Genomic DNA, 53236 nt, shown 5'->3' on the forward strand with positions numbered 1-53236 from the left:
CATAGGACTTCTTGCTTTTGTCTCATTTTACTTCTTTCCGATTAGTTTTTACTTTTATTCGTCTCATTTTACTTCTCGTTATCCTATTCGCTTTATTTTTGTCCTGTTGTGCTTCTTTTAACTGAAAAATTATTATAAATTAAAATTTTACTCTTTTTTCGCTTCATTTAATTTTTGAATTACTTTATTTTTAATTTGTTTTTTCTTTTCAAACTTATTTCTAAATCTTTTTATCTTTTTATTGACTTTTATTATATTCTGGTGTATTATAATAATGTAAGTTGATTAAGAGTTAATAACCTTAACAACTTACAAAAATTCATTCAATATCACATTATTTATATAGGAGAATTAAACATGAAAGAATTAAAGAACGTTGAAATCAAAGTATTTGTAAGTAATATCGGTGCCTATAATGCAGGCGTTTTAACTGGTCAATGGACTACTTTGCCAGTTGCAAACGTCAACGATATTTTCAAAGCTGACCAAAAAGCCTTTGGGAACGTTGAGGGATACGGTGAAGAATATTTTATTACCGATTATGAAGCACCTTTCAAAATTTCAGAATTTGAAAATTTAAATACTTTAAACAAGCTCGCTAAAGCATTACAAGAAAATAATTTAAATACCATTGAGGATGTTTACAATGAATTAGACAATAAAAACGAGATTTTAGAAGAACCTGTAGAATTTGATGAAGAAGCGCTTGAATTGTTAACAAGCAATATGAGCCGAGCTGAAGCAATTAGATCAGCATGTTTTGGCAACATTGTTTGGAGTGATGATTATATTCGATACAACGGTTACGGCAATTTAGAAACCTTAACAGAAGCTGAATGGATTGATGAGTTAAATTACGTCAGTGATAATATAATTGAAAATTACGCTATTCAAAACAATATTGATTTATAAAAAATAGAGCTTGAGTTTATCAAGCTCTATTTTTGTCTATACATTTGTTATATTTTGAATTATTGTTTTACTTTAAAAAAACAATTCAAGTATTTTGAAAGTAATCGAAACGAATATAAATAAAAAGGCCTAATAAATTTAGGCTTTTTTATACTCAATCTACTTTTATTTTTTGCAAAATTAATAAAAATATATTGTTTAACTATTGATTTATAAATATAAAATATTTACAATTTACACTTGCATTTTATTATATTCTGGTGTATTATAATAATGTAAGTTGATTAAGAGCTAATAGTCTTAACAACTTACAAAAACTAATTCATTACATTATTTATATAGAAAGATAGCAGAGGAATTTAAAATGCAAAAAAGAAAATTTGATGCTTTATTGATTGACGCTGACAACAGAAGCGCAAAGATGGTTTCTGTAAATGAAAAGCTATCGGAATACTACAAGTTGTTGGATTGTGAATACATAGATATTGCGAGCTACAAAATCGGTAGTAAGTATTTTGATTTCATTTGCGATGATGACGGCTTCGCATCTGGTAAAAATCCAACAGTCTTAGACGTTAATAACACCCCTGTATTAGTCGGTTCTGTACTGATTTGTAATTCACTTGAGACCGATGAAGGAATCGTTGAATCAAGCTTGACAAGTGATGATGTTAAGCTGATTCAAAAATATCTCAAGGCAATCAAAGTTAACGGCAAAATTACACCAGTCATCAAAGTAAATGAGGAACTATTAGCAGCTTTTTAAAGCAAATATAAAAGAAGCAGTGACCCAATAAAAATAGGCCACCGCTTCTTTTTTGTATATCTTTCAATATTTGAACTATTTTGCTACCTGAGAAGCGTTTTTGCCGCTTATGTTTAGATTAAGTTAAAAGGCTTAAACGTGCTCAAAATAGCTTATTTTGAGGGATGCGCTGTTTTTAAAGGGTGCATCCTTTTTGGCTGCTTTTAATTGTTTTCTCTATTTATAGATTATTTATATTTTTTATTGAAAAAGTACTTGCACTTTATTATATTCTGGTGTATTATAATATTGTAAGTTGATTAAGAGTTAATAACCTTAACAACTTACAAAAGTTCATTCAATATCACATTATTTATATAGGAGAATTAAATATGATTTTAGAAATTTTAACTTTAGTAGTCTCTAGTTTTTTTGCTGGTGGCTTATGCTGCTCTAAAAAGTTAAGAAAGATTTTTTTAGAATAATAAACAAAAGCAAGCAGTAATTACTGCTTGCTTTTGTAATTATTAAATATTGTTAGAATAAACATAAAATAAATATTTTATACTTGACCATAAATATATTATGGTGTATTATAATATTGTGAGTTGATAAGAACTTACAAGAAATTCATTACATTACTTACATAGGAGAAAAAATGACATACAGTACAAAAATAGATAAAATTAAGATTAGTAATAACTTAAGTGCTAAAGAATTATTAACAAAATTAGAAAATAATTCTTTACCACAAGATTTAACAAATCTAATCGTTTCAACGCTTAAAAGGAATACCCTTTTAAATACCAACAAAAATATTCCTTTTAATAGTTCTACACAACTAGGATATTATTTAGCGTCTAAATACGGAAACTTAGAACAAGAGGAAGTACACGGTTTATATTTAGATAGTGAATTAAAATTAATTAGTGATGTTTTACTTGCTAAAGGAAGTTTAAATAAATCATATATTCATCCTAGGGATATATTTAGAAAAGCTTTACAGCTCAATTGCGCTAGCTTTGTGCTAGTTCATAACCACCCTAGTAACAATGTACATCCTAGCGATCAAGATATTAAATTAATAAATAGAGTTAAAGAAGCGAGTCAATTTTTATGTATACCGCTTCTAGATAACTTTGTTATCACAAAAAATAACTATTTCTCATTTGCTGAAGAGAAATTAATATAATTTAAAAAGGGCTATGTCTATTAAGATATAGCCCCTTTTAATTCACAAAATATTGTAAATCTTTATTTTTAAAAGTTTTACCGAACAAAAAAGGTTGCCACTTTTGTGGCAACCTCAAACATTCATTACACACTATTTACATAGTGATTTCATTATACCATAGAATAACTAATATATCTAAGAATAATTATCTTTTATGAATTTTTGTAGAGGGATGCACAAATTAACTCCTCTTTCATTATCACCCATTTAATCATAATTTGTTGTTCAATCACTGCTTTCATAAAATATTTATAATTTACACTTGTATTTTATTATATTCTGGTGTATTATAATTATGTAAGTTGATTAAGGAACTTACAAGCAAAACCATTAAATCTAAAAACATAGTGAGGTATCTAAAATGAAAAAAGATTATTCAGAAATCAAGAACATTGAAGAACAAAAAGATTTTAACTGCTGGGCTATTACCGATAGTTGGTGGGATTTAATCAACACCACATTCAGCAATTATGATGATGCACTTGATGCATACGAAGATTTAGACGGTTACGAAAATTCAGATATTAATCTTTCTTACATCACCAATATGACTAAAGAAGATTATCAAGTGCATGTCGCCCCACTGATTTATTAAATACACAGAAAATGCATCCCTTTGGGGGATGCATTTTTTAACTGCTTTTCAATGCTTAATCACTATGCTTTAACTCCTGAAAATATCGAAAAATCCCTTGCAGAAAAAGAATAATTTTCAAATAGCTTACTAATAATTGATGTGCTATAATTGTTTACGTCCTGTTATGTTAATAGGATTTAATGGTTTTAGGAGCTGCATTCGTGTAGTTCCTTTTTTGTTTATCAAAAAGCCGTCAAAGCCTATGATTACTGGTATAATAGTGATTGTAAATCAAAAGAAAGAGGCACTAAATATGTCAGTAAGTAGAGCAGAGTTAGCAAAAGAAGTCAGCGAAAAGACAGATTTAACTCAAAAACAAGCAAATGAAGCTTTAAACGCAGTTTTAGACACTATCAAGTCAGATTTAGCATCTGGTGAAAATGTCCAATTAATCGGTTTTGGATCCTTTGTTGTACGTAACAGAGCAACAAGAAAAGGTAGAAATCCTCAAACTGGTGAAGAAATAGAAATTCCAGCTACTAAAGCACCAGCTTTTAAGGCTGGTAAAGCATTGAAAGATGCTGTTAAGAATTAATTAAAAAGGCTCTATAGGTGTTATTCACGCATCTATAGAGCCTTTTTGATGAGCTAGTAAAAGGTATAAAGAATAATACAAAAACGAGCTATATCATTGCGATACAGCTCGTTTAGGTCTAAGTTAGTCTGCAAACCAACTTAAAATTTTACTTGTAAATCTCTCTATCTATATAGGAGCGTTCTAATTATAGCATATTATGTAGAGATTGTGAAAATTATTAGCATTGATATAGAATTTCATATTTACTCCGTAAATATGAAATAAACAACAACTAGGCTTTTTCAATATAAAATATATATTATTTGATTTGGTAAATATATAATATTTATATGATATTTATGTAGTATAAACATCAAAATATCATATATATAATATAAATATTTAGTGTTTACGTAGTATTTAATAGTAAAAATAGCTTTATAACAGGATATAATATTGAATGTTTACTTTGTAAATATTCGATATTTACTATGTATTTTTATTAATATTTCTATTTATTCAATATTTACTATATAATTACTTGATATTTACTAATATAAATAATATAATTAAATTGTAAATCAAATATATTTACGCAGCATTGTTAATAGCAAAGGAGAAAATAATGACTAAAAATAAACTTGCACGTATGGCAAATGATTTAGGTTACGGTGCTACTAAGGTAAGTATTAATGATGAGTATGTTAAACAGCCTTCAGTTGTTGCAGCTGTAAATCAAGTTGCAAATGATCCTATTGATCATACTAACGAGAGTAGTGTAAAAAATGTTGTAGATAATATCTTTGAAAAGATGGATGTTGTTGTTAATGGTCAACGTTACTTAGTAGGAGATTCAGCTGAAAACTCTACTTTAGACAGAATAATTTTTGATCCCAATTCTCGAACAGACAAAGCACATAGTGAATTATCTAAGATAATTACACTTTCAATAATTGCTGCAAAAGCAGTAAAAGAAGCTTACGAAAATGGTGAAGATATCTTTCAACCATTAAAAGTTAATGTGGCTATGGCAACTGCATTACCAATCTCAGAAATCGGTATGAATATAGAGGGGAGACCAAATGTACGTGATACATATGCACAAAGCTACTTAAATAAAAATCATATCGTTATCTTGAAGAATTTCGATTATGATATTTCTGTAACCATTAACTTTAAAGCTGTAAAAGTCTTTAAAGAAGGTGAAATAGCTACAGTTATAGCAATCAAATATGGTCCTAAAGATGTCACTAATGCCTTAATTGCAGATTTAAAAAAATATTATCCTGATCGAGTAGATGAGGGTATAGAAGTTATTAAAAATGCAAAAAATAAACTTGGTATTGATATTGGTAACAAAACAACTGATTTTCCATTAATTATTAACGGTGTTGCAGATGTCTTTAATTCCGCAAGTATTACATTAGGCTACGGTGCTGTACTAAGTAGAGCTGCTCAATACTTGCCTAATATGGTTCAAGGACTTGAAGTTAAAGATACAATTGCGTTCTCTAAACTTTTAGAGAGTGATCCAGTTAACAAAATTGATAAAGAAAATAAAGAATTTGCCTTACAAGCTGAAAGAGTAAGCTCTTCTAACTTAGTAAATCGTATTATTCAGAAAGTAAATAGTGCTCTCACAGTCTCTGATAATATAGAATTGATTCTTATTTTTGGTGGCGGATCAATTCCTCTTATGGAGCGTACTGAATTACGTAAAAAACTTATGGAAACAGTAGATAATTTCCGTTCATCTGCTTTTGTTTTGTGGGTAGGTCCAGGATTAGCTCAAAATATGAATGAATTAGGTTTGAAGCCGATGGCTGATAGTATGAAAGTAGAATCTTAGAAAGAGGTTTAATTCATGACTAAGAAAACAGAACGAAAAAATCAAGAAGAGGAACAAGATACACGTAACTTTATAATGAGAGTAACTATAGATAGTGACATTGATAAATGGCTTAAAAGCCAAGACAATGCAACTAAGTCTATTAAAGATATGATCAAAGGAACTATTAATGTTTTTGGATACAAAGATTATTTAACAAGTACATCAATAGAGTTCTTTCAAAGAAGTTTTTCTAACGAACAAAACTTAGAAACTGATGATGAAATTAAAGCTAAAACAGTAAGAGTTAATACTCTTGTAAAAAAGCAACAAGAACCTAAAGCTCAAAAAGAGATAGAATCTCAGCGAACTACCCCTCACGTTAATGAAAAGAAAGATTCCGAATCAGAACCTGAACATGATTCAGACTCAGGTAGTGATTATGATTATGATCAATTATGGTCAGATAAAGGACTTTCATAGTATATAAAAGACTAAAATAAAACCGTTGACACATCAATGTTCATTGATAACTAGGCGAGATACCAGTGGTTTTAACCACTGGAGGGATAGCCTTAAGCTGATACGAATGTATCAGCTTATTTTTTATCTCACTTTATATTTTCATGTGTTATGTATGATATAATCAATATGAAAATATAAAGAAGGGAGGGTAATGATGGAACAAACTGTAACTATCAAAGTTAAGTTAGACTTTAATGCTCAAGATATCGCCACTAAGTTTGAGAAAACTATGGAACAGTATCGTCTTGCTTGCAACCACATTTCTGAATACATGTTTAATCATGGTTTTGATATGGCTCAAAGCAGATTAAATAAAGCATTATATTCTGATCTACGGACAAAATTTGGCTTAAAATCTCAAATGGCTCAATCTGCTATCAGAAATGTTGTTGCTAAGTATAAAACTGTTAAAACTCAGCTTGTAAGCAAACCAGTATATTATGATACAGGCAAAAAGAATGTTAAAGGTAAAGAGATCTATCAACGTGTTTACCGTGATCTAAAGTGGCTTTGGTATCCGATCTCTTTCAATACCCCACAAGTCGACCTACAAAGAAATAGAGATTGGTCTTATTTAGCAGCTAAAAATCTGCTCTCTTTGAATACCTTGGATGGTAGAGTTAAAGTAACTCCAGTATGTAAAGGATTTGATCAGTACTTTACTAATGAGTGGAAATTAGGTATCGGTAAGCTTTTACATATTAGAGGTAAGTGGTATTTGCACGTCTCTGCTACCAAAGAAGTTCCTGATTATCAGATAAAACAAACTGAGCATGTAGTTGGTATCGACCGTGGATTACGCTTTTTAGCTACTTGCTATGATGAAAAAGGTCGAACTGCTTTCTTTGATGGTAAACAAGTTATTAGAAAGCGCAGAAAATATAAGAGATTGAGAGCGCGCCTGCAAGTTAAAGGTACAAAATCTGCCAAGCGTAGACTGAAAAAGATCGGTCAACGAGAGAACCGTTGGATGACTGATATCAATCATCAATTGTCTAAGACACTCGTTGATAAGTATGGTAAGAATACCCTTTTTGTAATTGAAAACTTAGCTGGCGTTAGAGAAGCTACTGAAGAGTCTAACAAAGATAGTCGCTATGAAAATGTTTCTTGGGCTTTCTTCCAATTAGCACAATTTCTGACTTATAAATCTAGCCTTAACTCTTCTAAAACAATCGAATTACCAGCGCAATACACTAGTCAAAGATGTCCTAAGTGTGGGCGTATTCGCAAAGAAAATCGAGATCATCACTTGCATCTGTATACTTGTGATAAATGTGGCTATCGGACTAATGATGACCGCTTAGCTGCTATCAATATCCAACAATTAGGAACTAGGTATGTATCTGGTGAAGAAGAACCAAGGATAATCAAAGATAAATAATGCTAGTGAGCTAAACCTTGCTAGATAAACGGGCGCAAGTCAATCGTCCGATATGATGTAGCCACTGTAAGTAGGAGTCACAAGACGCTTGTACTACTGACTTGAGAAAGTCGTGAGCTACAAGCCACGGACTTTAGTCCGTGGTAAATTGACCAAAATGAGCCAAGATTATCAACGTTTTTTGTAATTCTAATTTAGATTTTATAGGAGAAATAGCATGGGTTGGTCTACTGAAAAAACAAGAGCATATTATCAAGAATACAATCGCAAGAAAAAAGAAGAAGAAGCTAAAGTTCAGAAAGCGGCTACTTCCGGAAATACCGAAGCAATAAAAAAACTACAAGAGATTGAAAAGAAAAAAGCTGAAACACGTAGCTATAATGCTCAATTTCAACGAAATAAATACAATAGATTAAAAAAAGAAGCTTCTCAAAATAATAAGGAAGCTCAAAAAGAATTAGCTAAAATTTATAAATCAAAAAATGCTAATAAATTAAAAGAGCACCAAGAGAAGTGTATTGCCACTGTTCTTAAAGCTTTTAATACAAAAACTTTAACTGATAAACAGTTTTCTGAGCTTCTTACTGCTGCTATAGAAAATGCTGATTCCAAACAACTTGTAATGATTAGTGATTGGATGCAAAAAGCTAAAAGAAAGGTTACGGTAGATAAAGAAGGTGAAATTGAAAACAATTACCAAACTTTAGATAGAACTGACAAAATGGTACAAGGAAGACGAGTAAAAGCTGTTATACGATATTTCACTAACTTTACTTTAAGTAATGATCAGTTTCATGAAATTCTAATGACTGCTATTAAAAATTCTGGTTCTAAGCAACTTGAAGTAATTTCTAAATTACTTTCTCAAAGGCAAAAAGATTAAATATATAAAATGAAAAGGCATTACTGCGAATTTAGTAATGCCCTTTTTGTCCAATTATAAAATCTATCTGAAGTAATTAAAAAATAAAATAAAAAGCTTTATAACTGTTGATTTAACAACATTTATAAAGCTTTTTTGTTATAATATATGTAGTGCAGGTTAAGAATTTCGTCCACCTAATTCATAACTAGAGGTGACAATTAATAGAAACCTTTTTGTTATAGTGCTGGTTGGTAACGCATTCGCACTGCGCTAGGATAGTAGCACTAAGCTAATTTTCCAACCTGACTATCAGATTAATTATCTTTAGCCAAGTTAATTATAGCATGAATTAGCTATCACACCAACCTAGTCGACTACCTCGACTAGGTTTTTTTGAATTCAATTTAGTATACAATGTTTTTACGTTAAACAGCCAACAAGAATAATTCTTTCCTGTGCAGAAAAAGAGCGTTCTTGAAATCAATATTGTTAGAGGTATTGATTTCAAGAACGCTTTTTTTGGGAAAATAGTTTAAAAATTTGTATTAGCAAATCTTATTATAACATAGTCTATCCAAAGTCAAAAAAAGCCGTCTAAACTTAATTAGACGGCACGACGAGATTAACTCTTTTTTCTGAATTATGTTTTATTTAATTGTTATTTAGATTATAACACACTTCTTTTGACTATCTAGTTAACACGTCAGCATTTGCTGAAATCACGTCCTGTACAGAACTATTCATGATACTCTTATACTGCAATTCCTTCAGGTCAAATACTTCATCGGGTGAACTGTTTCCAATACTCATAGGTGCATATTCTGAATTAGCTCTGTAGAGTTCAACACGATAGTTACTTGGAAAGTTACTATTAGGCGTGTATTCTACAACAATTGTATCTTCTTGAGTTGGATCTACAGGTTGGCCGACTTCATTTAGTTGCTGTACAACAGTCTTATATCTATCATTTTGCTGAATATTTGTATTAGATTGCTCTTCCGAGTCGGCACCTAATACTAACCCTAATAAGTTTCTGAATAACCCCATAATTTGCCTTCTTTACTGTTTTAATCAGTTTCTTCCAATTATATTCAAGCTAATTTTAATACGCTCAGGTGGCAAATTTGAGCCATTTGAGCGTATTTTTTTAAAGATTTATAAAGATTCACTAGACCATTAGCTAAAAATTAAGCTATAATGACTTCAGACATATTAATATAAAAAATGAGAGTATGAAAAAAGCACATATCTGATTGACGGTCAGATATGTGCTGGATTATAACTTACCAACACTAAGTTTGTAATCCCACGTTCAAAATTGTCTAAAGACACAGTGACAATAGAACATGACTTTTGAAAATTAAGATTTCAAAAGTTTCAATAACATAAATCTCATAGCCAAACTTGGCTAATAACTATTTTAAGAGATTTTATGTTAAACATCAAGACAATTAACGCGGGATTCAAACTTTTATGTAAGTTCGAATCCCGTTTTTTAATTGTTTTTATGAGCGCAGACGTTCAATGACTTCAAAAACGTCAGCAGGTTTAGTTAAGCCGCTGCAATAAGTTAACCCGTAAGATAACCGATTGGTCGGTGAAAAACGTCAAGATGTGACTACGACATGTGTAGCCTGAGCAAGTAGATTAAATGATTCCAACTGCTTAAAGCACGAACGGTAGGGGAGGTTAATTCATCTTAGTAGTGGACTTGAGTTCCGACATGAAACGTGTTGACAAGAGAAGCTACTAAGAGCAATCACATTCCCTTGTGGAGAAGCTAAGTATCCATGAGGTTGTAGGGACTGAATAATACGTAAAATGTGCCTCTTTTGAGGAACTCGACCGACGATGCGAACTATACCTGACTTGTTGAGTTTTATTTTTGCCTGAAAAAAGTAGGGCAAAAACTCTCTCTCAGAAAGCGACTTCCCTGACTTGAAATTTAATTAATTTAAATAAATTCTAAATATAAAAAATAGGCGAATATCTGATTTAGATACTCGTCTATTTAATTCTATTTATTTTTAGTATTTGCTACTTCATCATATTCTTTAAGTAAAAGATAAAGCATTAAGCTAATTGCTCTTTGCTTATCTGTACGAAGGTAAACTGAAGTTAAAGTGAAATCATCATTGAGTTGTTGATCAACACTGAACTTTATTCGAACGTTTTTTTCAGCACTAGCTTCTCTTTTTATAAGATCATCATAATCAGTTGAAAAATTGGTAAGTTTCAGTCTTTTAACGGCTGCTCTACAAAAAACAGAGTAGTTAATCTTTGATTCTTTACTGACACTGAGTAGTTTAGTTTTCAGTTTGTCATTAATTCTGAAATTAAGTGAGATAGGTAATCCGTTTTTATTATCAACTTTATCTTGTTGTTTTATTTTATTGATCCACCTTGTGTATTCATCCATAAAAAATTCTCCAAAAAAATTAAGATTTTTTAAATTCGGGTATTGCACCCTTTATAATTATAGCGCATAATCAGTGTTAGAAAGAGTATCTATTTTGGAGGATACGTTATGCTTAGTAAAAAAATTATTACTGGTGCATCCCTAATGCTTGCGTCGACTGCATTATTAGGAGGATGTTCAAGTAATTCAAAAAGTGAAAATAAATCTAGTACAGCTCAGTCAAGCGTGCTGAAAAAATTACCTGCGGATGAAAGAAATACTAAAAGTTTAGTAGATACACTTAATAACCATCCAGCTACTTTAAAATTAGCTCAAGGAAAAAATGTTAGTTCGTATTATATTCTAGAAGATGCTGATCACATTGTTGGTGATGATACATCCATCAAGGAATTAAATAATAAACAAGCTAAGTACGTAGCTGAAATGAAAAGAAAGAAAATTATTTTAAAAGATATATATTACATCAAACCTTATGATGCTCCAAAAAGTGCAACTTTTTCATCAGTATATGTTAAAAAATATAAATTAAACTCCAGTCAGCAATACACTTTTTACAAATTACTCACTGATGACACCGTTAACGAATTAAATTTACATTCGGCTGGAAGTACAAAAGCTCCACTTTTAGAAGAGTCATCTTACTTTAAAAATATGGAATCAATGTATGTTACTATTTCAAAAGCTAAAGTAGTTGATAAAAATCAGGTACAAGCTACTAATGTGATTCATTATAAATTACAAAATGGTAAAAAAGGAACAGTTTCTGTAAAGACGGTCCCTATAAACATTGGTGATTAGACTCAATTTAATAAGAAACTTTAAAGGAATTGATGTTTGGCTTGTGTTATTGCTAAGGAAGTAAAAATAGCATAAAATAGTAGATAGGCTGGACATCGGTCAAAAATTTAATACATAAAAAAAGACAAGGTCAAAAAAGTATTGGTACTACTTTTTTGATAAATGTTCTTATTGGTACTAAGAACAACCTTGTCTGGTAGTTTTTATGCAACTACCGCTATATATTGTACTAGAATCCCTGCTTTAATAAAAGGTATTCTAGTTTTAATATGTAGTAATAAGGTAGTTGCGTAAAGCTTTTTAAGCATAATCTGTATGAAAAACTATCGGGCATGTGGTTGTTTTAACCACATGCCCTTTTTTGTGTTGTTAAATTCGATGTTCAGCTTTTTTTGTGGGGATAAAGATAATGGGGAAGATGTTATGACTAATAAAACTGTACATACTTTTTTTAAAACAACAAATCATGTAGTTAATGAGCAAGAATTACTCAATCGAGCACACCGAGTTAGAACATTCGACGGAACTAATTATATAAATCATCAAAATGGTTTATTTTTCTCTGCAAATGGTAAAAGCAAGATGACACTATTTGAAATCTATCCATTAGTTATGTCAGCTTCTGCTACCAATCGACATGTTTTTGCCAAAAGAAAAAAACCTAGTCGACCTCTTTTAGGAGGATTTATGATACATAAGCATTCTTGATTGTTACATCAAGCGCCTCATTACCCTAAAGATGAAGCGTTTGCTGTAGCAATCAAGATAGATTGCTACAGCAAACCGTTTTTTTCGATAACATCTCATATCCAAACATGCGTTAGGCTTGTTGGATTTGGCTGACGATTGCTGGTGCTTAAAAAGGGTTCGATTCCCTTTATCGTTTTACTCACTTTTTTAGTGGGGTGTTCTTTGACAACTAAGCTCGAAAGAGTACATACTGCGTGATAAAGTTTACGGGCAAAACTGCAAAACAGCAGTTAATCTTTAATCTTAAACACAGCTTCGCTGGGTACGCTAGGTCTATTAGTCGAATTAAAACCCGTTACGCTGCTATTTTTAGTCATAGGTAAATTCCTAAAGAGGTGTAATTCCTCGTAAGCGTGAGTCTGTATATGCTTTGCATAGACGCAGACAGTTGATAGCTATCTATAAACTAATCCTTCCAGTTTTTTATGTTTTCGCTATAAAAATATAAGCCATTAACAAAGTCAATCAAAACAAAGTCTAGTTAGGCTTTGAGTTAAAAATAACTGGAGTGTGGTATATCTCCATACTGGGACAGTGGTGGGTTAATAACTACAGTGGTGATTGATCCACTAGGAAAGAATCATGAAATTAACTTTTAACAAACATAAATTTAAAAAGTTATCATCCATTTCTTTTTTTGCTTTGTTAGCTTGGTTAGTACCAACGGTATTGATTTTATTAGTAGCATTGATAATTCAACAACTAAGAGCAGATTCTGATCCATTTCAGTTATCAACTCCTGGAGATGTTGTATTACTACTACTTTGGATTTTTTCACCACTTGTTTCGTTTACCTTGTGGTTTATTAATCGCAAGAAAAAAATTAGTTTTATAAACTCTTTTTTCATATATCCTGTAATTTTGGTGTTTATATCCGTAATTCCACTTTTTGTGAATCCAACAGAAAAAAATCCCCATGCCGTCAAAGTAGCAATCAATAATACTCAAATCTTTTATGTAGCCTTATATATTGCCTTGTGTATTGGTTTTGTTATTAACCTGTATTTTTCTAAGCAAGCCCTTAAAAAGTCCAATTGGTGGCTTTTCATCGTTGCTCTTCCTTATGTTTTTACAGGGTTAATAACTTTTCACCAACAACAAACATTTATAAAGTTCCTGAATTTAAAAGATTTTAGTTATAAGAACGTTTCTGAGATGTTATGGAGTATGAGTTTTAGTGATATTCGGTTAATGAATCCACTTTGGTATCAGATTATCGCTTTGATTATTGCAAGTACATTAGTGTTGATTGGAGCTAATTTAAGTGAAATTATTTGGAAAAAGACGAAAAAATGGCGTCAAAAAGCCTAAAAAAAAGACGAAAAAGAAGAAATTATATAAAACGCCAGGTGATGTTAGACTTTTTTACCAAATGCCGGTGGTTTTAGTAGTTTCAGTGTTGCTTATACTGACTGGATTTTTCTGGATTCAACATAATCATCATGTTTATCAGGAACAGGTCATGGCTTCTTCTATGAAATACAATGAAGAGCTACCACTTTGGGGTGGACAGGCAAAAGGTGTTTTGACACTTGGTCATACTAAATTAAGTAAAGATGGAAAAACATTAGCTGTTGAAATCAAATATGATGACAATGCACACCAACAATTATCTTCTTTTGGTAAAAGATATAAATTAAGATTGGTAGATACAGAAAGTAACCCGATGCCTAAAGCTCAACTTTCATATGGGATTTTTGGTACTGATGGATCCGGCGTTTTAACTATTTATTCTCCTACAGGTTTTAGAGATCAAGCGTTTATAGTTATGATTATTGACAATGGTCAATTAGTAACAACAAATGATCTTCAAGATGATACAGAATTATCTGATGATGATCTTGATAATTCAATTACTGCTGAACTTTCTAGTGGTGCAGATGATAATTCTGATAGTACTAATGATAATGGTGAGGATAGTACAAGAGCTAAATTACCGCCTTTGTACTATGTAAGACTGAATGCTTACAATGCTAAGCGTAATTATCGTAATTGGAGAAATGATTCAGATATCGTAACTGATTTATTTATTAAGAAAAACCTTGCTGACTTGCGTGATCAAATGGACAAGACTCAGGTAAAGATTAAAAAGGCTCGTAAAACTTTGCATGAAATGAATGTGCGTTTACAAGAGAACAAGGATGATACTGTTGCTCAAGATAATAAGCAAGATATTAAAAATTCTCTGTCTACTTTGCAACATAGCTATAACGTTGCAAATAAACGGTATCAAAAGCTCGAAAATAGTACTATTTCTTCAAACATTTTAGAGCCAAAACAGACAAAATATCATACTTACACGATTAAAAATCTTGAAAATATGAATTAAGAATGATTGGAGGGGAAAATGAAAAGATTAAAAAGTTTTATATTAGAACATATTTTAGGTATCTACGGAATAACACTTATAGGTTTAGGGTTAACCTCATGGTGTTTGGGAGTACTTAGATACTTCGTTGAAGTATTTATAGCTCTATGTTTAGCAAGTTGTGTATTCATGGTTATCACGTTTATACGTGATGAGCATGAAATACACAACAGAAGACGTTAGAGAAAGGCTAGATGCACATGGAACTGGAAAGAGAAATATTTAGATTCTTTTATTCAAATCCATCCAAAAGTGTCGATGATCTTACTGCCATAGCTCACAAAGCTTATGACAAAGCTCATAGAGAGATAATTCCACAATATAAGCCTAGAAAAATTGAAAGTCTTAATAGCATCCCTGATGAATATAAAGCTAAGAGTAAGATTGTTAAGCGTAGAGAATATCGTGACCAATCAACATTTGCAGATGAGGATGATGATTATTGGGATGAATAGTTATAAGAAAGGTTAGTAATGACTAAATCATTAATAGGAGTCATTTTGATTGCAGTTGCAGTTGGTGCAATATGTGCGGTTGAAGCCCCAGCGCTAGAAGTATTTGAACATACATATACTTCAAAAATTGCAGCATCTATATTTGCAACTGCTTTAATCGTTGTAGCAGGAGCTTTTATAGTGCTACATAAATAAATTAATCAAAAGGTTGTTAGAAATAACGACCTTTTTTGTTTGCTCTTTTTAGAAAGACTGGTGAATCAATGAGTGACATACACTTTGTAATTCCTAAGGAAATTGATGAAAAGTATAATCATGCGCTGTCTCTTTTACCAGCAGGTAATGGTGACTTTGTAGGTTATAGTGACAAGCTATCCATGTTAGAGGATATTATGTACAATCCTGGGAACCCAAGTGCCGTTATTCTTGGTGAAGCTGGTATTGGTAAAACAGCATTAGTAGAGCAACTTATTTATTTACATGAAAAAACGTCGGATCCATTTATTGTAGTAAGACTAGCGATAGAAACATTGGGAGCTTTACCTGAAAATATCATGATTGCTCGAATGAGTACATTACTTGATGATATGCGTGTTATTCGTAAAGCAACGCAAAAAGACAATCCAGGTAAAAATTTTAAACTTATTCTTTTCATCGACGAAGTCCATAAGCTTAATGATTACGGCAAAGGCGTTAGATCTTCTGCAGCATTGAATGCCCTTAAGGAAGGTTTAGGACGTGGTGTGTTTCCAATCATTACAGCTACTACTGCCAAAGAATATTTTGAAAATTTGGCTATAGATGATGCGATTGACAGACGTTTTAATCAGGTCATTATTACTCCTCCATCATTACAATTAACGGCCTTGATTTTAAAACGTCACATTGTGTCTATGAAAAAGGAATCAAGTGAATATGTTCCAACTATATCTAATAGAGCTTTATCAGAATTAGTTGAATTAGCAGATGTTTATATACGTAACCAAGTTAATCCGGCTAAATCCAAAAAATTATTAGATAGTTGTGTTGGTCGAGAACGTAGATTGCACAGAATGACCGGAAAAGAAAAGCCGATTGATCATGAAACTTTTAGATATGTATTTAAAGAAGCTGGTTACAATATCGATCCTCCGGCAACTGCTAAGGCCGTTAGAGATGAAATCCATAAGCGAGTAAAGGGGCAACCATTAGCTGTTAAGCTGATTGGTGATGCAATCAACAATGCCTTTTATGCACCTCGAAATCGTAAAAAGCCACTGTTTACAGCTCTTTTAGCAGGGACTACTGGTACTGGTAAGACAGAAACTTCAAAAGCTGTAGCAAAGGCTTTATTTGGTCGAGATGATGCTATATTGACCATCAATGGTGGTGATTATCCTACGGCTGAAGACGCTCCTCAAGTTCAAAAAATCATTGGTGATGATATGGCATCTAATAAGCAAAAAGTCATTTTACTTGATGAATTTGAGAAAGCCCATAAAACAGTTCAATTTTCCCTTATGAGAATGCTGGATGAAGGTATTGTTAGAGATAGTCATGGTGTTGACCGTTCCGTTAATAACACGGTAATACTTGCGACGACTAACTTAGGAGCGACTTTCTTCAATGAATTAGGTAAAAATATGCAAGTTTCAAGAAATGAGAATCCTGACGCATATACTGATGCATTCTACAAAAAATTCACTGACGCTAGACCAGACTTGATTCAAGCTTTAGTCAACGGTGATGAAGGACAAAATAATGGTATTAAACCTGAAATTTTGCAAAGATTTCAAGACATTATCCCATATTTGCCACTTCCACCGTCGATTATGGCCATGATTGCAAGAATAAAAATTATGGCTCTCAAGAAAGCATGGAGCATCCCTGGTAACATTTATTCTTTAGGTGATATTGGCATCAGATTGATTTTGCCACAACCATATGATGGTAAATGGTGGTATGAACATACAAAAAACCATGTTTTTGCAAATATTGATCCTCTATCTGTGATGATTGCAGATGACATGATTAGTCGACAAGCTGATCAACAAGGTGCTAGAGCAATTGATGAAATCATTAATACTCGTTTAGTTGCAAAAGTATCTCAAATCATTTCAGATCGTGTAGATGCGAATTTACCGGTTGGTTCTGACTATGGTGGATTTGTTATTAAGACTAATGGTCATGCAAGCTTTGAAAGTACAGATAGAGGGGATGCAGATATTTCAGTAGAGTTTAAAACTAACACTGAAATTAGAGAATTGATGTAAAGGAAAAACTATAGAAAGGAGGTGAAATATGAAAGTAATTAGAAAAATCCTTTATTGGTCAATCAAGTTTTTGAAGAGTAAAGTTGCTGTCATCATGGCGCTTTTAGCATTAATTGGTGTTGGTGTTAGTCAAAAGGCGAGTGCATCAAGTAGCAATTATAATTTTGCGACCGTTTTTCAGTACTATATGCTGGATAATCGTGCTGACAATGTTAAAGACCAAAGTCAAAATAAAAAATTAGCTTATGTTGCTCCCTTGGGTTCTGGTGGTATTACGGGTTCATTTTCATATGATGATATCGTTAATTCTGCACCTAATGTCTCAGGAGCAGATTATACTGCTGAAGAATTTGTATCTATGATGGCAACTTACTCAACATTTAAATATTTTTCTAACAGAGTACAAGGCTTTGAAAGCATAATGCAATATATTGGTCGCTCTTTGCTAGTTATATTAATACCAATTTCTTTAATCATGGATTTTGTTAATATGCTGGTTCCAGCTCTGTTAAAGATATTAGCCAAAATCAACATTATTCCATTTTTAGGTTCTGTTTTGACAAATATGACTATCAATTCAGGAATGATGGGTATTTTAGGACTGTCTAAAGAGACAGTAAGTACTTGGGTAGATGTACTTTTAGCCTTAGCTATATCGTTTATCTTATTCTCCTTGTTTATGACCTTACGAAAAGGGAGCGGTAATATTGATCAACATCATTTTAATAAACTTAAGGGGCGAGTATTCACACTGCTATTTTTACCTGTAGTAATAGGCGGTGGGGCAACCCTTCTTAATACTATTGGTGATATGACAAATAAAATGCCGTCAGTTACAACTGATTTTACTAGATACTTAGTAGATGATAGAAGCTGGGCATATAATTACAATTTTGCTCCTCTAGGTAATTCAAGTAAGGAATCAGACATCAAGCCAAGTAATAAAAGCTCATTCGTAGATTTGGATTTTGACCCTTATACAGATAACGGAGCACAAAGAATTGAACAAATCAATAAAAATAGCTCTATTGCTGGTGATGGTACATTATTCAAAAATACATCACTATTGCTTGCATATGTGACGGGTCAAGCCTTTACTGCGAATGATTATATTGATTTTTCTGGATCTGAGCAGTCTATGCACCTGTTAAATCAGACTGGCGGAAATCCAACATATGGTTCGTATTATGAATATGCTAAAAATTTTGGTGTTAAAAATATTTTAGATGTAAACAATGCTTACTATCCTTCAGGTGGTAAGTCAGGTGTTAAAGATGATCAAAGCGGTCCTTACAAATCAGCTATTGATGATTATAAGATCGGTAAAGATGGAAACAGCTTAAATACTTCTCCATATACTGCGTGGAGAGACCGATTTATTTATGGTGTTAAAAAATCTGGTAATCTAGACAAATACTATGGTGAAACACCTAGTCAAGAAATGGTCAAAAACCAAGTAGGTGGTCATAAAAATGGTACTGTTCCGTCAGATCAATCTATGTTTCTGATACTATCTACTATTTTTAACGAAACTGGTGGTCGATATTACATTGATGCGCCAGCTCGTGGTATGTATCAAATGAAAGGCCAATTTGATAGTAACCGTTCAGATTACTATGTTGTTTCAATGATTGGTAATCCATTCTTTACAGTTTCAGGGATGCTTACACAACCTATGATTACATTAGTAGTGATGGTTGCATTGGTAATAGCACTTATGTCAGTTGGCATATTGGACATGAATATCAGTCCTTTAGTAGTTGCATTTAAGGCAATGGTATCTGGCGACATTGAATATGATTTGGCATTTTTGTTCTATTCATTAGGTATTGCAGGAACAATGATAATGTTTGCAATTATGCCATCCTTAGTAACTAAACTTATTACGGGTATATCCAAACTAATTGTCAATGCTATTCCTGTGGCGGCTGGTGTAAAAGTCACTTCACCACAGCAATCACTAGCTATGAATGGTACTCCAATGCTTATTCAAGGCTCTGTTGGTTTGGCGTTTGGTATTCTATGGCTTAAATCGGAGAAATTTAGAAACTATCTAAATGAGTTCTTCTGTTATCCATGGAATTGGGCTAAAGCTGCCGGTATCAGACTTGAACATTCTGCTAACCAAAATAGTTATGCTATTAAAGCTCAAGCTATGAAAACTCGTGAACGTGTTAAGAATTTAATTGGTGGCGGTGATTTGATGAAAAAAGCAAATCGTGCAGATGGTAAATTACAGAATTTGGCAAATAAGACATTAGGTAAACTGATACCTAAAGATGATATGGACCCAGATAATGTACCAGAAGAAACACCGACTACAACAAGTACTCATGAAAATGAAATACCGCAAAATGGCTCTTCAACTACACCTACTGGTCGTCGTAAGAAGCCTAAGACACCAGAAGAAATTAAGCGAAACGGTCAATTTGATCGTATCGACAAAGACTTATCTGCTGTCCAAGGTAATCCTAAGACTTCTAGACCAACAGTTGATAAACTATTAGATGCTCAAAAAGCTGTTGATGAGTTTAGAAAGAAGCCTAATGAAAAGAACTTTGCTTTAGCTAAAGGTCGCTTAGAAGCTCTGAAGAAACAGATGGTTGCTGAAGGTGCTCCTAAGAAAGATATTGCAAATGTTGATAAAGCTGTCAAGGAACTTGATGACTTAGGTAAAGGTTATGGTATCAACCCTGATAAAGTTAAAACAGATAAGCCGGTTGAATCTGAAAACGTTGAAACTAAGGATAATGATGATTCTAAAATCCATGTTCAACCATCTGGTAAATTTAAAGATGCACAACCTGTTCAAACCAAGAAGCCTGAAATCAAAGACGCTGAAATTAAATCAGCACCAACTAACAAGATTAAGGGTGCACAACAAGCTATGGATACCTTCCAGAAGAAGCCAACCGCACAAAATTATGCTACTGCTAAAGGTCAATTAGAAAATTTGAAGAAGCAGATGATTAAAGACGGTGCTCCTAAGGAGGATATTGCTAAGGTAGACAAGGCTATTAAAGGTCTCGATGATTCAGCTAAAGAGCATGGAATTGATCCTAATAAGGTTGAAAAACCAGTTGAATCTCAACATAAACATACACAACCTGTTCAACCTAAGAAAACTGAAATTAAACCACAATCAACCAAAGCTACAACTCTTAGGGGTGCACAACAAGCCATGGATACCTTTAAGAAACAACCTAATGCTGAAAACTTTAACTCTGCAAGAGATAAGTTAGAAGGATTAAAGGCTCAAATGGTTAAAGGAGGTGCTCCTAAAGAAGATATCGCCAAGGTAGATAAGGCTATCAAGACTTTAGATAATGCTGGACAAAAACATGGCATTGAACCAATCAAACCAACTTCATCTGCTAATACTTCATCTTCTGCTCCTACTGAGTCAGAACATCAACAAGTTACTCATAAGACAGAAAACCTGGGTAATAGCCCTGAAGCACCAAAGACTACTACAATTAAGTCTTCTGATGTTCAAACCACTAATCGTACCAGTACGCAAAGTAAGAACCATATTTTAAAGGAGGCGCATAAACACGAACAAATTGTAAATAATAAAGATGTCGTCAATAATTCTAAAGCAGTTGATTCTGAGGATACTAATTCTGTTGTTAAGAATACTAAACACGTAGTAGATAACTTAGAAACTCGTCATCAATATAGACCAGTTGTAAATGTTACTGATACTAAAGAAACTAACAGAATTGTTAAAAATATTGTCAGTGATCCTGAAGTTCATAGAACCACTCGTTATGTGAATAACAACCAAATCAAGAGCGTTGTAAGTTCACTAGGGAATGCGGCAAAAGACGAGCGTGTTGTAAAGCCGCTCAAACAACTGTATTCAAGTCAAAACATTTCTGATGTTAAACATAGTATTAGAGCATTACAAAAGTCTGTAAGAGCTTTAGATTCAAATACAAAGAAACAAATCAATACTAAGAATTTGATCAATGATTTGTACAATTTACAAAACAAGAATAAGTTTGGAGGAAATAAATAATGGATTCGTGGATTAAATCAGTTGCTAATAATTGGCTTGGCTGGATTCTTCTGATTGTCGGAGCAGGTTTGATTGCTGTTGCTGCTATTGACTTATGGAGAGCTTTGCATAAAGATACAAAGGAATGGGGTAAAGCATTTATTGGTATCGTAATTGGTATCATTGGTGCTATCCTATTTACTTGGAGTGCAAGCGGTCTTATTGGATTTGTATCAAATAAGAAAGACTCCATTCCTCATCAATAATTAGTTAGTTATAAATTGGAGAGCAGAAGATGAATGAAATTTGGCAATTAGGAATTTCAATTTCACATGCTGCTCCAGAAGGAATTACTGAGTTAAAAAAAGCTGCACAAGAAAAAGGTGTTCATTTTTTCGAAAAAGATGAGCGCCTTTTTGTTTATCCAATTGATGAAGAACTACTTAATTCAGTTGGATTTGCGCTGGGAACTGATGATACACGTTTAGAACTAATGTGGATCAATACACAAAACCATGCTATTAAAGAAAGCGACATATCTGAAAAAATTACAAATGTTGATTTCTTTAATAAAACTTGTCAGATTTTTGATTTACCAAATGTTCTTAGTTTTATTCAAAATAATAATGAAATTATAGAACAAGAAAAAGAAAGTATTTCTGGAGAAGCTCCCGAACCGGTGACTAATCAAGAAACGGTTCAACCAGAAAGTTCAGATATTCAAGACAACGAAGATATTATTCCGGATATTCCCACATCTTTCGAAGATGATGAGGATTTAGAAGAGGATATTTCTAAGTTTGAAAAAGATGAACCAGATAGTGAAGTTGTAAAAAATACTATTAACAATGTTCCTCAAACTCCTTCTGTTTCTGAGGATAACGAAGATGAAGATGATGATCCATTTTCACTAGAAGATTTATCTAAAGGATTTGAAGATGAGGAAGATGTAGAAGAAACCAGTGATCCTCCGAATACGGAGGACCCACTTATGCAAGCAGCGATTGAAATCTTTAATAAAAATACTATTGGAGATGTGCTACCGGAGTTTGATACTCAAGCCAAGAACTTGATAAATTCAGATATCGTTGAAGCTCAAGACAAAGTAAATACTGCTAAGAAACAAGCAATTGATAGTATTTATCAATCATTAAAGAACAATCATGATAAAGAACTAGATCAAGCACTTGAAACAGAAATCGCTCAAGCTAAACAATCTCACGAAGGCAATATATCTCAAATCAAACAAAATCAGGATGCCGAGATAGATAAAATTGCTGATGAAGAAAAGAAAGCTTATGAGGATAAAAAGCATAAAGCTGGTCAAGCTGCATTACAAGATTTTTATAGAAAATATGATGCTGAACACCTCGATGAATTAAACAACATCATTGCATCTAAGTCTGAAGTAGTAAAAAAGAACACTAAATCTGAAATTGAAATTGAAAATCAGAATCTAGATGATTACATTGAAAAGGTTAAGAAATCTATTTTCAATCATGTTACCGAAAATCCTGAGATTGATAATATTTTAGATAGCTTTAGACAAGTACTTGATAATCAAAAGCAACGCTTGCTAGAAGAAATAAAAAATGCAAAAACCGAAAATAAAGATTTAAAAAAAAAAGTAGCAAGTCTTGAGAACGCCGCTGAGATAAGCAAGCAAACCTTTGATGCAAGAGTTAGTGCTGAAGTTGCTGAAAAAGTTAATCAACAAACTCATAAATATAAGCTTCAAGTTGAAGACGCAGATAATAAACGCAAATCTGCTGAAAATACAGCTAACGATTGGCGACAACAGTATGTTGAGCAAAAGGCTAAAAACGATACTATGTTGGAAAAGATTAATTCTTTGAATGAAAGAATAACTAATATGCAAGATGTTCAAAGATTTGCTCCGATGCAACAACCTGTCGTACAGCCAACACAACCTCAAGTACCATCTCAACCGCAGACTACAGAAGTTGTAACTAGACAATCTAAAAATAATGAACATTCAAATAAATGGATAAAAATTCTAGGTATAGCAGCATTGGTTGTAGTATCTGTTGGATTTACAGGAACAACTACAGCTTTAATAATGAATAATCATCAATCTACTGCTCAACAAACTCCTACAGTTACCCAAACTGATAATGGAAGTTCATCAGAATCGTCAGATTCGACACCTAATACTTTTACCTATACGACCAAAGACGGTAAAAAATATGTAGTAACCAAGGATGATGATCATAGTGGACATTACACTGATGATAAGGGGGTCACTCACACGGTTATTTTCAATCAAAAATAATGGAGGATATGTGGTATGGATGAAATATATGTAGTTTCAGATGTTGATGAATCCGAATTGGAAAGTACTCCTAAAGATGCAACTTTCAAGAAAAACAAGAAACAAGTAAAAAAAGAAAAGAAGGTGTTTGCTCCTCTAAAAGGAAATGTAGAAAAAAAGCAAAGTAGTTATGAATTAACGCAATTACCTCAGGCTGGAAGTAACGATACAGACAGTGCTAATTTAACATTAGCCGGTATTGGTTTGATTTTTACAGTTATCATTTTTATAATTGCTCACTTTAAACTAGGTGCTAATAATGGCTAGATTTAGTGACTTTTCAGGTAATAGAACTAATTTAAGGGCTAAAGCTATTAATCAAATAAAACGTGTTGGGGCAATCTCTGAACATCTAGGAGCTTTAGGTGATTTCTTAGTAACAACCTGGGGTGGTCTCTTGATTGCTGTAGCTATATTAGGAGTCGGTGTAGTAACGATTTTTCTAATTGTAAAAGCTGCAGATGTTGCTATACTTGCACAAAATATCATTCCAGCTATTTTTATGGCAGTGGGGATTGTACTTCTAGCTTTAAATGCTGCTTTAACTAACCCTGTTCAAGGTAGTCAAATAATAGTTAGTGCTAAATTCCTTCGTAACCGTATTAATAGTTGGGGAGTCAAAGGTAAACGTCATCAAGAACAATGGTGGCGTTTTTTAGATGATAAAAATGATATTGTTGAAACTAATTATAAAAATAAATATCACTATCTAGCGGTTTATAGCATTCGTGGCATAGTCAGTCCGGTAACTTTCGATAATGATCTAGAAGATGCGGCTAGAGCAGATAATAGCTTATTGCTAAATATTGAAAGTAATACAGTAGTATCGACAGTAGTTAGTGTTGATCAAACTACTGTGAAGAAAAAGCAATTGCCTTTAAATGCTACACCGGCTATGAGGAAAAAACGTGATTTGCAATACTCTTTAACATCTAATCTTCCTAATAATCAACAGATTAAAACCATAAATGTTATTGATGCTCCTTCGGTGACTTTATTAAGAGAAAGAATTAAGAACCTTGAAGCAGCTTATCAAAAAGGGCTAGTCATTGGTTATCAAAGACTTCATGATGAAGAGTTACAAAATTCGTTTAAAGAAATTTTTGGTGAAGGGAGGACATAGTGTTTGGTAAAGTAAAATTTAGAAAACATAGTAAACGTAAAGTAAAAGAAAAAACTCCTAAAGCTAAAAAGAAGAAACAAACAGATTTCAAAGGTACTACAGGTTTTATGTATCCATTTGGTTATATAGATACTGATGCTTATATTTTCTTAGGTAGAAAAGTTATGGCAGTATTCGATGTAGTATTTCAATATGGTACTAATCGTCCAGCAGGTGTTGGTTGGGTAAATAGACTTATTCCTAGCGATTATTTGAAAAGTGGAAAAGTTCTATTTATTCAACGTCAAAGAGGAGTTGATAAAACTACTCAAGATGATATTACTCGAAAAACTATGTCATCTAGTTTAGCTACTATGTCTTCATCAACTGATGGGGATGCTAAAGAAATGGCCAAAAATTCAGCTCGTATTGAAGATATTCGTTTATCTGCTGGTTTGGCCAAAAATGATACTATGATTGATTCAGATATTTTATTGATAGTTCGTGCTAATTCTCCTAAAGCTGTAGAACAAGTAATCTATGATTTAAAAATGGATTACAAAAATGATGGTATACGTGGTGTGATGATAGTACGTAGAACTGGTGAGCAATTAAAATCCTTGAGAGAATCATTGATTTCAGTTCATGGTGATCATTATCACAATACGGATATGTCTACAGTTGCTGCAGGTCGACTGTTTTTACCTTCTGTTGGTTTTTCAGATTCGCATGGTGTTATGGTTGGTAATGATATTCATTCGCTGATAAGACGTAATACAGCAGTAATTGATTTTAGTGATATTAAAAATGCTGTTGTTTACATGGGAGATGTACAACCATTTGTCTCTATAGGTGGATATGAAGGTGGTTCCTTTATGCAGAATGGAGGAACGGCTATTGCTCACGTAATTGCAGATGGTAATTATCTTAACGGTGGTAGAACTCATCATATAGTTCTTTCTCAAAATGATTATCGAACTACTGATAGTCTAGTATTCGATATGCGAGAAGAAGCTATCAATCCTTTTGAAGTCTTTGGTAGTCCGGAAACTGTTGAACAAGATGCTAATGCTAATTTTGATAAAGTAACAACAATGCTATTAATGGCAGCTGGTGCTGAGAACAATGATTATATTAAGCAACACTTAAAATCAGAATTACGTAATTGGTTTATTTATAAAGCCAAAGGTAATGGTATTTATACTGATGATCCTGAGCATGAGCCATTGAAGGCACAAAGAATTTTGGCTACAGAAAATCATGATGATTATCCTACACCTCATGATTTTTTGCTGAACATGCATAACATGGTCGCTAGTGCATCTAATTCCAGTCCCGATGAGCGTAGGGATGCCAAATTGATGTATGAAACGTTGCAAACATTAGTCACGTCGTATCCATCTATTTTTAGAAAAACAACTACTCTACCTAATGTGTTTAAAGCTAAAGATAGAAATATCTATTATGATTTATCACATTTAGGCGAGGATCCTATGTTGACATCTATTACTTTTTTAAATGTTTTGGCTTATGTGACACATAGAGCATTACCTGGTGAAACTATTGTTGTTGAAGGATTAGACAATGTTAAATTACCTATTGAAAGTTTGATACCTTACAAAGAAAGAATGACTAGTAAAGGAATTAACTTAATCAGTGTGTTTGAGCATATAAAAAATCCAGTCAATCCTATTAGTTACGAAAATTTTAGTGGTAGGTTGAGTCAACAAGACATGATTGTATTAGGAGGAATTACTGAAGAGGACGCTCAAAATTTCAGTAGCTCTTGGCAACAAGCCTTACCTCAGACGGTTGCGACACAACTTATTCAAGCAAATGATGGTATCCTCTACTTTTATCGTAGGCGAGACCACATTGGTGCCTTGATTGATACACATCTCATTTTGTAGAAAAGGAAGTAGAATATGGAATTAAGTGCGAAAAGCGTGTCGCTTATAGCGACATGCTTTTTATTAGCGAACGTTGCAACTATCTTATCTACTGAGCATGTATCTGCAAATTTTGAAGGATTTACAAGTAGATGTATTCAAGATAAAAGTTCAACTACCAATTCGGAGAGTTCAAGTGATATGAGTATTACTGACTCAGGTGCAATCGGATCATGGACTAAAAAAGGTACTAAAGCGTATGATACGGCAAAAAAAGTTTTTATGTATTGGGTAGAAAAAGGAATGAGTGGAGTTCAAGCAGCTGGAATTGTTGGTAATATTGGAGGTGCTGAAGATAAAAGTTTTGTATTGGACCAAAAAGAGTATGGAGGAGGAGGGGGAGGTTTGTACCAGTTTACCCCGTATAGTAAGTATTTGAATGGATCTGATGGATCTTGGTCAGTAAAGAGCCAAGGTGACTTTGTTATTAAGTCAGAAAAGGGGACAGTTACTGCGTATATGTCTCAGGCAAAAAGTAGTACTCCAGGAGAAGCAGCGATTGCATGGATGAATCTCTATGAGCGACCATCTGAACGAGCAAAAGAAATTTCTTCTCAAGATAGAAAAGACGCTGCTGAGAAAGCTTATCAAATTTTTGGTGGATCTAAGTTTTCAGGAAGTAGTGCTTTATCAGGCAATCTTACTGCAATTAACAATGCTGTTGCTAACAAGGACGCAGAAAATAATCCTTGTGCCAAAGTAGAGGAGTCTAACAATGATGGTAATATTCTTAAGATTGCTAAATCTTTATTGGGTTACTTTACTTATGGTCAAATACACGGTGTTTCTAACATTGGGTCTGTTGATCATCCTGATAAAGACGGTGTTACTGATTGTTCTGGATTTGTTTGGCTAGTCTTAGCTAAAGCAGGATATAAAGTACCTGCTGATATGCAATGGTACACTCGTACGATGCAAGATGATGCGGAAGGTTCACACAAATACTTGAAGAAAATTTCATCAAGTGAAGCTGGTCCTGGAGATGTTGTAATTGTTAATACTGGTTCAGGTGGAGGCGATGCAGGACACACGGCTATCCTAGAAGAAAAATGGAAAGGTAATAAGACAAAAGTCATTCAACAAACTAGTGTTAAACACGGGGTTAGTGAAGGTACTTTCCATGATTCATTCTTAAGCTTATTAGAAAAGGGTGGCGAGCCATTTTTTGCTCGTCCAATCAAAAAATAATGGTTAAAACATATGGAAAGAAAGATAGATTTTAAATGGATAGGGGTGACGTTTTTAGTTGTTATTGCTATTTTTTTTGCTGGCTTTTTCCTGGTGGTCAAGTCTAATGGTCAAACTTCAAGGCTACAATCAGAAATACGACAAAATGAAGCTGAAACTTTAAGTTATCAAAATAAAACAAAAAATCTTTCAGTAAAAAAAGAACTGCAAAAAATGAGCGATGATGGCATTAACGTTCAGTCCTCTCTTAAAGAAGTAACAAAGAAAATACAAACGGCAATTTCACTTACTTACAATGTTTCTGAAACAGGAAGTAAAAGTGAATATAAACAATTGTCAAAAGCCTTACCAAAGTTAGTGGGTAAAGAATTTAGTTCTGAGCTTATTCAATTAGATAAACCAGTTGTTAATCAGTCTGGAAAACAAACTTTTCCTCATGGAAAAACGACTGATGTATTGATTACGTTTGGTAAATATAATTACAGCACTACTGCGGTTCCCGTATATATCGTGGTTGATTATGTGTCTCCTGAATTACAAGATTCAAACTCAAAGACTATTCCTGGACAAGATTTATTTGTTTTAAATTACGATATCAAGAAGAACTCTTTGAAGTTAGAACAATATATGAAAGGAGCAACGAATAATGAATAAAAAAAGCTCCGTAGTACAAATAATATTAGCAGTGCTAAGTGTTGCAGTAATTGTCTTTTCAATTTACGGTGTCGTAAATGTTTATCATTCACGTGTTGCATTGCTTAAACAAGTAAATCAAAGTAGCACTCAGCTTAAAGCTGCACAAACAGCATATAAAGATAAAGTACAAGCAATTTCTAATCAAACGATTGTAGAAGCTAAATCTAGTAAAGACCCTGCGGTTAGAAGTGTTGCAGTACAAAATACCAACTATGACAAGGTAACTAAAGTATCTAATCAATTTTTTAGATACTATTACACTTGGGGAAATAGTAAAACTTATTTAGCTCGAAAGAATAAAGTTAAGGATATTACTACTGCAAGTATCAGAAATAACAAGAGCATTTTTGATGACGGTAAAGATTCAACTGGTGGTAACTTTATCAAGAGTTTAGGATCACATTCTGAGTTTGATAAAGCTAGTGCTTATATGACACAAAATAGTGGTTCTACAGTTCAAGCTTTAGTTAAGGTAGTTAATACCGGCTGGACTACAGATACAGAAGATAATCCTGGACAATCGACTCACTACTATGATTTAACTTATGATCTTAAAACTAATAAGATTTCTAATCTAAAGTTGGTGTTTACCGAAAAGAGCGATGATAGTGATGACTAAGCTTAATCTTTACTATCTAAAGCTAAAAGGGCTTTATAAGGAATATGAAGATACAATTCATGCTGGTATGATTTTATGGTTAGGGATATTCATCGTGCTTTTTGGCATAGGTTTTATTAGACAAACTCATGCCGTAAACATGCCTAATAAATATTCTGCTGCTGTAGTAAGTACTGAAAAAGGTATGAAAACAATCAAGTCTGATTTCGCTAAAAAACAGCCCTTTACGCTGGTTTTGTATCGACCTGATTGCTCGGCTTGTCAAAGTGTTGAAACACGTCTGATGAAAGATTATTGGTATTCTAAGCAACAATCTAAAGTAGATCACATAATGTTGAATGTGAATAAACTTGATGAAAAGAATAGAAGTGAATTATTGCAATTGGTGCCACAAATTGCTGTTGATGGTGATAAAATTCCAACACCTTTGACGGCAAATGTACAACCAACCAGTAAAACTCACGCAGTCGTAAAAGATATTAGCAAAGATAATAATCCCTCTAAGTTTGAAAAGGTGTTGAAAAACAGCAAGAATTTGGAGGAACATTAAATGATTGAACTGCTTTTAAGGGTAGGGATAATTTTAACAGCGCTTGTGATTTCACAAGCGTTTTTTAATACATTTCTTTACCGACAACCAAGAAATTGGGGAAAAATATTAATCGTCACTATAGCGGTGATTGCCACCTGGCTAACAGCCATCCTATGTTGGATATTGGTAAACTTCTTACCAAAAATTCCAGTGTTAGGTAATATAGTTGGCTTTATAGATGCTCCGTTTAAAGCATTCTATGATTATTTACCCAAAATTTTGGGAATTATTTGGTTTGTTTTACCAATCGTTGTTGTTTGGATCATATTTCTCATTAAAGGAGGCGTTGCCTATCGAAAAATAAGGAAAGCATATTTTGATTTTATTGAAAAGCATGGAACTGCAATCAGCAGTGAACCTGATGTGGTCGTAGCTAATGATGAAAGTACAAATGAAGTATCTAAAAGTCCTGAAGCTAAAATTCAAGATTCTGAAGAGCATATTCCTAAATTGATATTTGACTCTGAATTACCACCTCAAAAATATTTTTTAGATGGGAAAGTCAAAACTGTACCGTTTGAACATCGTACAGTAAAAGGAATTGCTAAAGCTCTTCCCTTGGCTAAAACGGAACTGTTGTTAGGAAAAACATTAGACGGGTATGTGGGAATATATGAATCTAGAAAAGGTTATCGTCAATTACAAAAACTTTTTTCTGAAAACAGTATTGATATCACAAATGTAAAGGCTAGTCCCTCAATAGTTTTCTTTACTTCAAAAAAAGTAAAGAGCATGGGCTTAAAGGAATATGTAATGAAATTAAGGCAGGTGAAGAGAAATGACTCCTAAAATACTTCATGCAATATTTTATTGGATCTTGCCTTTATCAATTGCTTTAGGCTGCTTCTTTATATTTCTTCATTTTGCTCATAGAAGCTTTGAAAAAGCAGATGTTGACCGTATTTGGAAAGTAACTGTCAAGGTAGGAATTGGATTAGGTATTTTAGCAATAATTTATGCTTTATTTACCTATATTCCATTTTTGCATCAGATAGTACGTTTTATTCAATTGTGGGGACACAGACTATTAAAGCTTGCATTTATTGGAAAGATCTTACAAAGTATCTCAAAATTCTGGCACCTCGTAATAAAATTTATCTCAAGTTGGTTACCAGTATATTTGAGAGCCTTTGTTTTGATTTGGATACCTGCAGGCTATATCTGGGTGCAAAGCTTGATTTGGCGTATCAAGTTCAGTAGAGCAGCTAACATAATTTGTAGAGTTGTAATTTTTTATCCATATCTTTGCTTTAAATATCTTTTAGGTTATCAAACACCATTCTTTGATTACATTCAGACGAAACTGTATGTAGCAAAAATCAAGGAAAATGTAAGTGATAGTTACTTTGAAGCGCTGCAAGGAATAGATGATACTGGTAAGCCTTTTGACAATGGGCAAGGTGGTACCGAACGTATTCAAAAAATTAAAGCTGCAGCTATTTCAATGAGACAAACACGAGCAACAGTAAAAACAGCACATGGTGTGCGACATGCTCAACTAATCATTAGAAATTCTCGAGAAGTTGCAACGGATCAAGTTATTGAACAGCAGTTAAAAGGATTAGGATTGAGGCTATCTGCTCCAAGTATCAGATTCCAAAAGGATCCTGTTCTTAATACTGATAAAGGTGGTTATATTTTTGACTCTGATGTTCAATACAACGCTAGTGATCAATTAGGTTCTTGGCAGGCTATCTTCTTTAATCCATTCAGTAATGAACATAAAATTTCTACTGGTGGTGAAGGTAGCTGGGAAGCTATTAAAAAGATGTATCGAGGTATGTTGAGTTACTTTATTCACTTAACTCCAGCAGCTTTATACGAACGTATGACTGCAATTGCTAAGAATAAATACACTCCAGATACCTCATCTACAACTGCTAAGTACAAGGCTCAACAAAACTTAGATTTAAGTGTTGTTCCAGAACCTGTTGATCCTGATAGTGGTGAAACTGTTGCAATGTTAAAAGATAAGGCTCTTAAGGCAGCCCATGACCGAATAAGTGATGTAACTGATGCTTTGATTAGATACAAAATCAATGTCAGTTTTAATGATGTTGAAGTTGGTGGTAATACTGCAGTTTATCGCTATACCTTATCAAGATCTGCAAATATTCCAACTGATTGGAAGAGGATTCAAGAAGGTTTGGCCAACTTGTTAAAAACTACTGATATTCCAATTATTAGAACTGAAAAAGGTAATTTGTTAGTCACAATGGTCAACGGTGTTAATATTCCAGTTGACTTTAGAGAAATGATCAAGAAACGCCCAAAGGGGTTATCAGAAATTATTTCTGGTGCTGCTGGTCTAGATGCGATGGGGAATGTCATTGACTTTGTATTAGGTGATAAAAATCCTCACGCAATGCTTTTTGGTAAAACTGGTACTGGTAAGACCGTATTGATCATGGATATTCTTTATTCAATCATGAGCGTTACCGACCCTAAGCATTTAAGGATTGCTTATATTGACGGTAAAGGTAACTCGTTTGAATTTATGAGAACTGATAATCCTAATGCACCGTCTTATCACCCTAATCCTTTTGTTTATGCTCAACCTGCGGATGGATCTGGTGATATTGAATATGCTCGTGCACTCGTTCAGCACATGGTTAGAGAATGTCGTAGAAGAATTGACTTATTCAAACGTAGAGGGGTCTCAAAGTTAGCCGAATTTAATAAAAAGTATCCGGATGAAGCTTTATATGAAATTTTGTTTGTCTGTGATGAATTTTCTGCTTTGACTGATACTGATGATCAATTGAAGGCTAGTGAACTAGCTGACAAGGGTATGACTGATGCATTTGAATACTTAGCCAAAATGGCTAGATCTGTTGGTATTCGAATGATTTTAGCTAATCAGACTGCACGTAAAGAAAAAGTTCCTGGTAGAATTACGGCCAACATTACTGGACGTATTTCTTTAGGGGTGGCTGAGCCGATCGAATCAGATATTGCATTGCCAGATTCCAACGTTGCAGTTAACTTGATTACTCAACCTGGTGAATTTTATTCAGCAATGCATGGTGCAAGAAATGTTCAACATGGTAATGCACCATACTTATCAGATGATACGATGTATGCCTTAAATGACTCGTTAGAAAAGAGATTTGGACATCATGACTATGTTTTCACTAGAGAACAAATCATGAAAGAAATGGACGATGATTCAGAAGATAGTGGAGCAAATGATGAAAGTTATGCTAAGCCTAATAATATTCCGACAGTAAAAACTCCTGTAGATGAATTGATCAAGATAATTGACCATTATCCAGAATGGGCGGTAGCTAACCCTAATCTTGAAGCTTTCACTGATAATGAAGAATTTTTCAATTCTACTCCTAATCAAAGTGCTGAAAAACGTCAAAAAGTTGCTCAAGCTTTGAGAGAAGCTCAAGGTAAAGCCAAGATGATCAGAGCAGCTAATATTGCTCAAACACGTAAAAGTGCTGGTAGTAATGTAGCTGCAATCACACATGGTGTAACAGGAGATAAATTATGATGGTAGATATTTTCGGACGGCAGTACAGTCAACTGATACCGTACGAAAAAGCATTGAACAGATTTCTACATTATCTTAATTTTGCTAAAGAGGGTCCAACTCCTGTTTATGAAGTGGTATCTTTCAGAATAAATAATCTTGATGGTATCAAATTAGCATTAGGTCAGGTTATGAAAGGTGCAGTTGTTTGGCAACATACTGATAAATGGCATACTGCAGCAATTTATATTAAAAAAGGTGAAGGACGTAAATTTAGCAGAGAAATCATCAATCTGTTTTCACACGGAGTCGATAATGTAGCAGCTTTTCAAAAAGCGTGGGTCAAAGAAAATGGTAGATATGAATGGGGGGTGTTTCCAAAGTTTCCTGGAAGTTATGCAAATGGAGTTAGAAGACAACAAGAAAGCTACATTGTAGCTGCTATGAATTATCCGGAAAATAAAAACTCTAAAATTCCAGGATCTTTTAAAAAGAACCAAGTACATAGAACTCACTTAATTAGTGCACAAATTACAGGTATTGAAAGTCAAAAAGGATTATTGATTGATTTTGATGGTTGGTTGAACACTAATTTGATGAATCAATTTGAAATTAAAATCTTAGACTTAACAGAAAAGCAAGATGTTGTTTGGACAGCTAATGTCTGGATTCCAGAAGATAATCATTTGCACTGGAGATACTCAATGTATGACAAAGATTACCGATTGATTGCTGAACAAGAATGGATTGATGATCGTTGGGTATATGTTTGGCACTATGATGATGGACAAAATAAATTAACAAAAAACGACTACACACTTAAGTAGTCGTTTTTTATATGTTCAAAATTTTAAAGAAAAGGATTAAAAGATGGAAAGAGATAGAATACAACGTTATTCAATCAGAAAGTTGTCTGTTGGGGCAGCTTCCGTACTAATCGGAATGGGTTTTGCTGGAGCTACTACTGCTAATCAGGCAGATGCAGCTACTGTAGATACTAATCAAATAGAGCAGACTGAAAATGCTGCTACTCAAAATGCAGATTCTAATAAGAATTCAACTTTAGAAATTAAAACTCAAAGTGAAGCTCAAACTGAGAATGAAGTTAAAAACGAAAATTCAGCAAAGACTACAACTGAAGCTAATACTGCAGAAGTTTCTCAGACTCAATCAGATACGACTGCTCAAGTTGAACAAGATACGCAAGAACTTCCTACTCAAGAACAAACTTCAAATTCTCAAGTGACAAAAGATAGCGTAGAAAGTAAAAATGCTGCGTCATCTTCAGCTAATTCTCAAGTTCAGGTAGCACTCAAAGAAGATATTCAAAATAATCAGGCTGAAAAGCAATTACAAACATTGATGCCGTCTTCGGATGCCAAAGGGGCAAATGTTGATGATTTAACTAAGGAAACTACAACTTCAGTTTCTAATCAGTTGAATAAAAAAGAAGAGAAAAAAGTTAATAATTCTGCTGAACAAACTATTAATACTTTAGATACAGTAGATATTAAAAAATTGAAAAGTAACAGTTTAACAAATGATAATTTATCTCAAAATGAACTTGTAGAAAGTAAAGTAACTAAAAATGTTGCTACTACGTCTGATGGAACTGAAATTGATCCAGCTCAATATGGTTATATTAAAACAGGTGCAGGGTGGACAATCAGTACGAATACTATGGCTACAGCGAGTTCCAGCAAAATTTCACTTTCAATGCCTAAAGATGTTAATCGTACATTAAAGCAAGATGAACCATATTATGATGTTACTGGTAGTGGCACAATTGATGCAGATGTCTTAAAGGATAATAGTGGTAAAAAAATCCTACTTGCTTCAATTCCAGTAATTGAAACTGATCAATATCGTGAAAGTCTTACCTCAGCTGGCTATTTCCATACTCACCCATTAACTGTTGCGTTAGATGACGGTACCAGTCTCAAAGCTGGTGATATTAGCATTTCAGCTTGTGGTGGGTCTGACTGGAATATTGGTGGTTATGATAGCACTAAGCATGATAATAGATATGAAATAACGTTAAATGTTACGGCAACGCCTGAGCAATTAGCGCAATTTGCTGATGAGGTTACTTTTGATTATGATATCTCGGGTGGTGTGATTTTACAAAGAAGTATTGATTCATATGAAGGGTTTACAGATATGCCAGTGGGTTACACTCATGATGCTTATTTAATTACACCTGATAATGAAGTTTATACGGATCATATTAATCATAGTGCCGATGAAGATACTTTGAAGGTATTTACTGCTTCTGATAATCATACGTTAACAGGTAATATTACATCAACTGATAATCGTATATGGCTAAACAATACAGTTACGACTAATCTTGACAATATTCAAGATAGTACAGTAAAAAAAGTTGCTAAGATAACAAGTAGTGTAGTTGATGAAGATGGTAAGGAAATTGCGCCTGGATTTAATGGACATGATTTAGATGCAGCAAATGGTGGACATGCATATGATTTTCAGAAGCAAGTATTTAAAGGAAAAGACGGAAAATTATATCAAACTTCTGAGCAAATATCATCAATGAGTGGTAATCCAAGTATTAATCAAAAAAAGGTAGATGATGATTTAGACGCTAATACTCTTTATAATATGCTGCAACCAGATGAGATTTTAATTTCTTATCAAAATACTGATCATTCATATTTAATTGCGTGGTCACTTAATTCTAAAACTGTGTTGTCTAGTCCGAATTATGATGAAACTAATAAGAGGGCTTTCATAAATAGTTATGAAGGTTCTGTGATTGATCCAGCTAAACTTGGTTATAATAGCCGTCAAGAAATGCAAGATGATATTAATAAGCAGTTTAGTGAGGGAAAACAATACTATGCAATGTTAGAAATTAAAAACTCTGAACTTGATAATAATGCTAAAAGTTATAATAAGCCTTTTATTGTAACCAGTACTGATATTACACCTGAAAGTGACGTTAAAATAATTAATCAAGCTACTTATACACCTGATGGTACAAAAGTAAATGTTAATTATTATGCTAATGCTCCAATCTATTATATTGATAAAGATACGAAACAGAATATTTCTAATGATATAACTAAAGGAGTAAAAGGCAAGACTTCAAATGTGAAGTTTACTGTTCCTACTGGTTACGAATTTGCACCAGATCAAGCAGATAATGAAGATCACATTTTTACTGGTACAGCTACAGATCATATTGATGTATATGTAGTTGCTTCTAATCAAACTATTCCTATTAGCTATGTAGATGATTTAGCAAATCAAAAAGAAGTAGGTACTGACTCATTTATTGCTAAAACTGCTACTGATTATACTTATGTGGCTAATAAGATTCCTACTGGTTATCAACTAGCAAGTGATCAACCAGCAATTGTTACTGGTACAGTTAAGCCAACTGATAATAAAATTACTATTCATTTAGTTCATGCTAAAAAAGAAGTTTCTCAAAATAATGGTCAGTTAGTGCGTACAGTTACGGTTACTAATCCAGATGGATCAACTAAGCAAGTTTCAAATAAAACTTACAAGATTAAACGTACTGGTATGCAAGATGATATTACCGGTACTATTGAATGGAATCCTTGGTCAACTACAAATGTAGATGCGGTAGAAATTCCATACATCGATGGTTACACCGCATACCTTGTAGAAGGTGATAAAAGTTTAGCTAATACCAATGGTAAAGGTGCTTTGACTATTACTAAAGAAGAATTTACAGGTGATAATGACAACACTGATAAGATTCCTAACATTACCGAAAACTTTAAAGTAGCATACAGAGCAAATTCTCAAGTAGCACATGTTATCTTTACTGATAAGACAACTGGTAAACAACTTGATGCTCGAGATTTAGAAGGTAAATCTGGTACAACGAGTGTTTATGACCCAACTGAAACTATTAATGCTTACATTAAAGATGGTTACAAGCTTGATAAAAATGATATTGCTACTGCAGGTGGTAAAGTCGTCTTTGATAAAGCAGATGAGGGTGATCAAACTTACTATATTGATTTAAGTCACGTTCTTACTCCAGTAAATGAAAGTCACACTGCAACTCGTACAGTAACTTACACTTATAAAGGTGGGGTTAAGGCTGGACAAAAAGCTGCAAATGATAATGTTTCTACCGTAACATTTAATCGTACAGGTAAGCGTGATGAAGTAACTAAGCAAATTGCTTGGGATAAATGGACTCCAGGAGATACGGCTAACTTAGCTGCGGTAACAATTCCAACTATTAAAGGTTATACCGCTGACCATAGCAATATTGCTGTTAAAGCTGTTACCCCAGCAAATGCTGATTCTGTTAAAGATGTAGTTCAAGTTAACTACACTCCAGATAAGCAAGTAGCTTCGATTATTTTCTATGATGATACCAACAATGGTGAAAAATTATTCACTAAAGACTTATCAGGTGTTACTGACCAAAAGCAAAACTATGATCCAACAAATGATATTAAGGTTTACACGGACAAGTATTATGACGTGGTAAGTAATAATTATCCTAAGGGTGGTTTTGTCTTAGATAACGATGATAATAAAGACCAAGTATTTGAAGTTCACTTCAAACACCACATTGCAACTGTCACAGATCCTACAATGTTGACAGCTACTTTTGATCGTACAGTTACAACTCATACTCCAGATGGTAAATCAAGTGCTACTAAGCAACATTACGTGATTAACCGTACTGGTACTCAAGATTTAGTAACTAAGAAGTACACTTTCACTAATTGGTCAACTGCTCAAGTACATGAAGACAAAGGAAGTGTATTAGATGGTTACACTGCAAAAATTAATTCAGCAACCCCAGGTAACATCACTTCTATCAATAAAGATGGTGTACCTATTGTGAAAGCTGAAACATTTACTAATCCTAACGATGGTACTTTAACTGCTAAAAACGTAGTTGAAAGTGTCGATCTTGGCTATACTGCTAATAATCAAAAAGTGATCGTAAATTACATTGACGATACTACTAATAAGACATTAGAAACTAAGAATTTAGTGGGTAAATCAAATAGCGATTCCGGTTATACAACAGAACCAACTATCAAAAACTATTTAGAAAAAGGCTATGACCTTGTAAGTGATGATACTGCTGGTAAATCAATTAAATACGATGCTCATGACAAAGTAGATCAAGTTTACAATGTTCATTTAAAGCATCATATTTCACCAGTAACTGATCAAAAGATGTTGACTGCAACATTTAAGCGTACAGTTATTGAAAATCTACCAGATGGTAAGACTAAAGAAATCAGACAATTCTATGATATTCACCGTGTTGGTGCTCAAGATCAAGTAACCAAAGAATATACTTTTAGCAAGTGGTCAACTGCACCAGTTAATGAAGATGTCGGTGACGTATTAGATGGTTATACGACTACTATTACTTCACAATCTCCTAAAAATATTGCAAGTATCAATAAAGATGGTGCCCCAGTAGTTAAAGCAGAAGTATTTACTAATCCAGATAACAATTCAACTACTCCAAAGAATGTAAAAGAAAATATTGAACTAGGCTACACTGCTAATACTCAAAAAGCTACTGTAAATTACATTGATGATACTGATAATAAGACTCTTGCTTCTAAGGGATTAGAAGGTAAATCAAATAGTGATTCCGGTTATACTACGGCTGATACAATCAAGGATTACATTGCTAAGGGCTATGATTTGGTGAGCGATGATACTAACGGTAAATCAGTCCAATTTGATGCTCATGATAAAGTAGACCAAGTTTACAATGTTCACTTAAAGCACCGTATCTCAGATGTAACTGATAATCGTATTTTGAATGCTACATTTGATCGTGTAATTACTGAGAATATTCCTGGTAGTAAGCCAAAAGAAATCAAGCAACATTACGTGATCACTCGTACTGGTAAGCAAGACCAAGTAACTAAGGCATATACTTTCGGTGACTGGTCAGTTGCTCAAGTTACAGAAGATAAGGGTGATAAGGTCACTGGATACACTGCACAAATTGATGCAGCTAAGCCTGAAGACTTTATTACTTTAGTTGATGGTGTTCCTACTGCTAAGGCAGAACAATTTACTAATGAAAATGGTAAATTGCTTCCAAAGAATACTACTGAAACGGCAACTATCAACTATGTAGCAAATCCAGAAAGTGCTCAGTTAACTTATGTTGATGACACTACGGGACAAAATCTACAATCAGTTACTACCAATGGTAAATATGCCGATACTATCGTGTTTACCCCAGATGTTGATACTGTTATCAAAGATTATGAAGGTAAGGGCTACGTCTTAGTTTCAAATGATTTCAAGAATCAAACCTATGGTGATGGTGCCAACAACTTTACTGTTCATTTAGCTCATGGAACTAGAACAGTTAGTCGTTCAACGACTGCAAATGAAGTTATTCACTATGTATATCAAGATGGATCTAAAGCCCTTGATGATTATCAAGCAACTCCAATTACTTTTACTGATGAAGGTACTCAGGATTTGGTGACTGGTGAAACTGTTTGGAACAACAACTATACTCCAGTTAACGGAACATTTGCTGCTGTAGAATCACCTACAATTGATGGTTACAGTCCAGATAAGGCTTCTATTGATGCACAAACCGTTGATAGTAATAGTGGAAACTTAGCCTTTACTGTAACTTATGTGAAGGATCCTGAACCTATGGTTCCAAGTGAGCCAATTCAACCTAGTGAAGCTTCAACTACTCCAGTTGAACAACCAACTATGCCTGTAGAAGAACCAGTTACTGAGCCTACGGTAGAAAAAATTGCTACTAATACTGAACCAGTTGAGGAAAAGGTAGAAACTGAACCTACTAAGAAGAAAGTTGAAATCATTCTTCCTAAAGTTGAAAAACAAGCACAACCAACTGAGCCTAAAGAAAATGAATTACCACAAACCGGTACTAAAGACGAAAGTAAATTAGGAATTATCGGTGCAGCGGTTGCTGGAATTGCTGGTGTCTTCGGATTAGGTGCTGGTAAAAAGAAGAAAGAAGACTAATTAAGATGAAAAAATATTTGTTAACGAAAGAATTACGTATCTAGGGCTTCCCTAGATGGTGTAAGCTTGATTAACTTATAGTGTAAACACAATATTAGAAAAAGCTCTCTAATGTCGATATTTTGGCGTTAGGGAGTTTTTGATTTTTGTAAGAAAGTATGGAAAAAATCATGTCAGAAGAAAAAAAGGCTGAGATAAAAAGAAATGCAAAAGTTTTGATTACTAAGAATTTAGAAATCAAAGCAAATCGAGCGCAAGAAGAATATCTTCAACAAAATGGATTAAGTAAGGAATATATTAATCCTACTGTTCCATCTCAAATTGTTGATGCATTAAGTGGTGTAGCAACAGAAGAGTTTCTTAAATATTATCCAGATACTGATGAAGATACACTTGATAATAATGTTCAAGAATATATCAATCAAAATTATAACGATAACTTTATGTTGAGTCAGGTTGAGTATCGTCAAAATGAAGATGAGATAAAGGAAAAGATGATAGATAAGCTTGTCATGTTAGTTGCTAACAGTGACAAATATAATGGTGTAGATAGAGGAGCAGTCTTTCAGCAAGCACGAAGTATTTCAACATTGAGAGAATTACATAGCTATCTTACTGAAGATGGTATTGAATTATTCATGGAAAAATACGGCCTTGATAATCAATCTTCTAAAGGTAATAAAAAGTAGTAATAAATAAAAAACAGGATGCTGGCAGGCATCCTGTTTAGGTGTTAAAAGCCTTAAATATCAAGAACGCAGATTCATTATCAAAAAAATGACTTTAAATATTCCTTTTGATGATCACAAATTATTAAAGAGAGAATATTATTGCGGATATATCGAAGTATTACCTAGTGATAAAATTTTTGAAGACGTTAAAAATCTTGATGTTTTGGATTTGGCTGAAAAATATCTTGAATTAGATGGTGCAGCTGGCAGTATCTCTTTCATGAATCATTTAGTTTATACTGGTGATGAAAAAGCTTATTTTTTAGGCATGGATACTGAGAATTTACATGCAAGACCAGAAGATGAACTTGCTTATGTAAACGAATCGTTGATTGCAATGAATCAAGAAATTAGAAAGTTGAATGGTGAAAAATAAAATGAGTGTGATGAAACCAAATGAAATTGTAGATAATGGCCCAAGCCGTATGTCACTGTACAGGCTTTACAATGAATACTCAGACGACGTTAGCGAAATCATTAATGATTATATTGATGATTATATTGATGATGTTCATAAGATATCTCTAGCTGGAAAGTATATGGATTTTTGGGATATGTGCGATTATGTTAGAAAAAGAATGATGGATAGATTATTTATATATCTTGATGGTGATTTAAATCAAATTAACAAAACTGGTGATAAACAAGCTGTTGAAGAATTGCTTAACAAAAGTGGTTGGAAAGTAATACATAAAGAACGTAATGGTAGTATTTTTAGACATGCGTTTTTATGGCTAAGTATACGACCATATGTGATAGCTAAATAAGAGTTATTTAGAGCACTAGATACTATGAATTAGAAAGTTGAATGGTGAAAAATTATTAGATATGATCTTGGTGAAGTTGGAGCTAATATGCCTTCGCAATTCTTTGAAAGTATAGATGGACAGCAGAATTTTTGGGTATGAGCGTTAAAGAACTTAAAGTTTTACCTTCAGGTAGTCAAGTTACTGATAAGAATGGTAAGAGGTGGATTCTTTGGATAGGAATGGTGTAGTTTGAAAAATATGCAAAAGTATGAGAAAACCCAAGATAAACAAGAGTGTGCGCAACATTATCTTGAAAAACTTTTCATTAGTAGAATTTTTGAAGGAAAATGAGGAAAAATTTGTGGAAGAAAAATCAGAGATAATCTACGTACCCATGCCAGTAATGAATACAAAACAGGCTAGGCTAACTAAGCATTATAAATTTGTGAGATACACTAATTATGTTTTGCAGTTTATTGGAGTTTTTATCGGAATATGGCTATTTTTAGAACTAAGTCCTGAAGTAATCAAAGCTGGAGTTTTGAGTAAAAAGCAACTAATCACCAACATGATGCTTTATCTATGGCTAACTTGCATGGTTGTAACAGTAGTATTTTCATTAATCATCCTAACAATTATTAGATCAACTAGATTTTCAGTAATTACTTTTTGGGGCCATTGGCCAGTAAAAGGTGAGCATTTTTTTGAGGATAAAGCTAAACTTGAGCAAGTAATTGCTAGTTCAAGTACTAGTAAAGACATTCGTTCATTTAAAGGTGCATGGATTTTTAACATTGTTTTGACTATTTTGGCATTCATTTTGATTACTAGGCAAAGTACTTCAGCATTTATGCTTTCAATGGCAAGAATTTGGATGATAGCGATTATTATTGATGGCTTATTTAATTTATGGGTTCAAGTAGTTTTTGATGATTTGAAATTTACCATTGCGAAAATTACAGATCCTAAACACTACCTATCGTTCGCAAAAACTCGGAATAAATTCCCATTGTAGTTCATTAACTAAATAAATATTTTTAAGGGATGCAGAATTGCATTCCTTTTTGTGTTACTTATTAATTTTGAATATTGGCTTGTGGAGGTAAAGAAATGCATAAAAGGGTAGCAGTTGTTCCTGTGCAGACTCAACAAGGTTGGATGTATCAGGATGGGTCAGTTATTGATGCAGAGGGATTGAAAGTATTTCTTGTTGCATTTAATGATTTAAGTAAGAAGATAGCATATATTGCTATTTTTGACGTAGAAACTGGGAGTTTGATTGATGAAGTAAATTTAATTCCTGAGGATATTCCAATAATTAATAAGACTGGTGGTTTAACTGAGAATACTTGGGCTAGGGTTTGCTTGAAAATAACTGGTATCAGTATGTGGTATAAAGCACGCAATAGTAAAGATGTAAAAGAAGCAAGACTACAGGAATTGAATCGAATGAAAGACGATAGACCACCAATTTTCTATCTAGATAAAGATGATCCTAAACTTTATGAAAAAATTAAGAGGATTAAAAATCAAAATTTAAATTTATAAGAGGGAAAAATATGGATGATAAATATCAAAATATAGCAGTTATTCCTGTTATTACTGATAAAGGTTGGAAGTATATGAATGGTCAAGTATTCAACATTGACGGTTTAGAACTGTTTGTAATTGCTACCGACGGAATCAATTATGATAAGTCTATGGCTATCTTTGACTTAATAACAGGGAGCTTTATTATTGAAGTGCCATTGAGTGAAGTGGATTTTTTATTAATGAATGAAAGTGGACATGTAACTAAAAGTACATGGAATGTATTAGAGCAAACTATGCATGAAATTGTATCAGAATTTCGAAAATGGGGTTCTAAGAAGCTTCACAAGTATCGGCAGTTAGATTTAAGCAGTATCAATAAAAAACGTCCACCACTCTACTATTTAAGACGTGATGATCCTGAGCTATACGATAAAATTAGAGAAATTGAAGCAGAATATAATGGAGTATGATGAAGATTAGGAAAGTAAGAAAGCTAATGTTAGATAAAATATAATTTTGAATTTGGGATGGTTAGAAAGTTCAATTATTTAGATGTTATATATAAGTTAGAATCAAACTAGAAATCTAGAAATATAGAAGTATTACAGGGGATGCATAATTGCATCTCTTTTTTATATGGAGAAAAATATGCGAAGCAGCAAAGACTTGAGTAATGCTAAGAGTAGCAAAAAGGATGAATTCTATACCTCTTATCATGATATAGAACTTGAGATTGAAAACTATAAAAGCCAATTAAAGGCTAAGGTGGTGATCTGTAACTGTAACGATTCGTTAAAAAGTAATTTTACTAAATATTTTCTAGATAACTTTAACCGTTTGAGCTTGAAGAGACTAATATGTATTAGTTATGGTCATTTATCAAATCAACATGGGTATGTTTTGGATAAGAAAAAAGGCTTAAAGCCTAGTATTCAAACTTTACAGGGCGATGGTGATTTTAAATCAGATGAAAGTATCTATTACTTAAAGCAAGCAGATGTAGTGGTTACTAATCCACCCTTTTCACTGTTTAGGCAATTTTTAAGTATTTTAAGTAAATACAAGAAGAAATTTATTATTTTAGGCAATGTTAATGCTTTGACTTATAAAGAAGTATTTTCTTTGATTTTGAAAAATCAATTATGGTTAGGTGCTAGTATTCACTCAAGTGATAGAGAATTTAAGGTTCCAAGTGATTATCCGTTAGCTGCTTATGGAAGTCGAAGGGATGCTAATGGTGTCGGATATATACGTGTTACTGGGGTCAGGTGGTTTACTAATGTTAATTATTTGCAGCGATACAAGAAATTAGTATTAAAGCAAGACTATAATCCTAATGATTATCCGAATTATGATAATTACAATGCTATCGAAGTGGGTCGAGTAGCAAACATTCCTAGAAATTATGATGGAGTAATGGGGGTTCCAATAACTTTTATGGATAAATTTAATCCTGAACAATTTAAAATCTTAGGTCTGGATAGACACGTGGCTCCTAAGGAATCTTTAAAAGGTGGAAGATTAGCTGTTTATGGAAAAAGAAAATACGCCCGTATTTTAATCAAGAGAATTTTGAATGATAGTAAATAATAAATTTTTTAACAGTAAAACTTGAAAGGAAGATAATTGAAACCTATTTTAAAATACCCAGGTGGTAAGCAACGTGAGTTGAAGTACTATCTGAAATATATACCAAGATTTAAAAAATACTATGAACCATTTTTGGGGGGGTGGAGCAACGTACTTTGCACTGCAGCCTAAAAAAGCGAGGCTAGGAGACATCAATAATCGTTTGATTAAGTTCTACCTTAATCTGGTAAACAACTATCCTACGGTTAAAGATGAGATTTCTCACTTATCAAAGGAATATGAAGAAAATAGACAAATTGAGGGCGGTGATAGTAGAAGAAATAGTGATATGTATTATCGAGTGAGAGATATGTTTAATGGAAAAGCAGAACCTACCTTAGATTTTGCTACTATTTACTACGTTATCAATCACTTAGCATATTCAGGAATAATTAGATACAACAAAAAGGGAGAGTACAATATTGCATATGGCTGGTATGCACATTTGAACTCGTCCTTATTAACTGATGAGCATTATGAATTACTAAAAACAGCAGAAATTAATAAAGAATCCTATGAAAAGTCTTTTGAGCAAGCAAGTTCAAAAGACTTTATTTTTTTAGATCCACCATATGATTGTACATATTCAAGTTATGGAAACCTGCAGTTTATTGGTGACTTTAAAGAAGATGAACATCGAAAGTTAGCACAAGATTTTAAAAATTTATCTGCTAAAGCATTAATGATCATTGCTGCTACTGATTTAACTAAGGAGCTATATGCACCTTATGTTCAAGATGAATACAGAAAAAATTATTCTTTGAATATCAAAAATAGATTTCAACTTGGTGCAGAGCACTTGGTTGTAGCGAATTATGATATTCGTGAAATAGAGAGAAGTTAAAAAATGGACGAAAAAGAAAAGCAACAAAAATTTAAAAAAATTAACAAGGATTTTGCAATGATGACAAAACCATTATTGAATATAGTAGCTTCTGAATATTTTCCAGAGTTGAGTTATGAGGAATTAGACAAACTTCTTTTGGAAGACGATACAGTTAGTTCAATTGTTAAGTTGACGAAATCAAGTAGTTCCGATGACATTAACAACTATATGGACAAGAAGCTGGAGAAGTAAACAATGCAATTTATAGATATGTTTGCTGGTATCGGTGGCTTTAGAACAGGTTTAGAAAATGCCGGACATACTTGTGTTGGATATATAGAAATAGATAAATTTGCAAGACAAAGTTATGAAGCTATTTATGATACGAGAGGAGAATTTACAGCTTATGATATTCAAAAAGTTCAAGGGGGGGGAACTCCCAAGCGCTAAAATCTGGACATTTGGAAGTCCATGCCAAGATATTAGTATTGCTGGAAAGGGACTTGGAATTGTCAAGGGAAAAAGAAGCTCTATGTTTTTTGAAGTTATCAGATTACTTAAAGAAAGAATTGAAAACAAAAAGACGCTACCTACCTATCTCATCATGGAAAATGTTAAAAACTTACTTTCCAGCAATCGAGGATGGGATTTTACCAGAGTACTCTTTGAAATGGGCAAAGTCGGGTACGATGCTGAATGGTCAGTTCTCGACTCTGCCCAAGTCGTCCCTCAGCACAGGGAGAGAATATATATTGTCGGACATCTTAGAACAGCAAGTTCCAGAAAAGTTTTTCCTATCGAAGGACAAAATACAGCAACTTTTGAAGGCTCAAAAGTAGAAACAGTTGGTCATTACGGGGAGAAGAGACACCAAAGCAGTATTGTTTATGATCCTATTGGTACATCCCCAACTTTGAGTGCAACAGACTATAAACATCCAGTTAAAGTAGCAGTCAAACAAGTGGGACAATTATGGAAAGGCGGTAGCTTTGGTGGCAATCCCCAAAGAGGAAGAGTTTATAGTACTGCTGGCGCATCTCCGACTTTAGGTACAATGCAAGGTGGTGGACTTGAACCCAAAATAGTAGTTAAACCATGCTTAACTCCAGATAGAATAAAAAAGCGTCAAAATGGTAGACGCTTTAAAAATAATGATGATCCTAGTTTTACTATTACAGTTGAAGATAGAAATGGTGTAATGATTGCTAACAAAGGAGAGATTGCTATTAGAAAGTTAACGCCGTTGGAATGTTGGAGACTGCAAGGATTTAGTGATGAACAATTTTATAAAGCAAAGCAAGCCGGAGTCAGTGATAGCCAGTTATATAAACAAGCAGGTAATGCAGTAACTACTAAAGTTGTTGAAGCAATAGGTAGAAAACTATATGAGGTTAATAAGTATTGATTAGATTAGTTAATGATAATTGCTTGAATGCAATGAAAGATATTCCAGATGAGTCAGTAGATATGATACTTGCTGACTTACCCTATGGAATTATTAGAAATGATTGGGATGTGATGATTCCTTTAGCTAAATTATGGGAGCAATATGACCGCATTATCAAAGAACACGGTTGTATTGCTCTTTTTGGTACAGAAAAATTTTCTACTAAGTTGGCAGCAAGTAATTTAAAAGAATTTAGATATCGCTGGTATTGGGAAAAGAATAATCCAGTAGGTTTTTTAAATGCTAACAGGATGCCACTTAAAAATATTGAAGAAATTAATATTTTTTATAAACATTTACCGACATATAATCCAGTAATGACTAAGGGAAAGCCCTATGTTACGACTTCACACAATTCCAGCTCTAATTATGATGCGAAAAAGAGTCATGTAACTATAAACGATGGTGTGAGGTTTCCAAAACAAGTAATACATGTTAGAAATGATAATATGCATCAGGTACACCCTACGCAAAAACCAGTTGAGTTACTTGAATATTTGATTCAGACATATACAAATGAATATGACGTTGTTTTGGATAATACTATGGGTAGTGGTAGTACTGGTGTAGCAGCAATAAATTTAAATCGAGATTTCATCGGAATGGAGATACAGCAAAACTATTTTGAAATAGCAAAAGATAGAATTAAAAAAGCAATAACTGAAAAAGTGACTATTGCTTCGGCTACTGTAAACGAGTAAGCTTAAATATAGGACAGGAAAACTGTCTATATTCTTTTAACTTCCATCAAGATATTGATGTTAAATATATATCATGTAGATCTAAGAGGAATCCTAGTATTCCTCTTTTTTGTTTGTCTAATCAAATTTAGCTAAATGATATATTTAAGATATAATTATTTGTGGCCAAAGTATTATATACTTTAATGAATAGGGATGCTCCTTAAATGGGGCATCCCTATTTTTGTGTGCATATTTTTATCGATTCTGACTTTTCCAGCTTTTTTAAAAATAGCTAGTAAAATTTAGTTTATAGGTGAAATAGGAGGTTTTTATGAAAACAAATGAAATGCTTCAAATCTTTGATCCTGAAAAGTTTTTCTGGGATAAGGCTGCTGACACTTTGAAATTATATTACTCACAAAATGTAGCAAATATACCTACACTCAGATATGCCTTTGATTATGATAAGGAAAAGAAACAGTTTGTGTACTACGTTGGGCTGACCATTGAAAATGAGTTTTTTGGTAACTTAGAAATAATATTGCCGATTATCCGAGCATCTACTCCTCAAAAAGCTAAAGCAGACCAAAAGTACATGCGTGAAGATAGCGACTTGGTAAGTACCATAAGTTTTGCTTTTGGGGTACTTGGAGCTAAAAGTTTAAAGTTAGTCGAGCTTTCTGGTAAAGAACGTATTATTTTACTAAAAATTAAGTAGTATAATTTGTAGTTGTTAATGCTTTTAGGGATGCTTCGTAATTGAGGTAACCCTATTATTTTTTTGTTTATTTAAATTAATTTGTTGAATATATTCAACAAATATATTAATATATAAGTGTAAAGAGTTAGTAGATAGTACATAGAAAAGAGATATAAAAATTATGCAAGTAAAAGTAGAAACTCAATTTAATCCTTCTGAATATACTCATGAAGACGAACCTGTTGTTTATGTAAATGATACTGCTGTAGGTCATTTAGAATGGGATGCAGACCAAGATGGCGGTTCTTGGGTATTTTGGCCATCTGATATTGATGATGGCGTTACTTTGTATGGTACCGTTGAGGAATCACTTTCAGAAATCAAGGATAGATACGAAAATCAATAAGTATCAGATTTAGCATTAAGCGGTTATCTACTAGATAATTGATTGATGCTTTTATTTTTTACGAGGATAAACTAAATGATTAGAGATTTAGATAAAGCATATTTAATTCTTCAAGCACCAGGATTAAGTTTGAAAGATTTAGCAGAAAAAACTAGAATCAAATATCAGACTTTGCGTCTATATAAGTCTAATAACGACAGATTAAGAGCTGCGGCAGCAACTCAAATAAGTGATTTAGCAAGTGAATGGGAGAATCATCCAACGTTCAACTTACTTACTGTTCCTTGGATAAAAGTTTTAAGTAATAAGACTTTTGAAGAAGAGACTGTATCATTAACTAAATTGTTAACTAGCGCTAAAGAATATCGAATGCTTGCAAATGATATGAAAATTCAAGATGTAGCAATACTTCGGTTAATCTTGGCCATTGTATTATCTGTATATTCACGTTTTGATGTAGAAGGTAAGTCCTATGATTGGGTTACTATAAAACAAACATCAATGAGATTAAGTAGAGTACACGAAGAAAAATATAATGAAGCAGATATACTTAGTACTTGGAAGCAACTTTATAAGAATAAAGCATTCAGCAAAGTTTTGTTTGACTATCTTAACAAAATTAAAAATGATTTCGATTTGTTTGGAGATAATCCATTTTTTCAAGTTAATAAAGACATTTATGATGCAAATGTTCCTAAAAATAAAAAAGTGGAAAACGGTAAAGGAACTGTAGCATTACGTCAGTTAAATCGAAGAATAGGTGAAAGTGGTAATAGTAAATCTATCTTTTCACCTAAGTCAGAAACTTATAAGGATGAGCTGGAGTTTGCTGAGCTTGCGAGATGGGTACTTACCTATCAAAGTTATACAAGTGTAATTGATAAGACTAAAGTTGTTCCTGGTGATTTTAGTGTTTCAGCTGGATGGACATATAAGCTGAATCCTTATTTTGTTCAAGCTGATAATATATTTGATACTTTGATGTTGAACTTATCTTTAATTGATGAGACACATCAATACAAAGCTCAAAGACCGTCTTGGGAGTGGAATAAGGAAGATTACCTTGCTTATCGTTTAAAGCTTGAAAAGCCGTCTAATCAAGCTGAGAGCTATACTTTATGGTCAAGGATGCTTCATATTGAGCTATCTGATTATGGAGAACCACAATTGTTTTCTGCAGGACTTCCTAAAATGGATAATCAAGAAGCATATGAAGAGCCGATGACTATCTGGAGATACAGTGATAAAAAAGCAACGTTTATTCCAGATAGAGTGATGCAGAGTAATTATTATGTACCTATGTTTGTAAATATGAATAGATTTATAGATAAGTCAGTAGATAAAAGCAATCATCAATCAACAATCGGCTATTGGATAGATTATCTTTATGGAAAAGACCTACTAGAAAAGGAAAAGCCTGTAAACTTAGTGTCAATCAGTCTGTTGGACGATGAAAAAGGATCATCACAATTACTATATGCAGAAAAATATGGTGATGTGATGTTGGAATTGAATAAAATTTGCTCAGATGATTGGAAAAAAGTAATAGATACTGCTGCACTTGTTGCAAGAAAAGCATCTAGTATTCTTTGGCATTTTGTAAATGAAGATACTAAATTAAAGGGACTCAATAATCCTAAAATTGCAGATAAAGTAGTTAATGAGTTTTGGCTCAATCTTAACTTTCAAGACTGGATTAATGATTTGGATTTAAGCGGTAAAAGAGAAAATTTGAGCATCTGGTTTGATGAAGTTAAGGAGGATGTCGTTGATATTGCTGAACAACAGGTAAGATTAGCTTCTGCTCGAGAAATACGAGGAGACAGCCAAAATAATATTCATACGCTATATAATGCACTTTATGGTCAGTTGATAGGGATGCTAAAAAAGACGGCTAAAGATTATTCAGAAGGTTTGTAGAAAAATGAGCGATAAAGTAAAAATTGAATACAAAGGTAAGATCTATTATAGGCTTGCTGACTTAGCTCATGATTATGGCATAAGTGCGAAGTTAGTAAGTGATAGATGGCATAAAGGACATCGAAACCCTAAAGACTTGTTAGAAAAAGGTAAACTCTTTACTATTTCTCCGTATGCACATCAAATTACCTATCAAGGAACTACTTATAATTCTGCACGTGACTTTGCTAGAAAGCATGACTTAATTTATGGTAAAGTTCTTAGCTTAATAAAAAAGGATATCACGGATCCGCAAAAACTGATAGATAAAGGAAAGCGCAGTGAGTATACGCAGGTTGAGATGTTGACTAAAGCACGTAAATTGGATGAAGAGCAAAGGGATAAATTTCTAAGCGCTAGAAATTTATTATCTGTTCAACAGGTTAGTAAGATGACTAAGGTTCCAACTCACCCTATCAATGTTTTGGCAAATAGTTTAATTAAAGGGACGAAAAAAAAGGGCTATTTAGGACTTAAAAAATCTGATTTAGTTAAGTTGGATTTTGAAGATGATGAAGATAAGAAAAAAATAAAGGATGGTGCTTTTATTGGTGAATATGGTTTTAAAAAATCTGCGGTAGACCATATTTTAAAGCGTATTAACATCATAAAAGATCGTGAGATGAAACAATTACCTGAACCATTTTCTAATTATTATTATGATATAGAACATAAAGAGGTTTGGAAATATTATCCTTTAGGCTATGGTACTATTCGTTTGAATATTTTTGGAGGTGGCAAATATTTCAAATTTGCTATTGGTAAAAAACAATTTCAATTTACGCCTGACGCTCTTGATGATATTGTTAAAAATCCAGAGATTACATATCAAGATTTATTGACTAAGCAAGATATAATCAAAAATTCAGATTTGACAGCTTCACGTTGGCATAATAGAAAAATTTCAAAATATCTGCCACCTCTGCATGTTCGCTATGATAAAACTGGAAATAGAGTAAGTGGTTGGACTAAAGAAGAAATATTATATCCAGAAAAATTACGACTATTAAATATGAATAAAGTGTAGGTATACAACAAAATTGGGTTAAATTTATTGACAAAAATTTGTATGAAATAAGATCCAAAGTTGGAAAAAATCAGCAACGTGGTCTATATTTTCATGAATGATGCCAGCAATTTTCTAGCTTTTTTATTTAAAAACAGACTGTAAACTAAAAAATTCTCAAGAGTTCTCTTGAGAATTTTTAAATATAATTATGGAATTATAGTATCTTTTTAATAATAAACTTAAAGTCGGAGGTTGGGTAAAAAGTACAGGGATGGTCAAAATTTTTACCATAGAAAGTTTATTTCCGACTACATTTAGACTTTTAGTGGTTACTTTTGTTGATAATCTTAAGCACAAGCTCGATTAGTCCGATAATTAAATTTCCGAAGAGTAGCATGAGCTCTACTGTGTGATACATTATAAGTCACTTCCCTTATATATTTTTTCAGCTTTAATTATGATGTATAAGAGAATAGTTTTTTATAATATTACGAGCTGGTGAAAACTTGGTAATTCATTGCCGAGATGAAACCAGCTTTTTCAGTGATTTTCTATTTTAGTATATTTTTGAATTTGCTATAATTTTTGCTACGGGGAGGTGAAAAAATGTTAGCTGGAATTAAATTAAGACTCTATCCCAATCAAGTTCAAAAAGATAAATTGATGCAGATGTTTGGTAATGATAGATTCGTTTGGAATCAAATGTTAGCGATGATGAATGAAAGGTATAAAAATAATCATCATTTGCCATTTCTAGGAAAGTATAAGTTAAACTATCTTTTACCGTCGATGAAATTAGAATTTCCATTTTTGAAGAATAGTGATTCCTCAAGTTTGCAAGTTATAAATGAGACTTTGAATAATTCTTGGAAGAAATTCTTTCAACATAAAGGTGGTAGACCCCA

At 33.1% G+C, this 53236-nt stretch carries 50 protein-coding genes and 1 pseudogene; 48 read left to right on the forward strand and 3 right to left on the reverse strand.

Features of this window, described 5'->3' with window-relative positions; genetic code table 11:
• The first annotated feature begins 357 nt into the window (after positions 1–357).
• The 9 genes from HDR40_RS09485 to HDR40_RS09525 all read left to right on the forward strand — a co-directional run bounded on the left by HDR40_RS09485 (position 358) and on the right by HDR40_RS09525 (position 8665).
• On the forward strand, positions 358–912 hold the full coding sequence (locus HDR40_RS09485) for an antirestriction protein ArdA (protein ID WP_290628086.1): 555 nt from the start codon (positions 358–360) through the stop codon (positions 910–912).
• 364 nt (positions 913–1276) lie between these two features.
• On the forward strand, positions 1277–1678 hold the full coding sequence (locus HDR40_RS09490; RefSeq protein ID WP_290628088.1) for a hypothetical protein: 402 nt from the start codon (positions 1277–1279) through the stop codon (positions 1676–1678).
• 637 nt (positions 1679–2315) lie between these two features.
• Complete coding sequence (locus HDR40_RS09495) at positions 2316–2849, forward strand: JAB domain-containing protein (protein WP_290628090.1); 534 nt, start codon at positions 2316–2318, stop codon at positions 2847–2849.
• A 403-nt stretch (positions 2850–3252) separates the two neighbouring features.
• On the forward strand, positions 3253–3486 hold the full coding sequence (locus tag HDR40_RS09500; RefSeq protein WP_290628092.1) for a hypothetical protein: 234 nt from the start codon (positions 3253–3255) through the stop codon (positions 3484–3486).
• 295 nt (positions 3487–3781) lie between these two features.
• On the forward strand, positions 3782–4063 hold the full coding sequence (locus HDR40_RS09505; RefSeq protein ID WP_290628094.1) for an HU family DNA-binding protein: 282 nt from the start codon (positions 3782–3784) through the stop codon (positions 4061–4063).
• 607 nt (positions 4064–4670) lie between these two features.
• A complete protein-coding gene (locus HDR40_RS09510) occupies positions 4671–5894 on the forward strand; it encodes a ParM/StbA family protein (RefSeq protein WP_290628096.1) in 1224 nt (407 codons plus the stop codon).
• A 15-nt stretch (positions 5895–5909) separates the two neighbouring features.
• Positions 5910–6356, forward strand: coding sequence for a hypothetical protein (locus HDR40_RS09515; protein WP_290628098.1), 447 nt, complete (start codon positions 5910–5912; stop codon positions 6354–6356).
• 196 nt (positions 6357–6552) lie between these two features.
• Complete coding sequence (locus HDR40_RS09520; protein ID WP_290628183.1) at positions 6553–7782, forward strand: transposase; 1230 nt, start codon at positions 6553–6555, stop codon at positions 7780–7782.
• A 217-nt stretch (positions 7783–7999) separates the two neighbouring features.
• Entirely contained in the window at positions 8000–8665 is a 666-nt protein-coding gene (locus HDR40_RS09525) for a hypothetical protein (RefSeq protein ID WP_290628100.1), read from the forward strand.
• A gap of 669 nt (positions 8666–9334) precedes the next feature.
• Here the strand turns inward: HDR40_RS09525 and HDR40_RS09530 are convergent.
• Complete coding sequence (locus HDR40_RS09530) at positions 9335–9694, reverse strand: hypothetical protein (RefSeq protein WP_290628102.1); 360 nt, start codon at positions 9692–9694, stop codon at positions 9335–9337.
• Positions 9695–10664: 970 nt separating this feature from the next.
• A complete protein-coding gene (locus tag HDR40_RS09535) occupies positions 10665–11066 on the reverse strand; it encodes a hypothetical protein (RefSeq protein WP_290628104.1) in 402 nt (133 codons plus the stop codon).
• Positions 11067–11174: 108 nt separating this feature from the next.
• Here HDR40_RS09535 and HDR40_RS09540 point away from each other — a divergent pair, with 108 nt between their 5' ends.
• From HDR40_RS09540 to HDR40_RS09720, 38 genes and pseudogenes are all read left to right on the forward strand, one after another.
• Positions 11175–11864, forward strand: a complete 690-nt coding sequence (locus HDR40_RS09540) for a hypothetical protein (protein WP_290628106.1) — start codon at positions 11175–11177, stop codon at positions 11862–11864.
• A 315-nt stretch (positions 11865–12179) separates the two neighbouring features.
• Positions 12180–12572 carry a hypothetical protein gene (locus HDR40_RS09545; RefSeq protein ID WP_290628516.1) on the forward strand — a complete coding sequence of 131 codons (393 nt, stop codon included), beginning with the start codon at positions 12180–12182 and terminating at the stop codon, positions 12570–12572.
• A 624-nt stretch (positions 12573–13196) separates the two neighbouring features.
• Positions 13197–13925: a hypothetical protein gene (locus tag HDR40_RS09550; RefSeq protein WP_290628517.1), complete on the forward strand. Its 729-nt coding sequence runs from the start codon at positions 13197–13199 to the stop codon at positions 13923–13925.
• Positions 13879–14943 carry a hypothetical protein gene (locus tag HDR40_RS09555; RefSeq protein ID WP_290628518.1) on the forward strand — a complete coding sequence of 355 codons (1065 nt, stop codon included), beginning with the start codon at positions 13879–13881 and terminating at the stop codon, positions 14941–14943. The genes HDR40_RS09550 and HDR40_RS09555 overlap by 47 nt, the downstream gene beginning before the upstream one ends.
• A 239-nt stretch (positions 14944–15182) precedes the next feature.
• Positions 15183–15437 carry a hypothetical protein gene (locus tag HDR40_RS09560; protein ID WP_290628519.1) on the forward strand — a complete coding sequence of 85 codons (255 nt, stop codon included), beginning with the start codon at positions 15183–15185 and terminating at the stop codon, positions 15435–15437.
• A gap of 18 nt (positions 15438–15455) precedes the next feature.
• Positions 15456–15632, forward strand: coding sequence for a hypothetical protein (locus HDR40_RS09565; protein ID WP_290628520.1), 177 nt, complete (start codon positions 15456–15458; stop codon positions 15630–15632).
• 68 nt (positions 15633–15700) lie between these two features.
• Positions 15701–17689, forward strand: a complete 1989-nt coding sequence (locus HDR40_RS09570) for an AAA family ATPase (RefSeq protein ID WP_290628521.1) — start codon at positions 15701–15703, stop codon at positions 17687–17689.
• Between the two features lie 28 nt (positions 17690–17717).
• Positions 17718–21710 (forward strand): hypothetical protein, encoded by a 3993-nt coding sequence (locus tag HDR40_RS09575; RefSeq protein WP_290628522.1) that lies wholly within the window; start codon positions 17718–17720, stop codon positions 21708–21710.
• Positions 21710–21955 (forward strand): hypothetical protein, encoded by a 246-nt coding sequence (locus HDR40_RS09580; RefSeq protein WP_290628523.1) that lies wholly within the window; start codon positions 21710–21712, stop codon positions 21953–21955. Before HDR40_RS09575 ends, HDR40_RS09580 begins: the two co-directional genes overlap by 1 nt.
• Before the next feature lie 29 nt (positions 21956–21984).
• Entirely contained in the window at positions 21985–23982 is a 1998-nt protein-coding gene (locus HDR40_RS09585) for a hypothetical protein (RefSeq protein ID WP_290628524.1), read from the forward strand.
• Positions 23983–23997: 15 nt separating this feature from the next.
• Complete coding sequence (locus tag HDR40_RS09590; protein WP_290628525.1) at positions 23998–24288, forward strand: hypothetical protein; 291 nt, start codon at positions 23998–24000, stop codon at positions 24286–24288.
• Entirely contained in the window at positions 24281–25144 is an 864-nt protein-coding gene (locus HDR40_RS09595; protein WP_290628526.1) for a hypothetical protein, read from the forward strand. The genes HDR40_RS09590 and HDR40_RS09595 overlap by 8 nt, the downstream gene beginning before the upstream one ends.
• Positions 25144–27033, forward strand: coding sequence for a hypothetical protein (locus HDR40_RS09600; RefSeq protein ID WP_290628527.1), 1890 nt, complete (start codon positions 25144–25146; stop codon positions 27031–27033). The genes HDR40_RS09595 and HDR40_RS09600 overlap by 1 nt, the downstream gene beginning before the upstream one ends.
• Before the next feature lie 15 nt (positions 27034–27048).
• Positions 27049–28260 carry a phage tail tip lysozyme gene (locus HDR40_RS09605; protein WP_290628529.1) on the forward strand — a complete coding sequence of 404 codons (1212 nt, stop codon included), beginning with the start codon at positions 27049–27051 and terminating at the stop codon, positions 28258–28260.
• A 45-nt stretch (positions 28261–28305) separates the two neighbouring features.
• Positions 28306–28914: a hypothetical protein gene (locus HDR40_RS09610; RefSeq protein WP_290628141.1), complete on the forward strand. Its 609-nt coding sequence runs from the start codon at positions 28306–28308 to the stop codon at positions 28912–28914.
• Positions 28907–29575, forward strand: coding sequence for a hypothetical protein (locus HDR40_RS09615; protein ID WP_290628143.1), 669 nt, complete (start codon positions 28907–28909; stop codon positions 29573–29575). Before HDR40_RS09610 ends, HDR40_RS09615 begins: the two co-directional genes overlap by 8 nt.
• On the forward strand, positions 29565–30125 hold the full coding sequence (locus HDR40_RS09620; protein ID WP_290628145.1) for a hypothetical protein: 561 nt from the start codon (positions 29565–29567) through the stop codon (positions 30123–30125). Before HDR40_RS09615 ends, HDR40_RS09620 begins: the two co-directional genes overlap by 11 nt.
• Positions 30126–30956, forward strand: a complete 831-nt coding sequence (locus HDR40_RS09625; protein WP_290628147.1) for a hypothetical protein — start codon at positions 30126–30128, stop codon at positions 30954–30956.
• Positions 30946–33669, forward strand: a complete 2724-nt coding sequence (locus HDR40_RS09630; protein ID WP_290628149.1) for an FtsK/SpoIIIE domain-containing protein — start codon at positions 30946–30948, stop codon at positions 33667–33669. Before HDR40_RS09625 ends, HDR40_RS09630 begins: the two co-directional genes overlap by 11 nt.
• Entirely contained in the window at positions 33666–34475 is an 810-nt protein-coding gene (locus HDR40_RS09635; protein WP_290628150.1) for a hypothetical protein, read from the forward strand. The genes HDR40_RS09630 and HDR40_RS09635 overlap by 4 nt, the downstream gene beginning before the upstream one ends.
• 43 nt (positions 34476–34518) lie before the next feature.
• Positions 34519–40659 carry a YSIRK-type signal peptide-containing protein gene (locus HDR40_RS09640; RefSeq protein ID WP_290628152.1) on the forward strand — a complete coding sequence of 2047 codons (6141 nt, stop codon included), beginning with the start codon at positions 34519–34521 and terminating at the stop codon, positions 40657–40659.
• A 170-nt stretch (positions 40660–40829) separates the two neighbouring features.
• Positions 40830–41348, forward strand: a complete 519-nt coding sequence (locus tag HDR40_RS09645) for a hypothetical protein (RefSeq protein ID WP_290628154.1) — start codon at positions 40830–40832, stop codon at positions 41346–41348.
• A gap of 88 nt (positions 41349–41436) precedes the next feature.
• On the forward strand, positions 41437–41766 hold the full coding sequence (locus tag HDR40_RS09650; protein WP_290628156.1) for a hypothetical protein: 330 nt from the start codon (positions 41437–41439) through the stop codon (positions 41764–41766).
• Entirely contained in the window at positions 41753–42157 is a 405-nt protein-coding gene (locus tag HDR40_RS09655; protein ID WP_290628158.1) for a hypothetical protein, read from the forward strand. Before HDR40_RS09650 ends, HDR40_RS09655 begins: the two co-directional genes overlap by 14 nt.
• 343 nt (positions 42158–42500) lie before the next feature.
• Complete coding sequence (locus HDR40_RS09660; protein ID WP_290628159.1) at positions 42501–43154, forward strand: hypothetical protein; 654 nt, start codon at positions 42501–42503, stop codon at positions 43152–43154.
• A 95-nt stretch (positions 43155–43249) separates the two neighbouring features.
• Positions 43250–43687 carry a hypothetical protein gene (locus HDR40_RS09665; RefSeq protein ID WP_290628161.1) on the forward strand — a complete coding sequence of 146 codons (438 nt, stop codon included), beginning with the start codon at positions 43250–43252 and terminating at the stop codon, positions 43685–43687.
• A gap of 11 nt (positions 43688–43698) precedes the next feature.
• The gene (locus tag HDR40_RS09670; protein ID WP_290628163.1) at positions 43699–44142 is read left to right on the forward strand and encodes a hypothetical protein; all 444 of its coding nucleotides are present in this window, start codon (positions 43699–43701) and stop codon (positions 44140–44142) included.
• Between the two features lie 178 nt (positions 44143–44320).
• Complete coding sequence (locus tag HDR40_RS09675) at positions 44321–45262, forward strand: adenine-specific methyltransferase EcoRI family protein (protein ID WP_290628165.1); 942 nt, start codon at positions 44321–44323, stop codon at positions 45260–45262.
• Positions 45263–45383: 121 nt separating this feature from the next.
• Positions 45384–46145: a Dam family site-specific DNA-(adenine-N6)-methyltransferase gene (locus HDR40_RS09680; RefSeq protein ID WP_290628530.1), complete on the forward strand. Its 762-nt coding sequence runs from the start codon at positions 45384–45386 to the stop codon at positions 46143–46145.
• 3 nt (positions 46146–46148) lie between these two features.
• On the forward strand, positions 46149–46379 hold the full coding sequence (locus HDR40_RS09685) for a hypothetical protein (protein WP_290628167.1): 231 nt from the start codon (positions 46149–46151) through the stop codon (positions 46377–46379).
• A gap of 3 nt (positions 46380–46382) precedes the next feature.
• A complete protein-coding gene (locus tag HDR40_RS09970) occupies positions 46383–46577 on the forward strand; it encodes a DNA cytosine methyltransferase (protein WP_365936805.1) in 195 nt (64 codons plus the stop codon).
• Positions 46534–47532: a DNA (cytosine-5-)-methyltransferase gene (gene dcm / locus HDR40_RS09690; protein ID WP_365936807.1), complete on the forward strand. Its 999-nt coding sequence runs from the start codon at positions 46534–46536 to the stop codon at positions 47530–47532. The genes HDR40_RS09970 and dcm overlap by 44 nt, the downstream gene beginning before the upstream one ends.
• On the forward strand, positions 47529–48275 hold the full coding sequence (locus HDR40_RS09695; RefSeq protein WP_290628171.1) for a site-specific DNA-methyltransferase: 747 nt from the start codon (positions 47529–47531) through the stop codon (positions 48273–48275). Before dcm ends, HDR40_RS09695 begins: the two co-directional genes overlap by 4 nt.
• Before the next feature lie 313 nt (positions 48276–48588).
• Positions 48589–48975, forward strand: a complete 387-nt coding sequence (locus tag HDR40_RS09700; RefSeq protein ID WP_290628173.1) for a hypothetical protein — start codon at positions 48589–48591, stop codon at positions 48973–48975.
• Between the two features lie 163 nt (positions 48976–49138).
• Positions 49139–49363 (forward strand): hypothetical protein, encoded by a 225-nt coding sequence (locus HDR40_RS09705; RefSeq protein ID WP_290628175.1) that lies wholly within the window; start codon positions 49139–49141, stop codon positions 49361–49363.
• 75 nt (positions 49364–49438) lie between these two features.
• Positions 49439–51283 (forward strand): type I-E CRISPR-associated protein Cse1/CasA, encoded by a 1845-nt coding sequence (locus tag HDR40_RS09710; protein ID WP_290628177.1) that lies wholly within the window; start codon positions 49439–49441, stop codon positions 51281–51283.
• Between the two features lie 4 nt (positions 51284–51287).
• Entirely contained in the window at positions 51288–52349 is a 1062-nt protein-coding gene (locus HDR40_RS09715) for a hypothetical protein (protein ID WP_290628179.1), read from the forward strand.
• A 14-nt stretch (positions 52350–52363) separates the two neighbouring features.
• Positions 52364–52444 (forward strand): annotated as a pseudogene (locus HDR40_RS09720) (type II toxin-antitoxin system RelE/ParE family toxin); the annotation flags it as partial.
• A gap of 209 nt (positions 52445–52653) precedes the next feature.
• On the opposite strand, the gene HDR40_RS09975 reads toward HDR40_RS09720, so the two are convergent.
• Positions 52654–52749 (reverse strand): putative holin-like toxin, encoded by a 96-nt coding sequence (locus HDR40_RS09975; protein WP_365936794.1) that lies wholly within the window; start codon positions 52747–52749, stop codon positions 52654–52656.
• Positions 52750–52937: 188 nt separating this feature from the next.
• Here HDR40_RS09975 and HDR40_RS09725 point away from each other — a divergent pair.
• On the forward strand, positions 52938–53236 hold a 299-nt coding region (locus tag HDR40_RS09725; RefSeq protein ID WP_290628532.1), incomplete at its 3' end, for a transposase.

Source organism: Lactobacillus sp. (genome assembly GCF_014803895.1).

Coding starts and splice junctions, on each gene's coding strand:
- HDR40_RS09485 (WP_290628086.1), top strand. CDS start 358: ATGAAAGAATTAAAGAACGTTGAAATCAAAGTATTTGTAAGTAATATC.
- HDR40_RS09490 (WP_290628088.1), top strand. CDS start 1,277: ATGCAAAAAAGAAAATTTGATGCTTTATTGATTGACGCTGACAACAGA.
- HDR40_RS09495 (WP_290628090.1), top strand. CDS start 2,316: ATGACATACAGTACAAAAATAGATAAAATTAAGATTAGTAATAACTTA.
- HDR40_RS09500 (WP_290628092.1), top strand. CDS start 3,253: ATGAAAAAAGATTATTCAGAAATCAAGAACATTGAAGAACAAAAAGAT.
- HDR40_RS09505 (WP_290628094.1), top strand. CDS start 3,782: ATGTCAGTAAGTAGAGCAGAGTTAGCAAAAGAAGTCAGCGAAAAGACA.
- HDR40_RS09510 (WP_290628096.1), top strand. CDS start 4,671: ATGACTAAAAATAAACTTGCACGTATGGCAAATGATTTAGGTTACGGT.
- HDR40_RS09515 (WP_290628098.1), top strand. CDS start 5,910: ATGACTAAGAAAACAGAACGAAAAAATCAAGAAGAGGAACAAGATACA.
- HDR40_RS09520 (WP_290628183.1), top strand. CDS start 6,553: ATGGAACAAACTGTAACTATCAAAGTTAAGTTAGACTTTAATGCTCAA.
- HDR40_RS09525 (WP_290628100.1), top strand. CDS start 8,000: ATGGGTTGGTCTACTGAAAAAACAAGAGCATATTATCAAGAATACAAT.
- HDR40_RS09530 (WP_290628102.1), bottom strand. CDS start 9,694: ATGGGGTTATTCAGAAACTTATTAGGGTTAGTATTAGGTGCCGACTCG.
- HDR40_RS09535 (WP_290628104.1), bottom strand. CDS start 11,066: ATGGATGAATACACAAGGTGGATCAATAAAATAAAACAACAAGATAAA.
- HDR40_RS09540 (WP_290628106.1), top strand. CDS start 11,175: ATGCTTAGTAAAAAAATTATTACTGGTGCATCCCTAATGCTTGCGTCG.
- HDR40_RS09545 (WP_290628516.1), top strand. CDS start 12,180: ATGAAAAACTATCGGGCATGTGGTTGTTTTAACCACATGCCCTTTTTT.
- HDR40_RS09550 (WP_290628517.1), top strand. CDS start 13,197: ATGAAATTAACTTTTAACAAACATAAATTTAAAAAGTTATCATCCATT.
- HDR40_RS09560 (WP_290628519.1), top strand. CDS start 15,183: ATGGAACTGGAAAGAGAAATATTTAGATTCTTTTATTCAAATCCATCC.
- HDR40_RS09565 (WP_290628520.1), top strand. CDS start 15,456: ATGACTAAATCATTAATAGGAGTCATTTTGATTGCAGTTGCAGTTGGT.
- HDR40_RS09570 (WP_290628521.1), top strand. CDS start 15,701: ATGAGTGACATACACTTTGTAATTCCTAAGGAAATTGATGAAAAGTAT.
- HDR40_RS09575 (WP_290628522.1), top strand. CDS start 17,718: ATGAAAGTAATTAGAAAAATCCTTTATTGGTCAATCAAGTTTTTGAAG.
- HDR40_RS09580 (WP_290628523.1), top strand. CDS start 21,710: ATGGATTCGTGGATTAAATCAGTTGCTAATAATTGGCTTGGCTGGATT.
- HDR40_RS09585 (WP_290628524.1), top strand. CDS start 21,985: ATGAATGAAATTTGGCAATTAGGAATTTCAATTTCACATGCTGCTCCA.
- HDR40_RS09590 (WP_290628525.1), top strand. CDS start 23,998: ATGGATGAAATATATGTAGTTTCAGATGTTGATGAATCCGAATTGGAA.
- HDR40_RS09595 (WP_290628526.1), top strand. CDS start 24,281: ATGGCTAGATTTAGTGACTTTTCAGGTAATAGAACTAATTTAAGGGCT.
- HDR40_RS09605 (WP_290628529.1), top strand. CDS start 27,049: ATGGAATTAAGTGCGAAAAGCGTGTCGCTTATAGCGACATGCTTTTTA.
- HDR40_RS09615 (WP_290628143.1), top strand. CDS start 28,907: ATGAATAAAAAAAGCTCCGTAGTACAAATAATATTAGCAGTGCTAAGT.
- HDR40_RS09625 (WP_290628147.1), top strand. CDS start 30,126: ATGATTGAACTGCTTTTAAGGGTAGGGATAATTTTAACAGCGCTTGTG.
- HDR40_RS09630 (WP_290628149.1), top strand. CDS start 30,946: ATGACTCCTAAAATACTTCATGCAATATTTTATTGGATCTTGCCTTTA.
- HDR40_RS09635 (WP_290628150.1), top strand. CDS start 33,666: ATGATGGTAGATATTTTCGGACGGCAGTACAGTCAACTGATACCGTAC.
- HDR40_RS09640 (WP_290628152.1), top strand. CDS start 34,519: ATGGAAAGAGATAGAATACAACGTTATTCAATCAGAAAGTTGTCTGTT.
- HDR40_RS09645 (WP_290628154.1), top strand. CDS start 40,830: ATGTCAGAAGAAAAAAAGGCTGAGATAAAAAGAAATGCAAAAGTTTTG.
- HDR40_RS09650 (WP_290628156.1), top strand. CDS start 41,437: ATGACTTTAAATATTCCTTTTGATGATCACAAATTATTAAAGAGAGAA.
- HDR40_RS09655 (WP_290628158.1), top strand. CDS start 41,753: ATGGTGAAAAATAAAATGAGTGTGATGAAACCAAATGAAATTGTAGAT.
- HDR40_RS09665 (WP_290628161.1), top strand. CDS start 43,250: ATGCATAAAAGGGTAGCAGTTGTTCCTGTGCAGACTCAACAAGGTTGG.
- HDR40_RS09670 (WP_290628163.1), top strand. CDS start 43,699: ATGGATGATAAATATCAAAATATAGCAGTTATTCCTGTTATTACTGAT.
- HDR40_RS09675 (WP_290628165.1), top strand. CDS start 44,321: ATGCGAAGCAGCAAAGACTTGAGTAATGCTAAGAGTAGCAAAAAGGAT.
- HDR40_RS09680 (WP_290628530.1), top strand. CDS start 45,384: ATGAACCATTTTTGGGGGGGTGGAGCAACGTACTTTGCACTGCAGCCT.
- HDR40_RS09685 (WP_290628167.1), top strand. CDS start 46,149: ATGGACGAAAAAGAAAAGCAACAAAAATTTAAAAAAATTAACAAGGAT.
- HDR40_RS09970 (WP_365936805.1), top strand. CDS start 46,383: ATGCAATTTATAGATATGTTTGCTGGTATCGGTGGCTTTAGAACAGGT.
- dcm (WP_365936807.1), top strand. CDS start 46,534: ATGATATTCAAAAAGTTCAAGGGGGGGGAACTCCCAAGCGCTAAAATC.
- HDR40_RS09700 (WP_290628173.1), top strand. CDS start 48,589: ATGAAAACAAATGAAATGCTTCAAATCTTTGATCCTGAAAAGTTTTTC.
- HDR40_RS09705 (WP_290628175.1), top strand. CDS start 49,139: ATGCAAGTAAAAGTAGAAACTCAATTTAATCCTTCTGAATATACTCAT.
- HDR40_RS09710 (WP_290628177.1), top strand. CDS start 49,439: ATGATTAGAGATTTAGATAAAGCATATTTAATTCTTCAAGCACCAGGA.
- HDR40_RS09715 (WP_290628179.1), top strand. CDS start 51,288: ATGAGCGATAAAGTAAAAATTGAATACAAAGGTAAGATCTATTATAGG.
- HDR40_RS09975 (WP_365936794.1), bottom strand. CDS start 52,749: ATGTATCACACAGTAGAGCTCATGCTACTCTTCGGAAATTTAATTATC.